Origin of the sequence: Streptomyces sp. NPDC057900, assembly GCF_042887885.1 — a bacterium.
Taxonomy (GTDB): Bacteria; Actinomycetota; Actinomycetes; order Streptomycetales; family Streptomycetaceae; genus Streptomyces.
Genome location: NZ_JBHVOI010000002.1, coordinates 219,908 through 274,048, shown reverse-complemented (window position 1 = coordinate 274,048; position 54,141 = coordinate 219,908). Strand labels below are relative to the sequence as shown.

57 protein-coding genes (1 of these 57 running past the window's edge) are annotated in these 54,141 nt (G+C 70.8%); 33 read left to right on the top strand and 24 right to left on the bottom strand.

Annotated features, from left to right (window positions below; all coding sequences use genetic code 11):
• The 8 genes in view from ACFVQ0_RS08415 to ACFVQ0_RS08380 are tightly spaced (at most 53 nt apart) and all read left to right on the top strand, a layout consistent with a single transcriptional unit that may run on beyond the window.
• Positions 1-949 carry the 3' portion of an ATP-binding protein gene (locus ACFVQ0_RS08415; RefSeq protein ID WP_390085886.1) on the top strand. Its footprint begins 674 nt before the window's first position, so only the last 949 of its 1,623 coding nucleotides appear in the window; its start codon lies beyond the left edge, outside the window; it ends in the stop codon at positions 947-949.
• Positions 946-1,392: a roadblock/LC7 domain-containing protein gene (locus ACFVQ0_RS08410; RefSeq protein ID WP_390085885.1), complete on the top strand. Its 447-nt coding sequence runs from the start codon at positions 946-948 to the stop codon at positions 1,390-1,392. Before ACFVQ0_RS08415 ends, ACFVQ0_RS08410 begins: the two co-directional genes overlap by 4 nt.
• Entirely contained in the window at positions 1,389-1,754 is a 366-nt protein-coding gene (locus tag ACFVQ0_RS08405) for a DUF742 domain-containing protein (protein WP_390085883.1), read from the top strand. Before ACFVQ0_RS08410 ends, ACFVQ0_RS08405 begins: the two co-directional genes overlap by 4 nt.
• A complete protein-coding gene (locus ACFVQ0_RS08400; RefSeq protein ID WP_390085882.1) occupies positions 1,735-2,373 on the top strand; it encodes an ATP/GTP-binding protein in 639 nt (212 codons plus the stop codon). Before ACFVQ0_RS08405 ends, ACFVQ0_RS08400 begins: the two co-directional genes overlap by 20 nt.
• Positions 2,370-3,623: a cytochrome P450 gene (locus ACFVQ0_RS08395; RefSeq protein WP_390085880.1), complete on the top strand. Its 1,254-nt coding sequence runs from the start codon at positions 2,370-2,372 to the stop codon at positions 3,621-3,623. The genes ACFVQ0_RS08400 and ACFVQ0_RS08395 overlap by 4 nt, the downstream gene beginning before the upstream one ends.
• Positions 3,620-4,870 carry a cytochrome P450 gene (locus ACFVQ0_RS08390; RefSeq protein ID WP_390085879.1) on the top strand — a complete coding sequence of 417 codons (1,251 nt, stop codon included), beginning with the start codon at positions 3,620-3,622 and terminating at the stop codon, positions 4,868-4,870. The genes ACFVQ0_RS08395 and ACFVQ0_RS08390 overlap by 4 nt, the downstream gene beginning before the upstream one ends.
• 53 nt (positions 4,871-4,923) lie before the next feature.
• Positions 4,924-5,280: a hypothetical protein gene (locus ACFVQ0_RS08385; protein WP_390085878.1), complete on the top strand. Its 357-nt coding sequence runs from the start codon at positions 4,924-4,926 to the stop codon at positions 5,278-5,280.
• On the top strand, positions 5,277-7,118 hold the full coding sequence (locus ACFVQ0_RS08380; protein WP_390085876.1) for a tetratricopeptide repeat protein: 1,842 nt from the start codon (positions 5,277-5,279) through the stop codon (positions 7,116-7,118). The genes ACFVQ0_RS08385 and ACFVQ0_RS08380 overlap by 4 nt, the downstream gene beginning before the upstream one ends.
• Positions 7,119-7,188: 70 nt before the next feature.
• On the opposite strand, the gene ACFVQ0_RS08375 is transcribed toward ACFVQ0_RS08380, so the two are convergent.
• On the bottom strand, positions 7,189-7,767 hold the full coding sequence (locus tag ACFVQ0_RS08375; protein ID WP_390085874.1) for a TetR/AcrR family transcriptional regulator: 579 nt from the start codon (positions 7,765-7,767) through the stop codon (positions 7,189-7,191).
• 112 nt (positions 7,768-7,879) lie between these two features.
• On the opposite strand from ACFVQ0_RS08375, the gene ACFVQ0_RS08370 reads away from it, so the two are divergent.
• The 3 genes from ACFVQ0_RS08370 to ACFVQ0_RS08360 all read left to right on the top strand — a co-directional run bounded on the left by ACFVQ0_RS08370 (position 7,880) and on the right by ACFVQ0_RS08360 (position 10,348).
• Positions 7,880-8,326 (top strand): anthrone oxygenase family protein, encoded by a 447-nt coding sequence (locus tag ACFVQ0_RS08370; protein WP_390085872.1) that lies wholly within the window; start codon positions 7,880-7,882, stop codon positions 8,324-8,326.
• A 126-nt stretch (positions 8,327-8,452) separates the two neighbouring features.
• A complete protein-coding gene (gene serC, locus ACFVQ0_RS08365) occupies positions 8,453-9,571 on the top strand; it encodes a phosphoserine transaminase (protein ID WP_390085870.1) in 1,119 nt (372 codons plus the stop codon).
• Between the two features lie 165 nt (positions 9,572-9,736).
• Positions 9,737-10,348, top strand: coding sequence for a Uma2 family endonuclease (locus ACFVQ0_RS08360; RefSeq protein ID WP_390085868.1), 612 nt, complete (start codon positions 9,737-9,739; stop codon positions 10,346-10,348).
• 64 nt (positions 10,349-10,412) lie between these two features.
• On the opposite strand, the gene ACFVQ0_RS08355 is transcribed toward ACFVQ0_RS08360, so the two are convergent.
• Positions 10,413-10,928, bottom strand: a complete 516-nt coding sequence (locus ACFVQ0_RS08355; RefSeq protein ID WP_390085866.1) for a GNAT family N-acetyltransferase — start codon at positions 10,926-10,928, stop codon at positions 10,413-10,415.
• Between the two features lie 92 nt (positions 10,929-11,020).
• Between ACFVQ0_RS08355 and ACFVQ0_RS08350 the strand changes: the two genes are divergently transcribed.
• Entirely contained in the window at positions 11,021-11,416 is a 396-nt protein-coding gene (locus ACFVQ0_RS08350; protein ID WP_390085864.1) for a PPOX class F420-dependent oxidoreductase, read from the top strand.
• 16 nt (positions 11,417-11,432) lie between these two features.
• On the opposite strand, the gene ACFVQ0_RS08345 is transcribed toward ACFVQ0_RS08350, so the two are convergent.
• Positions 11,433-12,425, bottom strand: a complete 993-nt coding sequence (locus ACFVQ0_RS08345) for a WD40 repeat domain-containing protein (protein WP_390085862.1) — start codon at positions 12,423-12,425, stop codon at positions 11,433-11,435.
• Here ACFVQ0_RS08345 and ACFVQ0_RS08340 point away from each other — a divergent pair.
• On the top strand, positions 12,424-13,248 hold the full coding sequence (locus ACFVQ0_RS08340; protein ID WP_390085860.1) for a GDSL-type esterase/lipase family protein: 825 nt from the start codon (positions 12,424-12,426) through the stop codon (positions 13,246-13,248). The two genes, ACFVQ0_RS08345 and ACFVQ0_RS08340, sit on opposite strands and share 2 nt — an antisense overlap.
• Positions 13,249-13,460: 212 nt before the next feature.
• The gene (locus ACFVQ0_RS08335) at positions 13,461-14,234 is read left to right on the top strand and encodes a hypothetical protein (protein ID WP_390085858.1); all 774 of its coding nucleotides are present in this window, start codon (positions 13,461-13,463) and stop codon (positions 14,232-14,234) included.
• 48 nt (positions 14,235-14,282) lie between these two features.
• On the opposite strand, the gene ACFVQ0_RS08330 is transcribed toward ACFVQ0_RS08335, so the two are convergent.
• Positions 14,283-14,969 carry a helix-turn-helix domain-containing protein gene (locus ACFVQ0_RS08330; protein ID WP_390085856.1) on the bottom strand — a complete coding sequence of 229 codons (687 nt, stop codon included), beginning with the start codon at positions 14,967-14,969 and terminating at the stop codon, positions 14,283-14,285.
• Between the two features lie 200 nt (positions 14,970-15,169).
• Between ACFVQ0_RS08330 and ACFVQ0_RS08325 the strand changes: the two genes are divergently transcribed.
• Positions 15,170-16,696 (top strand): RICIN domain-containing protein, encoded by a 1,527-nt coding sequence (locus tag ACFVQ0_RS08325; RefSeq protein ID WP_390085854.1) that lies wholly within the window; start codon positions 15,170-15,172, stop codon positions 16,694-16,696.
• Between the two features lie 57 nt (positions 16,697-16,753).
• Here the strand turns inward: ACFVQ0_RS08325 and ACFVQ0_RS08320 are convergent, their stop codons facing one another.
• Both ACFVQ0_RS08320 and ACFVQ0_RS08315 read right to left on the bottom strand, forming a co-directional pair.
• Positions 16,754-17,224, bottom strand: coding sequence for a hypothetical protein (locus tag ACFVQ0_RS08320; protein WP_390087712.1), 471 nt, complete (start codon positions 17,222-17,224; stop codon positions 16,754-16,756).
• Between the two features lie 44 nt (positions 17,225-17,268).
• Positions 17,269-18,369, bottom strand: coding sequence for a hypothetical protein (locus ACFVQ0_RS08315; RefSeq protein ID WP_390085852.1), 1,101 nt, complete (start codon positions 18,367-18,369; stop codon positions 17,269-17,271).
• Between the two features lie 398 nt (positions 18,370-18,767).
• Here ACFVQ0_RS08315 and ACFVQ0_RS08310 point away from each other — a divergent pair, with 398 nt between their 5' ends.
• Positions 18,768-19,487, top strand: a complete 720-nt coding sequence (locus ACFVQ0_RS08310; RefSeq protein ID WP_390085851.1) for a hypothetical protein — start codon at positions 18,768-18,770, stop codon at positions 19,485-19,487.
• A gap of 67 nt (positions 19,488-19,554) precedes the next feature.
• A complete protein-coding gene (locus tag ACFVQ0_RS08305; RefSeq protein WP_390085849.1) occupies positions 19,555-21,402 on the top strand; it encodes an FG-GAP-like repeat-containing protein in 1,848 nt (615 codons plus the stop codon).
• A 127-nt stretch (positions 21,403-21,529) separates the two neighbouring features.
• On the opposite strand, the gene ACFVQ0_RS08300 is transcribed toward ACFVQ0_RS08305, so the two are convergent.
• From ACFVQ0_RS08300 to ACFVQ0_RS08290, 3 genes are all read right to left on the bottom strand, one after another.
• The gene (locus ACFVQ0_RS08300) at positions 21,530-22,186 is read right to left on the bottom strand and encodes a TetR/AcrR family transcriptional regulator (RefSeq protein WP_390085847.1); all 657 of its coding nucleotides are present in this window, start codon (positions 22,184-22,186) and stop codon (positions 21,530-21,532) included.
• A 94-nt stretch (positions 22,187-22,280) separates the two neighbouring features.
• The gene (locus ACFVQ0_RS08295; RefSeq protein ID WP_390085845.1) at positions 22,281-23,351 is read right to left on the bottom strand and encodes a hypothetical protein; all 1,071 of its coding nucleotides are present in this window, start codon (positions 23,349-23,351) and stop codon (positions 22,281-22,283) included.
• A gap of 110 nt (positions 23,352-23,461) precedes the next feature.
• On the bottom strand, positions 23,462-23,860 hold the full coding sequence (locus tag ACFVQ0_RS08290; protein WP_390087710.1) for a hypothetical protein: 399 nt from the start codon (positions 23,858-23,860) through the stop codon (positions 23,462-23,464).
• Positions 23,861-24,004: 144 nt separating this feature from the next.
• Between ACFVQ0_RS08290 and ACFVQ0_RS08285 the strand changes: the two genes are divergently transcribed.
• Genes ACFVQ0_RS08285 through ACFVQ0_RS08275 form a run of 3 tightly spaced genes read left to right on the top strand, consistent with a single transcriptional unit; the run spans position 24,005 to position 25,639 of the window.
• Positions 24,005-24,781 (top strand): Scr1 family TA system antitoxin-like transcriptional regulator, encoded by a 777-nt coding sequence (locus ACFVQ0_RS08285; RefSeq protein WP_390085843.1) that lies wholly within the window; start codon positions 24,005-24,007, stop codon positions 24,779-24,781.
• Positions 24,778-25,017 (top strand): DUF397 domain-containing protein, encoded by a 240-nt coding sequence (locus ACFVQ0_RS08280; protein WP_390085841.1) that lies wholly within the window; start codon positions 24,778-24,780, stop codon positions 25,015-25,017. The genes ACFVQ0_RS08285 and ACFVQ0_RS08280 overlap by 4 nt, the downstream gene beginning before the upstream one ends.
• Positions 25,018-25,021: 4 nt before the next feature.
• Entirely contained in the window at positions 25,022-25,639 is a 618-nt protein-coding gene (locus tag ACFVQ0_RS08275; protein WP_390085839.1) for a hypothetical protein, read from the top strand.
• 22 nt (positions 25,640-25,661) lie between these two features.
• Here the strand turns inward: ACFVQ0_RS08275 and ACFVQ0_RS08270 are convergent, their stop codons facing one another.
• Positions 25,662-26,660 (bottom strand): endonuclease/exonuclease/phosphatase family protein, encoded by a 999-nt coding sequence (locus tag ACFVQ0_RS08270; protein ID WP_390085837.1) that lies wholly within the window; start codon positions 26,658-26,660, stop codon positions 25,662-25,664.
• A gap of 79 nt (positions 26,661-26,739) precedes the next feature.
• Between ACFVQ0_RS08270 and ACFVQ0_RS08265 the strand changes: the two genes are divergently transcribed.
• Positions 26,740-27,177, top strand: a complete 438-nt coding sequence (locus tag ACFVQ0_RS08265; RefSeq protein ID WP_390085835.1) for a hypothetical protein — start codon at positions 26,740-26,742, stop codon at positions 27,175-27,177.
• Between the two features lie 23 nt (positions 27,178-27,200).
• Here the strand turns inward: ACFVQ0_RS08265 and ACFVQ0_RS08260 are convergent, their stop codons facing one another.
• A complete protein-coding gene (locus ACFVQ0_RS08260) occupies positions 27,201-28,418 on the bottom strand; it encodes a lipase family protein (RefSeq protein ID WP_390085833.1) in 1,218 nt (405 codons plus the stop codon).
• A 127-nt stretch (positions 28,419-28,545) separates the two neighbouring features.
• Entirely contained in the window at positions 28,546-29,184 is a 639-nt protein-coding gene (locus tag ACFVQ0_RS08255) for an ABATE domain-containing protein (RefSeq protein WP_390085831.1), read from the bottom strand.
• Between the two features lie 157 nt (positions 29,185-29,341).
• Here ACFVQ0_RS08255 and ACFVQ0_RS08250 point away from each other — a divergent pair, with 157 nt between their 5' ends.
• A complete protein-coding gene (locus tag ACFVQ0_RS08250) occupies positions 29,342-30,412 on the top strand; it encodes an aldo/keto reductase (protein ID WP_390085829.1) in 1,071 nt (356 codons plus the stop codon).
• 15 nt (positions 30,413-30,427) lie between these two features.
• Here the strand turns inward: ACFVQ0_RS08250 and ACFVQ0_RS08245 are convergent, their stop codons facing one another.
• On the bottom strand, positions 30,428-31,069 hold the full coding sequence (locus tag ACFVQ0_RS08245; protein ID WP_390085828.1) for a TetR/AcrR family transcriptional regulator: 642 nt from the start codon (positions 31,067-31,069) through the stop codon (positions 30,428-30,430).
• Positions 31,070-31,164: 95 nt separating this feature from the next.
• Here ACFVQ0_RS08245 and ACFVQ0_RS08240 point away from each other — a divergent pair, with 95 nt between their 5' ends.
• A complete protein-coding gene (locus tag ACFVQ0_RS08240; protein WP_390085826.1) occupies positions 31,165-32,112 on the top strand; it encodes an aldo/keto reductase in 948 nt (315 codons plus the stop codon).
• 4 nt (positions 32,113-32,116) lie between these two features.
• On the opposite strand, the gene ACFVQ0_RS08235 is transcribed toward ACFVQ0_RS08240, so the two are convergent.
• The 3 genes from ACFVQ0_RS08235 to ACFVQ0_RS08225 all read right to left on the bottom strand — a co-directional run bounded on the left by ACFVQ0_RS08235 (position 32,117) and on the right by ACFVQ0_RS08225 (position 34,194).
• The gene (locus ACFVQ0_RS08235) at positions 32,117-33,016 is read right to left on the bottom strand and encodes an NmrA/HSCARG family protein (protein ID WP_390085825.1); all 900 of its coding nucleotides are present in this window, start codon (positions 33,014-33,016) and stop codon (positions 32,117-32,119) included.
• Between the two features lie 125 nt (positions 33,017-33,141).
• Complete coding sequence (locus ACFVQ0_RS08230; protein ID WP_390085824.1) at positions 33,142-33,675, bottom strand: GNAT family N-acetyltransferase; 534 nt, start codon at positions 33,673-33,675, stop codon at positions 33,142-33,144.
• A gap of 27 nt (positions 33,676-33,702) precedes the next feature.
• Complete coding sequence (locus ACFVQ0_RS08225) at positions 33,703-34,194, bottom strand: hypothetical protein (RefSeq protein ID WP_390085823.1); 492 nt, start codon at positions 34,192-34,194, stop codon at positions 33,703-33,705.
• A 59-nt stretch (positions 34,195-34,253) separates the two neighbouring features.
• On the opposite strand from ACFVQ0_RS08225, the gene pip reads away from it, so the two are divergent.
• Together pip and ACFVQ0_RS08215 are read left to right on the top strand one after the other, a co-directional pair.
• Positions 34,254-35,231 carry a prolyl aminopeptidase gene (pip, locus tag ACFVQ0_RS08220; RefSeq protein ID WP_390085821.1) on the top strand — a complete coding sequence of 326 codons (978 nt, stop codon included), beginning with the start codon at positions 34,254-34,256 and terminating at the stop codon, positions 35,229-35,231.
• Between the two features lie 81 nt (positions 35,232-35,312).
• Positions 35,313-36,308 carry an aldo/keto reductase gene (locus ACFVQ0_RS08215; RefSeq protein ID WP_390085819.1) on the top strand — a complete coding sequence of 332 codons (996 nt, stop codon included), beginning with the start codon at positions 35,313-35,315 and terminating at the stop codon, positions 36,306-36,308.
• 275 nt (positions 36,309-36,583) lie between these two features.
• Here the strand turns inward: ACFVQ0_RS08215 and ACFVQ0_RS08210 are convergent, their stop codons facing one another.
• Entirely contained in the window at positions 36,584-37,918 is a 1,335-nt protein-coding gene (locus ACFVQ0_RS08210) for an MFS transporter (RefSeq protein ID WP_390085817.1), read from the bottom strand.
• A 96-nt stretch (positions 37,919-38,014) separates the two neighbouring features.
• Positions 38,015-38,455, bottom strand: a complete 441-nt coding sequence (locus ACFVQ0_RS08205) for a MarR family transcriptional regulator (RefSeq protein WP_330827500.1) — start codon at positions 38,453-38,455, stop codon at positions 38,015-38,017.
• Positions 38,456-38,600: 145 nt separating this feature from the next.
• Between ACFVQ0_RS08205 and ACFVQ0_RS08200 the strand changes: the two genes are divergently transcribed.
• Positions 38,601-38,807: a ribbon-helix-helix protein, CopG family gene (locus ACFVQ0_RS08200; protein ID WP_390085815.1), complete on the top strand. Its 207-nt coding sequence runs from the start codon at positions 38,601-38,603 to the stop codon at positions 38,805-38,807.
• Positions 38,808-38,838: 31 nt separating this feature from the next.
• On the opposite strand, the gene ACFVQ0_RS08195 is transcribed toward ACFVQ0_RS08200, so the two are convergent.
• Complete coding sequence (locus ACFVQ0_RS08195; protein WP_390085813.1) at positions 38,839-40,293, bottom strand: NCS2 family permease; 1,455 nt, start codon at positions 40,291-40,293, stop codon at positions 38,839-38,841.
• Between the two features lie 185 nt (positions 40,294-40,478).
• On the opposite strand from ACFVQ0_RS08195, the gene ACFVQ0_RS08190 reads away from it, so the two are divergent.
• Both ACFVQ0_RS08190 and ACFVQ0_RS08185 read left to right on the top strand, forming a co-directional pair.
• Complete coding sequence (locus ACFVQ0_RS08190) at positions 40,479-40,775, top strand: DUF2530 domain-containing protein (protein ID WP_390085811.1); 297 nt, start codon at positions 40,479-40,481, stop codon at positions 40,773-40,775.
• Positions 40,776-40,870: 95 nt separating this feature from the next.
• Positions 40,871-43,363 (top strand): HAD-IC family P-type ATPase, encoded by a 2,493-nt coding sequence (locus tag ACFVQ0_RS08185; protein ID WP_390085809.1) that lies wholly within the window; start codon positions 40,871-40,873, stop codon positions 43,361-43,363.
• A 32-nt stretch (positions 43,364-43,395) separates the two neighbouring features.
• Here ACFVQ0_RS08185 and ACFVQ0_RS08180 read toward each other — a convergent pair whose 3' ends face one another.
• The 3 genes from ACFVQ0_RS08180 to ACFVQ0_RS08170 all read right to left on the bottom strand — a co-directional run bounded on the left by ACFVQ0_RS08180 (position 43,396) and on the right by ACFVQ0_RS08170 (position 48,706).
• A complete protein-coding gene (locus ACFVQ0_RS08180; protein ID WP_390085807.1) occupies positions 43,396-44,139 on the bottom strand; it encodes a calcium-binding protein in 744 nt (247 codons plus the stop codon).
• Positions 44,140-44,335: 196 nt separating this feature from the next.
• Entirely contained in the window at positions 44,336-47,542 is a 3,207-nt protein-coding gene (locus ACFVQ0_RS08175) for a sacsin N-terminal ATP-binding-like domain-containing protein (protein ID WP_390085805.1), read from the bottom strand.
• Positions 47,543-47,779: 237 nt separating this feature from the next.
• The gene (locus tag ACFVQ0_RS08170; RefSeq protein WP_390085803.1) at positions 47,780-48,706 is read right to left on the bottom strand and encodes a DUF3027 domain-containing protein; all 927 of its coding nucleotides are present in this window, start codon (positions 48,704-48,706) and stop codon (positions 47,780-47,782) included.
• Between the two features lie 430 nt (positions 48,707-49,136).
• Here ACFVQ0_RS08170 and ACFVQ0_RS08165 point away from each other — a divergent pair, with 430 nt between their 5' ends.
• Genes ACFVQ0_RS08165 through ACFVQ0_RS08150 form a run of 4 tightly spaced genes read left to right on the top strand, consistent with a single transcriptional unit; the run spans position 49,137 to position 52,683 of the window.
• Complete coding sequence (locus ACFVQ0_RS08165) at positions 49,137-50,588, top strand: MFS transporter (protein WP_390085801.1); 1,452 nt, start codon at positions 49,137-49,139, stop codon at positions 50,586-50,588.
• Positions 50,589-50,615: 27 nt separating this feature from the next.
• Positions 50,616-51,098, top strand: coding sequence for a DUF2771 domain-containing protein (locus ACFVQ0_RS08160; protein ID WP_390085799.1), 483 nt, complete (start codon positions 50,616-50,618; stop codon positions 51,096-51,098).
• Between the two features lie 39 nt (positions 51,099-51,137).
• Positions 51,138-51,845: a futalosine hydrolase gene (locus ACFVQ0_RS08155; RefSeq protein WP_390085797.1), complete on the top strand. Its 708-nt coding sequence runs from the start codon at positions 51,138-51,140 to the stop codon at positions 51,843-51,845.
• Positions 51,826-52,683, top strand: coding sequence for a 1,4-dihydroxy-6-naphthoate synthase (locus ACFVQ0_RS08150; protein ID WP_390085795.1), 858 nt, complete (start codon positions 51,826-51,828; stop codon positions 52,681-52,683). The genes ACFVQ0_RS08155 and ACFVQ0_RS08150 overlap by 20 nt, the downstream gene beginning before the upstream one ends.
• A gap of 31 nt (positions 52,684-52,714) precedes the next feature.
• On the opposite strand, the gene ACFVQ0_RS08145 is transcribed toward ACFVQ0_RS08150, so the two are convergent.
• A complete protein-coding gene (locus tag ACFVQ0_RS08145; RefSeq protein WP_073732911.1) occupies positions 52,715-53,098 on the bottom strand; it encodes a cold-shock protein in 384 nt (127 codons plus the stop codon).
• A gap of 161 nt (positions 53,099-53,259) precedes the next feature.
• Here ACFVQ0_RS08145 and ACFVQ0_RS08140 point away from each other — a divergent pair, with 161 nt between their 5' ends.
• Positions 53,260-53,484 (top strand): hypothetical protein, encoded by a 225-nt coding sequence (locus ACFVQ0_RS08140; protein ID WP_390085792.1) that lies wholly within the window; start codon positions 53,260-53,262, stop codon positions 53,482-53,484.
• Positions 53,485-53,491: 7 nt separating this feature from the next.
• Here ACFVQ0_RS08140 and ACFVQ0_RS08135 read toward each other — a convergent pair whose 3' ends face one another.
• On the bottom strand, positions 53,492-54,130 hold the full coding sequence (locus ACFVQ0_RS08135) for an HAD family hydrolase (protein WP_390085790.1): 639 nt from the start codon (positions 54,128-54,130) through the stop codon (positions 53,492-53,494).
• Between the last annotated feature and the right edge of the window lie 11 nt (positions 54,131-54,141).

Sequence of the window (54,141 nt, the reverse complement as noted above, 5' to 3'; positions counted from 1 at the left end):
GATGGGCCGGATCAGCGGCTACCAGCGGATCCGCCTGCACTCCACCAGCGATGTCGCCGTCGCCGGGCACGCGGCGGAGGGCATCATGCACGCCCTGGCCGAACTCCTCGACAACGCCGCGAACTTCTCACCCCCCACGGCCGAGGTCCATGTGTACGTGGAGGAGGTGCCGGCCGGCATCGTGCTGACCGTCGAGGACAGCGGCCTGGTCATGAGCGATGTGCAGCTGCGCCGCGCCGAGCGCGCCGTCTCCGCGGAGAGCCAGGACCTGACCGGCCTCTCCGGCACCCGGCTCGGCCTCGCCGTCGTCGGGCGGCTGGCCCGCAAGCACGGGCTGACGGTCTCCTTCCGGCCGTCGGCGCGCGGTGGCACGGGCGCGCTGATGATGCTCCCGCAGGAGGTCATCACCAGGACCCCGGCACCGGCCGCCGCACCGGCCCCCGCGCCGGCCCCCGAAGCCGCCGCGCCGAGTGAGCCCGAGCCGGTCCACGCCCCCGTGGCCGACGAGCCGACCGGAGCGGGCCGCACCGCCGAGGCCACGGATGCCGGGGCCACGGACTCCGGGGCCACCGATGCCGAAGCACCGGACAACTCCCGCACCCTGGCGTTCCTGCGCTCCGACTCCCTGCCGAACTCCGCTTCCTCCTCCTCCTCCGACGCCGCGTCGGACACCACTGGCGGCCTCCCCCGGTTCGGGGAGAGCGGGCTGCCCAAGCGCTCCCGGGGCCGCACCCTCGCCGCCGCCGAGTCCCGCGCCAAGGCCTCCGCCGACACCGGCACCGGCACCGGCACCGGCACCGACGGCAGCGGCGACGGCGACGGCGACGCAACCGACGGGGCGGGCTCCCGGCCCCGTACGTCCGACCCCAAGGCCCAGGCAGCCCGCTTCAGCAGCTTCCGCCAGGCCGTACGGCCCAACTCCCCGCACCCGGAAGGCAACACCCGATGACCGCGACCACGGACGAGAAGCTCAACTGGCTACTGGAGGGGCTCCTTGAGCGCACCCCCGGCACCCGCCACGCCCTCGTGCTGTCCAGGGACGGCCTCAAGCTGTGCCGCACCCCCGAGCTCTCCGTCGACCAGGCCGACCAGCTGGCCGCGATCTCGGCCGGCATCCAGAGCCTGTCGCACGGCGCGTCCATCGAGTTCGGCGACGGCACCGGCGGCGTACGGTCCGCGATGGCCGAGTTCTACGGCGGCGTGCTGTTCATCGTGGAGGCGGGCGCGGGCGCGCACCTCGCCGTCATCGCCTCCGAGGACGCCGACGTCGGCCTCGTCGGGCACAACATGAGCGAGCTCGTCGAGCAGCTCGGCGAGCACCTCGTGGCCCCGCCGCGCGAACCCTCCGGGCCGCCCGGGGCCGCCGGGGCCCAAGAGAACGCGGCCGTATGACGCCCCGCCCGCGTCCGGGCAGGGACGACGACCCGGACCGGCTGTACACCCTCACCGGTGGCCGCAGCCGCTCCGACTCGGACATCTTCGACCTGGTGACACTCGTCGTCTCGGAATGCGAACCGGCCCCCGGTATGCAGTCGGAGCACGTCGCGATCCTGCGCATGTGCGAACGGCCCACCGCGGTCGTCGAGATCGCCGCGAGCCTCGACCTGCCCGTCAGCATCGTGCGCATCCTGCTGTGCGATCTGCTGGACACCGGCCGGATCAGCGCCCGTCACCCTCGTACCGCACGCGTCGCGGACCGGCTCCCCGACCCCGACATCCTGGAACAGGTGCTCGTTGGACTCCGCAACCTCTGACCGTGCCGCCCTTCGGGCCACGGCCGACAACGGACTGAAAATAGTCGTCGTCGGCGGCTTCGGCGTCGGCAAGACCACCATGGTCCGATCCGTGAGCGAGATCCGTCCGCTCAACACGGAGGAGACGATGACCCGCGCGGGCGAGGCCGTCGACCACCTCGACGGCGTTCACTCCAAGACGTCCACCACCGTCGCCTTCGACTTCGGCCGGATCACGCTCGACGAACGCTCGGTGCTGTACCTGTTCGGCGCGCCCGGCCAGGAGCGCTTCTGGTTCCTGTGGGACCGGCTGTTCTCCGGGACGCTCGGTGCCGTCGTACTCGTCGACACCCGGCGCCTCGCCGACTCCTGGTACGCCATCGACCGGCTGGAGCACCACGGCACACCGTTCATCGTGGCGTGCAACGACTTCGGCGGACCGCTCCACACCGAGCAGCAGATCCGCGAGGCGCTCGCCCTCTCGGACGACGTACCGCTCGTGGAGTGCGACGCGCGCGACCGGTCCTCCAGCAAGTACGTACTGATCACGCTGGTGGAGCACCTGCACGCGATGTCCACCGCCCGCGCGGCGGGCGGCGGCCAGACCCTCGCCGCCCTGACCCCGGAGTCCGCCCCGTGACCCAGTGCCCCCACGCGGCAGCCACCGGCACCGGACCGGAGGCCGTGCACCTGTACGGCGGCCGGTTCCAGGACGAACCCGCCCGGCTCTACCGGGAGATGCGGCGCGACCACGGGCCGGTCGCCCCGATCGTGCTGCCCGGCGACATCCCCGCCTGGCTCGTCCTCGGCTACCGCGAGCTGCACCAGCTCACCGGGGACCCCGTGCTCTTCAGCCGCGACTCGAAGCTGTGGAACCAGTGGCCGGCCATCCCCGACACCTGGCCCCTGATGCCGATGATCAGCCGGGACCAGCCGTCCATCCTCTACACCGTCGGTGAACGCCACAGCAGCCGCTCCGCCGTCATCAGTGACGCGCTGGAGGCGGTGAACCCGTTCGAACTCAAGGAGAGCACCGCCGAGTTCGCGGACGAGCTCATCGACTCGTTCTGCTCGGCCGGCACTGCGGACCTCATCGCGGACTACGCGATGCTGATGCCCGTACGGGTCCTGGCGAAGCTCTTCGGCTTCTCCGACGAGAAGGGCCCCGCCCTCGTCACCGCGATGAACGACATGATCAACGGCGGGGCGACCGCGCTGGCGGGCCAGCGGCACATCGCCGCGTCGGTGTACGAACTGGTGGCGGAGCGGAAGGCCACCCCCGGCGACGACGTCGTCTCCCGGATGCTCGCCAACACCCGCGGCTTCACCGACGAGGACGTCTCCCGCGACCTCATGGTCATGATGGCGGCCGGACACCAGCCCACCGCCGACTGGATCGGCAACTCGCTGCGCCTCATGCTCACCGACGACCGCTTCGCCGCCTCGCTCTCCGGCGGCCGGCACAGCGTGGGCGAGGCGATGAACGAAGTCCTCTGGGAGGACACCCCCAGCCAGAACATCGCCGGCCGCTGGGCCAGCCGCGACACCCACCTCGGCGGCCGCCACATCAAGGCCGGCGACCTGCTGGTCCTCAGCCTGGCCGGGGCGAACGCCGACCCCCAGGTCCGCACCGACGGATCCACGCTCACCGGCGGCAACAACGCCTTCTTCTCCTTCAGCCACGGCGACCACCGCTGCCCGTTCCCCGCCCAGGAGACCGCCGAGGTCATCGCCCGCACGGCGATCGAGGTCATCCTCGACCGGCTGCCCGACGTCGACCTCGCGGTCCCCGGGGACCGGCTGACCCGGCGCCCCTCCCCCTGGCTGCGCGGACTGACCGACCTGCCGGCACGCTTCACGCCCACCCCCGCCCTTGGAGGCCAGAGATGACCGCGACGACGACCGAAGCGCCGGGCAGCGAGGACGAGCGGGAGCCCATCGTCCTGGACCCGTTCGTCAACGACCTGGACGGCGAGAGCGCCCGGCTGCACGCGGCGGGCCCGCTCGCCCGGGTGGAGCTGCCCGGCGGGGTCCGCGTCTACACGGTCACCCACCACGCGGAGGCCAAGGCGCTGCTCACCGACAGCCGCCTGGTCAAGGACATCAACGTCTGGGGGGCCTGGCAGCGCGGCGAGATCCCGCTGGACTGGCCGCTGATCGGCCTGGTCAACCCCGGCCGCACCATGCTGACGGCGGACGGCGCCGAGCACCGCAGGCTGCGCGGGCTGGTCGCCCAGGCGCTCACCGTACGGCGGGTGGAGCGGCTGCGGGACGGCATCGAGGCGCGCACGAAGGTGCTGCTGGACCGGCTGGAGGAGCGCCCCTCGGGCGAGACGGTCGATCTGAAGGCCGAGTTCGCCTACCCGCTGCCGATGAACGTCATCAGCGAGCTGATGGGCGTCGACTCCGCCGATCTGCCCCGGATGAAGGAACTGTTCGACAAGTTCTTCTCCAACATGACGCCGCCCGCAGAGGTGCCGCAGATGATGGCGGACATCCACACCCTGTTCTCCCGGATCCTCGACGAGAAGAAGGCGTCCCCGGCCGACGACCTGACCGGCGCGCTGCTCGTCGCCTCCGAGGACGGCGACCACCTCACCGACGAGGAGATCCTCAACACCCTGAAGGTGATCATCGCCGCCGGGCACGAGACGACGATCAGCCTCATCGTGAACGCCGTCGTCGCCCTCCAGAGCCACCCCGAGCAGCGCCGCGCGGTGCTCGCGGGCGAAGTGAGCTGGGACGGGGTGATCGAGGAGACGCTGCGCTGGTCGGCGCCCACCTCGCACGTCCTGATCCGGTTCGCCACCGAGGACATCGAGGTCGGTGACCGGGTCCTGCCGAAGGGCGAGGGCATCATGATCTCGTTCGCCGCCCTCAGCCGCGACGAGAAGCAGTGGGGGCCGACGGCGACGGAGTTCGACGTCACCCGCTCCCCCAACCGCCACATCTCCTTCGGCCACGGCCCGCACGTCTGCCCCGGCGCCGCGCTCTCCCGGCTGGAGGCGGCCGTCGCCCTGCCCGCGCTGTACGAGCGGTTCCCGGAACTGGCCCTCGCCGTCCCGGTAAACGAGCTGCGCAACAAGCCGATCGTCACCCAGAATGACCTTGTCTCGCTCCCGGTCACCCTGCGGTGAACAGGAGTTGAGGCAGAGCGGTCAACGCCGATCACGTATGGGGGAGAACAGCAGTGGAGCTGCGTCTGTGGGTCGAGGGAGCCGATCCGGTCGAGGAACTGGAGGATCTGGACGACTGGCTGAGCCAGGAGTCCGGTCTCCGGGGACGGGTCAAGCCGGCTCCGGTGATCCCGTCGGAGGGTGAGCTCGGCGGGCTCCCCGAGGTCCTCATCGCGACGCTGGGCGCGGGCGGCGTGGCGAGCGCGCTGGCGACCTCCCTGGGCGCGTACCTGTCGCAGCCGAGGCGCCGGGCCGTACGCATCAAGGTGAAGGGACCGCAGGGCCAGGAAGTGGAGCTGGACGCGCAGTCCGCCGACGACGCGGAGCGCCTCCTGAGGATCGCCCTGGGGCAGGCGGAGGAGCGCCGGTGAGCGGTCGCGGAATCGATCCGGCACGCTCCCGCATCGTCCTCCTCGGCTCCGCCGCGTACGAGGACGAACAGCTGGCGGACGTGCCGCAGATCGCGGCCAACCTGCGCGACCTGGCGGCCGTCCTCACCGATCCGGGCCTCGGCGGATTCCCCGCCGAGGCCTGCGTCACCGTCCCGCCCGGGGCGACCGGCCGGGCGATCGGCCAGGTGCTGCACCGGGCGGCCGACGAGGCCGAGGACCTGCTGCTGTTCTACTTCGCCGGGCACGGAATCCCGCTCGGCCGCTCCCACGAGCTCTATCTCGCCCTGCACGACACCGCGATGGACGCCGTGGAGTACAGCGCGCTGCGGTTCGACACCGTGCGCGGGACGTTCCTCGGCAGCAGGGCCAGGAACCGCGTGATCATCCTCGACAGCTGCTTCAGCGGGCGCGCCATCGGCACCACCCTGAGCGCCGGGCAGCAGGAGGTGCTCGGGCAGCTCGACATCCAGGGGACCTACACCCTCACCTCCGCCCCGCCCAACAGCACGGCGCTGGTCCTCCCCGACGAGGCGCACACCGCGTTCACCGGGCGGCTCCTCACCCTGCTGCGTGAAGGCGCCCCGCACACCGGCCCGTTGATCACGATGCAGGACATCTACCGGACGCTGTGGAGCCGGTTCACGGCGGAACGGCTGCCGCTGCCGCAGCAGCGGGGCACCGAGAACGCCGACCAGCTCGGTCTCGTCCTCAACCGCGCGGCGGCCACCGGCCGGCCCCCCATGGACCGGCCCCCCACCGCCCAGGCCCTCCCGCCGCTCCCGCCGCTCCCCCCTCGCCCGCCGGACCCCAGCCCCGAATCGCTGGCCCGTCGGCACGAACTGGCCGCCGAGCTCCACGAGGACGGCCGCAGCGACGAAGCGGCCGCCATGTACAAAGAGGTGGCCGAGGCGCGCGCCCGGGTGCTGGGCCCCGACCATCCCGACACGCTCACCACCCTCGACGACCTCGCCGCCACCTACGGCGACATGGGGAGTGCCCATGAGGCGTTGCGCCTGGGGGAGCGGGTGGCAGAGGCGCGCACCCGCGTCCTGGGGCCCGACCATCCACACACCCTCGACACCCTCGACAACCTGGCCGCCTCGTACGACGACGTGGAACGTACCCAGGAGGCGCTGCACCTGAGGGAGCGGGTGGCCCAGGGGCGTACCCGTGTGCTGGGGCCCGACCATCCGGACACCCTCGACACCTTCGACATCATCGCCGCCTCCTACGGTGCGATGGGGCGTCTGTTCGATGCGGCGGAGCTGGAGGAGCGGGGGATCAAGGCACGTACCCGCGTCCTGGGAGCCGGGCATCCCGACACCCTCGCAGCCATCCACAACCACGCCATCACCTACAGCCTCTTGGGACTGCACAAGGAGGCGGCCGCCATGCGGGAGCGGGTGGCCCAGGCACGTACCCGCGTCCTGGGAGCCGAGCATCCCGACACCCTCGCGACCTTCCACCACCTCGCCGCCTCCTACTGCGCCTTGGAACACAACCAGCAGGCTGTCGATCTGGAGCAGTGGGTGGCGGGGGCACGCACCCGCGTGCTGGGGCCGGAGGACCCCGACACCCTGGAAGCCCTGCACGATCTGGCCGACTTCTACAGCCGGGTGGGCCGTGGTCAGGAGGCGGTGGCTCTGGGCGAGCGGGTGGTCGAGGCGCGCAACCGCGTGCTGGGGCCGGACGACCCCGACACCCTGGAAGCCCTCGACAACCTCGCCGACTTCTACAGCGCCCTGGGACGCGACCGGGACGCGCGGGTCGCGGAGAAACGGGCGGCGGACGCCCGCGCACGCCTCGGGATGAGCTGACTGGCGGAGGCGTGCGCGGGCACGGGCACGGGTGACGCCGGGAGCGGTACCCGGACGACAGGGCGCCGGGTCACACCACAGGGAGCCGCTCCACCAGTAGCTCCACCCGCTGCTCCGCGTACTCCGGGAGCAGCCGCCCCGACCGGGTCAGGGTCGCCACCCCGTGCAGGGACGACCAGAACACCTCGGTGAACAGGCCCGGGTGGACGCCGTCCCCGGCGACGGAGCCGAGGCACTCCTGAAGCGCGGCAAAGGCGTCCTTGAGGGGTTCCGGGGTGTCCTCCCGCGCGTACGGGAGACCGCCGTCGAGCTGGAAGATGGCGTCGTAGACCGCCGGGTTGCGGGCGGCGAAGTCCAGATAGGCGCGGGCCAGGGCATACACCCGCTCGCGCGGGCCGTCCGCGGCGGCGGTCGCGGCGCGCACAGCCGCGGCCATCTCGGCGGCGCCCTCAAGGGCGACGGCGCCGATGATCTCCCGTTTGCCGCGGAAGTGGCTGTAGAGCACGGGCTGGCTGTATTCGATGCGCTCGGAGAGCCGGCGGGTGGTGACCGCGTCCCAGCCCTGTTTCTCGGCGAGCTCGCGGGCCGTGGCCACGATGAGCCGCTCACGTTCCGCCCGTTCACGCTGCTTGCGTTCCTGTACCGACATAACTCGATCCTAGCACCGCTAGACAATCAAGCGGCAGTAGCGCTAGCGTTGAGCACATCACCTAGCGCCGCTAGAAACTGAGCGGGATCAACGGGAATCAAGAGGGGTCGTCATGATCAACGCACTTGAGGTCGTCACCACCGTGTCCGTCGGAGTGATGGTGGGGGTGGAGTTCTCCGTCGCCTTCGTCATGAACCGGATCTTCAGCGCGCTCCCCGAGGACAGCGGCCAAATGGCCCGCGCCCACGGTGGCCGGATGCTCGGCACCGTGATGCCGTACTGGTACATCAGCTCGGTCGTCCTCGTCGCCATCCGGGCCGTCGCCGGATGGCACGACTCCGGCACCGGCCTCGCCGTCATTTCCGGCGCGCTGCTGATGGTGAGCGTGATCATGTCGATCCTGCTGCTCGTCCCGATCAACAACCGCAGCAAGACGTGGACCCCCGAGAACCGGCCCGCCGACTGGAAGGAACAGAGCGACCGCTGGGACCGCTTCCACTACATCCGCGTCGCCGTCCTCGTCGCCGCCCTCACCCTGCTCGTCACCTCCCTGCTCTGAGGCCGCCTCGGGCGGGGAGCCCCCGGCCCCCGCCCCACCTGGCGATACCGTCCACAGGCCGGATCCGGTGTCTCACCGGACGGACGCATTCGGTAGCCGGGGTGCGGAGCCGCTACCCTCCGTGTCGTGGCCGATATCGAGATTCCCGCTGACATCAAGCCCGCAGACGGACGCTTCGGCGCCGGTCCTTCAAAGGTGCGTACGGAGGCGCTCGACGCGCTGGCCGCCACCGGAACATCGCTCCTCGGCACGTCCCACCGCCAGGCCCCGGTGAAGAACCTGGTCGGCGCGGTACGGGACGGAGTGCGCGACCTCTTCTCCCTGCCCGAGGGATACGAGGTGATCCTGGGCAACGGCGGCTCCACCGCCTTCTGGGACATCGCGACGCACGGCCTGATCGAGTCGAAGTCCCAGCACCTCAACTTCGGTGAGTTCTCCTCGAAGTTCGCGAAGGCCGCCAAGCTCGCCCCGTGGCTGGCCGACCCGACCGTGATCGCCTCCGACCCGGGCACCCACCCGGACCCGGCGGCCGAGGCGGGCGTCGACGTGTACGCCCTCACCCACAACGAGACCTCGACCGGTGTCGCCGCGCCCATCAAGCGCGTCACCGGCGCCGACGCGGGCTCCCTGGTCCTGGTGGACGCCACCTCAGGCGCGGGCGGCCTGCCGGTCGACGTGACCGAGACGGACGTCTACTACTTCGCCCCGCAGAAGTCCTTCGCCTCCGACGGCGGCCTCTGGATCGGGATCTTCTCCCCGGCGGCCCTGGAGCGCGCGGCCCGGATCCACGCGTCCGGCCGGCACATCCCGGAGTTCTTCTCGCTGCCGACCGCGATCGACAACTCCCTGAAGAACCAGACGTACAACACCCCGGCCCTGGCCACGCTGTTCCTCCTGAACGAGCAGCTGACCTGGATGAACACCCAGGGCGGCCTGGACTTCACCACCGGCCGCACGGCCGCCTCCTCCGGCCACCTGTACGGCTGGGCCGAGGAGTCCAAGTACGCCACCCCGTTCGTCACGGACCCGGCCAAGCGCTCGCAGGTCATCGGCACGATCGACTTCGCGGACGAGATCGACGCCACCGCCGTCGCCAAGGCCCTGCGCGCCAACGGCATCGTCGACACGGAGCCGTACCGCAAGCTGGGCCGCAACCAGCTGCGCGTGGCGATGTTCCCGGCGATCGACCCGTCGGACGTCCAGGCACTGACGGCGTGCATCGACTACGTCATCGAGAAGCTGTAGCTCCAGCTCCACCGCTGACGCGTCCGGAACGGCCCCGCACACGTGACCACGTGGGCGGGGCCGTTTCTGCTTCACTCGCCGGGGTGAAGCGGGGCGTTCACGCCGGACGCGGGCACACAGTCCTACGATGATGTTCTCGACACCAGCCATTCCAGGAGGCCCGCAATGTCTGCAGCAGCAGTCGAGCACCCCTGTGACGATGGCCCTGAACCACTGCTCGAAACCGCCAACAGGCTCGCGGAGCAGCATCCGGGTTATCGCGTCGAGATCATCGGAGGCGTCATCACCGTGGCCCCACCCCCGGACGGCCCGCACGCCCGCGCTCTGACCAAGCTCATGCGACCGTTCATCGCGGCCGGACTCGACGACAAGGACTCGGAAGTCCTCCAAGGCATCGGCGTCTGGCTGCCGGGCGGCCCCGAGGACTACGCCATTCCCGACCTCGCGATCGTGGACGCCGATCTCGACCAGCACCTGATCGAGAACAACTGCTACGACCCGGCCGTCTTCCGCCTCGTCCTGGAAGTCACCTCCAGCAACTACAACAGCGACCTGCGGCACAAGGTCGCCGCGTACGCCGACGCCAAGATCCCGGTCTACGTGATCGTCGACCGCAAGCACGGCCGGGTCCATGTCCTGACGGAGCCCCTCGGCAGCGCGTACGACCGTCACGAGGTCTACGCCCCCGGCCAGGAGGCACCGCTTCCTGAGTCGATCGGCGCGGAAGTGACCCTCGATGTCGCCGAGTTGATCAACGCGGGCAGGCCCCGGAGCTGACGGCGCGGAACCGGCTCTGTCAGTGCCTGCTGCTACCCCCGTCCGGAGCCTGAGGACAGGCCCCTCATCGCGCGTCCAGCCTCCACCGCACTTCGCCGTCCTCCCACTCGTCCGTCCGCACCAGCCCCGCAGAGGCGGCCACCGCCACCGACGCCGCGTGGTCCGGATGGATGTGGGCGACGACCGTACGCACCGCTCCCCCGTCCAGCAGGTGCGCCACCAGGCCCGCCGCCGCCTCCTTGGCGTAGCCCCGGCCCTGCCACCCGGTCCCGATCACCCAGGCGATCTCCGCGCGCGCACCGGCCACGTCCACCGTCGCCTGGACGTAGCCCACGAGGCGGCCGTCACCGCGTACGGACAGCACCCAGTTCGACCACCGCTCGGCCGGGTCCGGCGAGCCCGCCGTCTGCCGCACGTAGCGGGCCCGCAGCGCCTCCGCGTCCTGCGGGGCGCCGCCCGTGAAGGTGTGCAGGGCGGGATCGGAGAGCACGGCCGCCATCTCGTCCGCGTGGGCCACCCGCAGCGGCAGGGCGTCCAGGCGGGGCGTGGAGAAGGGCGTCGGCCCGGTGTTCGTCGTCATCAGCGGATGATCCTATAGCGGCGGCCGTGAAACGCCCGTTCGCCGGTCCGCCCGGGGATGACACCGCGCCCGGCCTGCGGACCATGGAAGGTATGGACACGATTGCCGAGCTCAAGCCATTCGTGAAGCAGTACGCCGTCCTGCTCAGCACCCGTCGGCAGGACGGGACGCACGTCGACACCCCGGTCAACATCGCCGTCGAGGGCGATCACGCGTACATCCGTACGTTCTCCTCGGCCTGGAAGGTGGAGCGGATGCGCAACCACCCCACCGTTCTCGTCGGCCCATGCACGGTACGCGGCAACCCGACCGGTCCGCAGATCACCGCCCACGCGCGGCTCCTCCAGGCCGGCTCGAAGGAGAACACGCACGCCGCCCGCATGCTCTCCCGCAAGCACCCGATCGTGCAGGGCGTGCTCGTCCCCCTCACCCACCGGATCAAGCGCGACCGGACCCTGCACTACGAGCTCCGCCCGCTGGAGACGTAAGGCCGGGGGCCGCCGCTCAGCCCTTCCGGCGGCGCCTGCCCAGGAAGAGCACCAGCCCGATCACCACCAGTACGCCGAGCCCGGTCGCCGTCGTCCCCTTCACCGGCGCACCGTCGCCGCCCCCGCCGCCCCCCGCACCGGCCGACGAGGGCGACTTCACCCCCGTACGGCCCGACTCGCCGCCGTTCTTCAGGTCCACCCGCACCACATCGCTCTGCTCACCCTCGGAGCCGTACATCAGTGCCGAACCGTCGGCCGTGTACGTGACCGACTCCGCCTGCCCCAGCAGCGGGGACTCCACCGGATAGTCCTTGCCGAGCCTGCCGTTCGCGAAGACGTAGCCGCGCGCGCTGAAGTACGAGCGCAGCACCAGCTCCTTCCCGTCCGGCGAGAACGCCCCGTCCGTCACCCACGGCACCTCACCGACCCGCCGGAAGATGTTGTCCGAGCCCGTCGTGAGCTTCGCGGGGCCCTCGTAGAGCCCGCCGCCGCCCTCCTTCTTGGACGCGATGTACACCCGCCCGGTCTTCGGGTGGACCATCAGCGCCTCCGCGTTGCGCGGCCCGTCCGCGTACTTCACGTCGAACTGCGTCGCGCGGACCGTCGCGTCCCGCAGCACCTTCGGCTCGGGGAAGCGGTAGATCCAGACGTGGTCCCAGCTGCCGTTGAGGTTGTCCCCGATGTCACCGACGTACAGATTCCCGTCCGGTCCCAAGGAGATCGCCTCCACGTCGCGCGGCTCACCGACGCCCTTCATGGTGATCGTCGCGACGGTCTTCCCGGTCCGGGAGTCGACGGCGTAGACGTACGGCCCGTCGTCGCTGTCGTTGTGCGTCCAGTAGATCCCCGGATGGGCCCGGCTGGCGGCCAGTCCGCTGGACTCGGTGATCCTCGGGTCCTTGATCGTGAAGCTGCGGTCCGCCCCGCCGTCGTCGGCCACGGCGGGCACCGCCGCCGCGAGGGAGAGGAGCGCGGCGGCGCCGAAGGCAGTCAGTCGATACGAGCGCATGGCACAAGTGTCCATCGTCACGTCGCAGGCCGAAGCCATGATCGGCCATGATGACGCCATGCGTTTCATGTTCGTCGGCGATTCCATGACCATCGGGCGCGCCGGCGACTTCACCTGGCGCTACCGCATGTGGCAGCACCTCGAAGCGTCCTTCGACGCCCCGTACGCGATCGTCGGCCCCCGCACCGGGCTGTACGACACCGGCACGGGCACCCCGGTCTCCCACGCGTACGGCGCCCCCGCCTTCCCCGCCGGGGCCCGCGCGCACCTGGCCGGCTGGGGCGAGGGCTGGCTGCACATGGCCCCGGTCATCGCGGACACGGTCACCGCCCACCGCGCGGACATCCTGCTCGTCTCGCTCGGTCTGATAGACCTCGGGTTCTACACGGACAGCGAGCAGACCGCCCGCAACGCCCGCGCCTTCCTCACGGCGGCCCGCAACGCGAACCCGCACATCAGGTGCGTGCTGCTCCCCGTCATACCGAACATCCGGGCCGAGACCGACGCCCCCTTCGCCGCCGAGTGCGCCCGCTTCAACGAGCTCCTCGCCAAGGCCGTGGCCGACCTCGACGAGCCGTCGTCCCCGCTCCTGCTCGCGTCCCGCCCGCCGGGGTACGACATCCACACGGACACCTACGACGGCACGCACCCCGGCCCGTCCGGCGAGCACCGGCTCGCGGCCGCCTACGCCGACGCGATGCACCAGGCGTGGGGGCTGGGCGGGGCCTACCGGGGGATCGCTGCGGCGTCCGTACCGCCGCCGGGCGTCGGAGCCACCCCACTCGGCCGGGACAGGACGACCGTTCAGGCCGCTCGTTCCTGAGGGCTGTCCCGTAGAGGCGCGCAAAAGCATCGTACGAAGCGCATCGCCCGGCGGTTTCGATTTCCCTTCCCCGCCCCCGCCACGCGGAAGCCATCAGGCCACGCGGAAGCCTCTCATCCGGTTCCTCTCCGTCCGCCTCGGGGTTTCTCCGATTTTTCGGGGCAGATGGGTCTTCGTAATCTTCACGGATTCCTTAGGGAAAGGGTCAGTTGATGCAGGCGAAGAAGGCTTTAGTCGCAGCGATCTCCGTTTGCCTGGGCGTCACAGTCCTCGCTGGGTGCGGGAATGACACGGACAAGAGCTCGGACAAGGACTCGAACAAGAATGCGGGCAAGAGTTCGGAAAAGGCGTTCGACGGGAAAAGCGCGGACGAGATCGCGGCGGACGCGGTGAAGGCGACGCGCGATGCGGCGTCGGTCCGGGTCAAGGGCAATGTCCGGCAACAGGGCGGCAACGAGATCCGCGTCGACTTCCACGTGGACGACCAGGACCGCTGTACAGGCACGATGACCGGCCAGGGCGCCAGCGCCGACGTGATCCAGGTGGGCCAGACCGCTTATGTGCGGGGCGACGAGAAGTTCTGGAAGAACGCGCTGAAGGGACAGGCCGGGGCGGAGAAAGCGATCCCCAAGGTCCGGGACAAGTGGGTGAAGTCCCAGCCGGGACAGGCCGGCATCGAGGGAATGTGCGACAAGCAGGCATTCCTCGCGTCGATGGACAGCGACAAGTCCGAACGAAAAGGCATGACCAAGGGCGGCACCAGCGAAGTCGACGGCAAGAAGGCCGTGGCGCTGGAGAAGAAGCAGCCGGGGGGCGAGAAGATCACCACCTACGTCGCCACCGAGGGAAAGCCGTACATCCTGAAGTCGGTCACCGAGGGCGGCAAACAGCCGGGAGAGGTCACTCTCACCGACTACGGAAAGAAGGTCGACGCCAAGACGCCGCCCGCCGACCAGGTAGTCGACCCCAAGATCTCGAAGTCGTAGAGGCGACAGAGCCCTACGCCAGGGGCCGTCATCCTCGGCCCCGTGCGGTCACGCGCCCGCGCCGTCGGCGGAACCGCCGCTCCCCCGAGGCTTCGCCCGTACGTGCATCCGCTCCCCCTGCGGTCCGAACAGGCTGAGGAACTCCACCGGTTCCGGCCCGACGTTGCCCCACCAGTGCGGGGTACGCGTGTCGAACTCCGCCACCTCGCCCGCCTTCAGCACCAGGTCGTGTTCGCCCAGCACCAGCCGCAGCCGCCCCGAGAGCACGTACAGCCACTCGTACCCCTCGTGCACCCGCTGCTCGACCGGCCCCGGCGGGCCCGTCAGTCCCGGCATGACCTGCTTGTACGCGTTCACCCCGCCGATGTGCCGGGTCAGCGGCACGAACGTCATGCCGTGCCGGTTGAACGGGCGGAACGTGACCCTCGGATCACCGGTGTCCGGCGCCCCGACGAGCTCGTCCAGCTGCACCCCGTACGCCTTCGCGAGCGGGAGCAGCAGCTCCAGGGTCGGCTTGCGGCCGCCGGACTCCAGCCGGGACAGCGTGCTGAGCGAGATCCCGGTGGTCTCGCTCAGCTGGGCCAGCGTCGTGCCGCGCTCCGTCCGCAGGGCGCGCAGCCGGGGGCCGACGCCCGTCAGGACGGACGAGAACTCGTCATCCGCAGACCCGTCCGCCGCGCCGTCCGCCGCGCCGCCGTCTTCCACGCCGTGGTGCTGATGCTGGTGTGCTGCCATTCCTCCATGATGCCTCCGCTTGCCGATCCGGCAACCGGCTTTGTCGGGCGGTGCAGTCAGGCAGGCGGTCAACGGTTCGTCAACGCGCTCTTGGAGGACCACTCGTAAGTGATCTTGCCAAGCCGAAACCCCATATGACTCCCTGGAGTTGAACGACAGCCTTCTGTAGCGGGCGATCGGTGAACGGTGAAGGGATGGCGATGAGCACTGCCCACGCAACAACCACGGACGGCGAGGACTCCGCACCTCCGATCAGCACGGTCGCGGGGACCGGGTCCGCAGGACCCAATGGGGATGGTGGGCCTGCTGTTTCGGCTCAGGTGAACCAGCCGAACGGGATCGCGATGGACCGTACGGGCACGCTCTACGTCGTTGACTACGGGGGGCACCGGGTCCGGAGGATCACGACCGACGGGAAGATCAGCACGATCGCGGGCACGGGCTCCGCGAATTTCGGCGGGGACGGCGGGCCGGCGGTCAAGGCCCATTTGAAGAATCCGACCGGGGTGGCGGTGGACGGCTCTGGCAACGTCTACATCGCGGACACCGAGAACCACCGGGTCCGGAAGGTGGCGGCCGACGGAAAGATCAGCACGGTCGCCGGTACGGGCTCCGCGGCGACCTCCGGCGACGGCGGCCTCGCCACCGCTGCCCGGGTGAACCGTCCGACAGGGGTGGCGGTGGACGGCGACGGCGTCCTCTACATCGCCGAGAACAGCGCCCACCGGGTCCGGAAGGTGGCGGCCGACGGGAAGATCAGCACCGTCGCCGGAAACGGGTCGGGGACGTTCGGCGGGGACGGCGGACCGGCGGCCTCGGCCCAGCTGAGGAGTCCGTACGGCGTGGCGGTGGACGGCGCGGGGAACCTCTACATCGCGGACCGGGGCAACCATCGGATCCGGAAGGTGACGGCCGACGGAAACATCAGCACCATCGCCGGCACCGGCTCCGCGAAGTTCAGCGGGGACGGCGGGCAGGCGGCCTCGGCGGAGCTGAACAACCCCTTCACGATGGTGGTGGACAGCACCGGCGCGCTCTATGTCGCCGACTACGGCAACCACGCGGTCCGGAAGATCACGGCGGACGGTGAGATCAGCACGGTCGCGGGTATCGGGACCGGAGGTATCGACGGTGACAACGGCCCTGCCGTCGCAGCCCAGTTGAAGAATCCGACCGCAGTCGCAGTGGACTGCGTCGACACCCTTTACATCGCCGACCACAACAACCACCGCGTCCGGAAGGTCTCGTCGGCGAAGATGGCCGGGCTGCCCGACTCGGGCGCGGTGGTCTCCTGGGGCAATGTCCGCAGCAGGTTGCGGATGGGCGTCCTGCGCGAGTCCGTCAAGGACGGGGCCGAGATCCATCAGTCGCTCGCCGCCCCCAGGGACCACCAGCGGTGGCGGATGGTCGTGGCGGGCCAGGAGGACGGCGAAGTCCTGTACACGATCGAGAACGTGCGCAGCGGCAAGGTCCTGGAGGTCGTCGGCGCGCACGGGTGCGACGGGGCAGTGGTCGCGCAACGTACGTACGAGGGCGGCGACGCGCGTCACCAGCAGTGGCGGCTGATCCCGGTGGGCTCCGTCGACGGCTCTCCGCGGGCGTACGAGATCGCCAACGGCAACAGCGGCCTGCTCCTGCGAGTCGAGTCCAACGCCCGCACGGCGATCAGGCAGCACGGGGCGGAGGGCGACCACCGCAACCGGCAGTGGGAGCTGCTTCCCGTGTGACGTGAGCGTGGGCAGGGGCCGACTTCGCCCCTGCCCACGCTCACGCGACCAGCACGGCTACGAGGACGCGGACGGCTCCTCGGCCGTCGGCTTGGGCGGCTCGGGAGCCTTCGTGAAATCGCTCTTCTTCGGCATGTCCTCCAGGTCTCCGTCCTTCTGGAGGCCGCTGTGCTCCGTCACCGTCGTACTCGACTCCCGCATGCCTGCGGAGGCCGCCGCCGACACCGAGCCGGGGTTCTGGGCGTACTCGGCCTGTTCGCCGGCCGATGCCTGGGTGGTCTGGATGAAGGAGCCGAGGATGCCCAGGATGGCCCGTGCTTCGGGCGACTGCTCCTGCACGATCTTCGCCCGGGAGGAGGACCCGTGGATCGCGTTGGTGAACAGGCTCGCGCTCGTGTCGTCGTACGTGTCGTCGTCGGCGTCCTCGAAGTCGACGCCCGCTCCCGGCTGCGGTTTGGTCCCTTCGGTGGTCACCGAGAAGAGTCCCGCGCCTTTGCCCGCGGAGCCGAAGATGTTGCCGAACACCATGGTGGTCATCCCTTGTCGTCGTCGTACCGGCGGTGCCCGCCCGGTCAGGGCTGCTTGTGCAGTTCGCGGTCGCTGCCGGTCAGGCTCTCGCCGTCGAACATCGTGTGGTGGACCTCCAGGGCGGAGACGACCTCGGCCCACCCCTTCATGCGGAAGCCGTTCCCGCCCGCGAGATCGATGTCGGCGATGTCGCGGGCGACCAGGTGGTCGAGGCCGGGGTAGTTCCCGGGCTGCGGGGGCGCCAGGACCTTCACCGGCACGTCGTACTTCACGGCGAGCAGCCCGGAGAAGGTCACCGGGATCTCGTACGAGTACTGCTTGCGGGTGCGCCGCTGGGTGACGAGGGTCCGGACGCGGCAGCCGGGCGGGACATCGCCGGAGATCTGCGAGTTGGAGCCCCAGCTGGTGGTCAGCGAGCCGCCCACCGAGCCCGTGATGCCGAACATCAGCTGGGCGTTGAGCTCCGCGTTGCCGGCGGCCCTGCCCTGGGTCGTGAACGCCACCGAGCTGGACACCGCGTTGGCCGCGGAGTTCGCCGCGGAGTTCTTCACGCCCGTCTCGGTGGCGTTCGCGTTGTCCGTCCCGATGTCGTCCTTGCTGTTCTCGTTGGTCACGGTGTTCGTGTTCTTGTTCTCCAGGTCGTTCTGGAGCTGCGACTGGAACTGTGTCTGGAGGCCCACCTGGAGCTGGTTCTGCAGCAGCAGTTCGAGCTCCGCGCCGACGCTGCCGCCGAAGGTGAGCTGGGCCTCGCCCTGGAGTGACCAATTGATCTCGTTCGAGACGGTGAACTCCACCGAGTCGGTGAAGGTCATCGATTTCTCCTGGCTGCGGTTGACGTAGGTGCGCGAGGAGAACGTGTCGGGCGGAGGCTGATCCACGTTGCCCCGCTCCTCGATCAGCGGCTCCCCGAGGTTCATGTAGGCGAGCCAGCCCAGCTTGGACGCGGAGCCGGGGAAGGCCCCGAAGCTCGACTTGTTCAGCGAGAAGCCGACCGGCTTGTGCCGCACGCCGTAATCGTCGACATAGACCAGATTCGGATGGTTCAGGATCGACTGCCAAGTCTGCTCGATGTCGAGTTCCCGCAGGTTCTTCTTCGTCAGCGGCTGGCGCTTGGACCGTTCCAGGTTGTACGCGTTGGAAGGCATTCCCCGTCCTCGACTGATCTGGCCGAACCGCGCCCGGTCAGGTGGAAAAGATGAATCTGTGTGCACGTTTCGACGATCGAAGATATCACGCTCCTCATTGGACGGAACGGCTTTTCGTTCATCACCCTCAATCGAGTGATCTAAATTCAGTCATGACGCCCCTGATGGAAATTTGAGGCACCGTCGACCAGTCGATCGACTGTCTCCATCAGTCCCACATGCGAGTGACCTGACCTGGAGCTTTGCCGTTTTTGTCGGCATTTATTTCGGTCGTTCATTCGTTTTCCGATTGTTTCGGCCGAGAGGGATTGTGATTGCCGTAATGCTGCGTGATAAACCATTGGGCTGAGTGCACGACGCGTTGTTCTCTCTATCCAGGAGCAGGTGAGGTTTCCGCGATGTACACCCAAGAACGCACCGCGATGGCGAATTTGGTGGTCGGCGGCCCGGTAGCGGTGAACAGCTATGACAACGCCATCGTGGCGGCGCTGCTCGAAAGCCGGCCGGTCATGCTCGTCCATGCCTTCAATGGCGGCTATCTGCGGCCCGCCGAACTGAAGGAGGAGAGCCACGACAAGGGGGTCAAACTGGCCACCGCGCTCGACCCTGCCACCAAGGAGGCGGAGGGCCACCTCTGGTACATCACCCCGGGCGGCTTCTTCGGTCAGCGGCCGCTGTACTTCATCGAGAGCGCCGCGGGCCAGGCGTCGCCCCCGCCCGCCGGTGCGGCCGAAGCCGAAGCCGGGCGAGGTGACGACGGCACGCCCAAGCCGCGGCGCAGGCGCATCACCGTGCACCAGGAGGCCCCCAAGAGCACGGCCGACACGGTCCAGCTCGGACTTCCCGGCAAGGTCGGCGACAAGTGGCGCGGGAAGAACGGCGCGCCCGAGGACACGCAGCTCTGGGTCGTCACGGTGACGCCGTGGGGCGGGATCACCTTCGTCCCGATCACCCACCCCGACGCCATCCTCGGGTTCAAGGACCACGCGGTGACCGCCGACAGCGAGGTGCGCCTCACCTACAACTGGGGCGGGGACTTCACCGGGACGGTCATCAACACCTTCTACCCCCGGCTGCCCAGCGAGTGGAACGTGCCGTACCACCACGTCTTCACGTGATCCGCGGCCACCGCTGTACCCGATCCGTCCCGAGCCAACGCCCGTACCGCCTGGAAGAGGCACCACGATGCCCGTGCCCACGGAAGACCTGAAGCTGGAGATCCTCAACGCCGCCACGGGGGAGAGACTCGGCGCCAAGGCGGCGCCCAGCGCGGACGGGACGCTGGTCGTCCGCGACTTCCCCGACGGCGGCCCGAGCCCGGACCTGTGGCAGTTCACTCCCGTACCGGCCGCTCAGGGAGGATACGAGGAGGACGACCAGGCGTACGTGCTCCGCAACACCGTCAGCGGCAAGGTGCTCGACAATCCGGCCGCCGCCGACCGGGGCGTCCGCCAGTGGGACGCCGGCAGCGGCAAGAAGGGCCAGCAGTGGCATCTCGTCCCCGTCGAGGGCGAGGTCGGCCTCTACGTCATCGAGGGCCTGGCCGACGGCACCGTACTCGATCTGTCGTCCGCCCCCGGCGAGGACGGCACCCGGGTCGTCCTGAGCGAGCACGACGACGCCTCGGAGAGCCAGCGGTGGCGGTTCGTTCCGGCCGAACCCGAGCGCACCAGCGACCCCGTGCTGCGCTGGGCACCGCTGGGTCACTGGAACAGCCGCCGGTCCTGGCGGCTGGCTCCCTCGGCCGCGCTCCGGCCCTCGCCCGGCGCGACGCCCTCCTTCAGCGACCTGCTGCTGGTCCTCGACGCGTACGGAAGCAACCAGGACGCCGGTGGGTGGAAGAGCGACGTGGTCACCCCTCCGCCCGGCGGACAGCCGAGCCGGTGGGCCGGGCCCGGCGCGCGGTTCCTCGCCGACACCGTGGGAGCCGGGCGGGCGGACATCGTCGGGATCAGGCCCACGAAGGGAGCCGTGACGTCGTCCGGCCGGGGCGACGGAACGTTCGACGACGAGAGCCCGCTGCACCAAGGGTCGACCGCGCCTGACCCGGCGGACCTGTGGTCCTTCGCGAACCTGACGGCCAACGCCCGGCCCGCCCTGGTCGTCCTGTCCACCGGTGGCGTCCGGGTGTCCGCCCAGGACGAGGACGGAACGTTCGCCCCCGCGGGCGGCGAACTGGTCCTCAAGGCGTTCGGGCACGGCAAACAGGCCGGTGAATGGGCTGCCGACAAGCACCCCCGCTTTCTCGCCGACACCACCGGCGACGGGCGGCTCGACATCGTCGGCTGCCACGACGACGGCGTCTGGCTCTCCCTCCAGGACGAGGAAGGAACGTTCGCGCCGCTCGGCGACGAACCCGCCCTCCGCGCGTTCGGGCACGACGAAGAGGCCGGCGGCTGGCTCGTCGACAAGCACCCCCGTTTCCTCGCCGACACCACCGGCGACGGGCGGCTCGACATCGTCGGCTGCCACGACGACGGCGTCTGGGTATCGCTCCAGGACGAGGAAGGAACATTCGCCGAACCTCTCTACGTCCGCGACGACTTCGGGGTCGAGCAGGGGTGGAACTCGACCGACGAACACCCCCGGTTCCTGACCAGGACCACCGACGGCGGAGCGGAGGACATCGTCGGGTTCGGCCCGCAGGGCGTCGTCGTCTCGCACGGGCGCGGCGACGGCACGTTCGCGCCCTCGAAGCTCGTCCTGAACGACTTCGGATCGGCCCAGGGGTGGACGAGCCGGAAGCACATCAGGCTCCTCACCGACGTCACCGGCGACGGCAACCCCGACATCGTCGGCTTCGGCGACGAAGGGGTCTGGGTGGCGCACAGCCTCGGCGACGGCCGGTTCGAACCGGCCCAACTCGTCTGCCGCGGCTTCGGGTACGCAGAGGACGCGGGCGCCTGGCGGGTCGACCGTCACCCCCGATTCCTCGCCGACATCACCGGAGAGGGGCGCGTCGACATCGTCGGCTTCGGCGGACCGGGCGTGTACGTGGCCCGCAACCTCTTCCGCCACTTCAGGACCCGATAGCCCCTCGGGGCGGTCACGCCGCCGCGGGACCGCCCGCGGGCGTGGTCGTCCGGCTCACCGGCCGGGGCCCTTTTGTCGGGCCCCGGCCGCGTGCTGATGATCCGAAGGCAACGGCCAGGGGGTGCAGTCAGGCGGAGGCGCCGGGAACGGCTCCGGGGCCGATCATGGCCAGCGACATCCGGGTCAGCTCACTGGTCAGCCAGTCGCGCGGCACCTGGCGCGGGCGGCGTCCATGGTGGGCGAGGAGCTCGTCGACGGAGTGCGTCAGCACCTGCACGACGACCGTGAGATCGCCGTCCGTCCCATGCCCCCGCTCCGCCGCCCGCTCGGCCTCGCGGGTCAGGAACTCGACCCAGACGTTCCGCCACATCGCGAGGTGTTCGTCCATCGCCCGGCTCACCCCGAGCACCTCGACGAACGCCACCCTCGCCGCCTGCGGGTCCCGGGTGACGACCCGCACATAGGCGTCGAAGAGCCTGCGGATGCGCTCCTCCGTCGAACAGGTCTCGATGCCCTCGGACGACAGCTCCAGCTCGGTCGCCCGCATCCCGCCGATCGCCACCTCGTCGTACAGATCGACGAGCAGCGCCTCACGCGATTCGAACTCGCGGTAAAAATCACGCAGTTGTACGTGCGCAGCGGCGCAGAGATCCTCGACGGAGGTACGGGCGTACCCGTACACGGCGAACAAGGTCCGTCCGGCCGCCATCAGTTGCTCACGGCACCGCACCGGGTCCCTCGCCACCCGAACTCCGTCCCATCGGTCAACCATGGCGTCCACCACCGGTCCTCCTCAGTCCGTCCAGGCCCCTGGGCCCACTCTCCCCGCTCCACCGCGCCAGCGGTGGAACCGCCACACCAGCAAACGGCCGTACGCCTCAGCCGGCACCGCCGGACGCGTCCTGCGCGAGGACCGCCGCGACCCGCTCCCGCCAGGGCAACGGCTCGGGCTCCTCGAAGTCATCGCCCCGATCGGGCACGTAGGCGGGCCACTTGGCCGCGTGCGCCCGCCAGGCCGCTTCCTGGGCACACGGCACGCAGACCGTCTCGTCGCCCTTGGGCCGGAACAGGTGCTCGTGCCTCGCCCCCTCGCAGGGGATGGGCAGCCGGACCGGGGACGGCACGCCTGCGGGCGCGGAGGCCTGCGCGCACACCGGCTCCGGGAGCTTCTGCACCAGCCGGTACCGCAAGAACCCCACGGCCGACCGCACCCCGCCCGCAGGCAACTCGCTGACCAGCGCGAGCCGCAGCTCCGCCGCCTTCACCCCGCGCCGCAGCCAGTCGGCAGCCGTCTCGGCCAGCCCCCGGGCCTCGCGGACCCCCAGGTGGAGCTGCGGGCTGGCGTGCCGCAGGGAGAGCAGTACGCGCTCGGCCTCGATGACCTCGGCGTCACGCGGCGGGGCGGATTCGGCCTCCGGTTCGCGATCGGGTTCGCTCGCGGGTTCGCTCGCGGGTTCGCTCTCCACGGATTCGATCGAATCCGGAATCGCCTTGGAGGGTGGGTGGGTTGAGTTCTTCTCAGGTTCTTTATCAACCGGTAGGTAACCACCGGCCGACCGAGTACCCGGATAACCGACCGCCGGATAGTGACCACTCGGTCCCACCTGCGGTGATTCCGTTCTCGCGTCCCGGAACCTGCGGGCCTCCTCGTCGGAGAGCGACACGTTGCTGACGAGTTGATCGGTCACCCACAGCCCTCCGTCGTTCTGCCGCCGCCACTCGTGCACGAACCCGTCTTCCTTGAGCTGTGCCTTGGCCTTCTGGTACGCACGCCCCTTGATCCCGATCCACTTGGCGTGATCGCTCAACGCCCGCTCGGCCCGCCCTGGAGGCAGCCCCTGCACGTAGGTGATCAAGACCTTCGCGTCGCTGCCGAGGCGCGGATGCCGGATGACATCATGGGACGCCTTCACATAGCCGTAGGACGGCGAGATAGCATGAAAAAGCATTCTCGGTGGACCTCAGATATCCATCGCGGGGTGAAGGCCCTCGGACAGGTGTTGGTAGCACCACCGGGGGCCGCCCCATGCGCGGATGCGCACGGAGCGTAATGACGCGGTCACGTTACCTCACAATTCTCGGCCTCCACCACACCGTTGAGCAGCTCGAACAGCAGTTCCGTATCCACGAACGGGACTTCGGCGGTGGGCCGCGAACGCCAGTCCAGCGGATACGTCAGCCCCTCCAACGCGGGCACCCCGACGAACCCCGCCCCCTCCCGCACCAACGCCTCGGACCCGGCCGGCCACCGGCGGCCGCGAGCAGTGCCGGGCGGCAGCAGGAAGTACATGCTCCGATCCCCGATCCGGGACCTGATGATGGGCCCCGCCTGGAAGTCGGTGAACTGCATGATCTCGTACGCCACTTGCTCGCCCAGGTAGCCGATGATCCGCACGGCGTCGAAGTAGATCCCGGCATGCCGCAGGGCGTGCCCGCTCGCGGGAATCCAGGCGGCCATCAGGTCAGGTGAAGTTTTCGGTTCCATACGGAAAGCGTCGGCGCCCGCACGTACGGTGACCAGGGACACAAGGGATCTGTGCACTGCTGTGCACTTGGAGGTGGAGCTGTGCACTCCAGTAGTACCGGCGGCGGGAACGCCGACATGTTCGGAGTGCTGCTGCGGCACTACCGCGAACTGGCGGGGCTGTCGCAGGAAGGCTTAGGCACGAAGATCGGCTTCTCCAAGTCGCAGGTGGCGATGGTGGAACGGGGGCAACGGCCCCCGAAGGGGAATTTCGTACCGAAGGCGGACGCGGCGGTGGGCGCCCGAGGCGCGTTGATCGCAGCGGCGGCGAAATTGTCGTTCGGTCATCTGGCTTCCTGGTTCGAGCCGTTCGCCGAGGAAGAGGCCAGGGCCGTGGCGCGGTACCAGTACGAGTCCAGCACTATGCCCGGTCTGTTGCAGACCGAGGCACACTCACTCGCCCTGCACAGGGGAGTATGCCCACCGCTCGACGACGACGAGATCGAGAGACTGGTAGCGGGCCGTCTTGCGCGGCAGAACCTACTGACGCGCAAACCGCTGCCGGACATCAGCTTCATCCTGGAAGTCAGCGCGATCACTCGGCCCATCGGAGGGCGGGACGTGCACCGGGCGCAGCTCCAGCACCTTCTCGAAGTGAGCGAGTTGCGGAACGTTCACATCCAGGTGATGTCACCCACCCTGGAGACGCACGTGGGAATGGCCGGGCCCTTCGTACTACTGGAGACCGACGACCGGCGACGGCTGGCGTACCTGGAGGTGCAGGGCCGGAACTTCGTTGTCAGTGAACAACCTCAGCTGGGAGACTTGTTTGCGACGTATGGCATGCTCCGGACCCAGGCTCACGGGCTGGAAGAGTCGCGCGGGCTGATCAAGGAGATAGCAGAAGGACTATGAGCACTGACCTGAAGTGGTTCAAGAGCAGCTACAGCGGCCAGAACGGCGGTAACTGCATAGAGGTCTCCCTCTCCTGGTCCAAGTCCAGCTACAGCGCCCCGAACGGCGGCGACTGCGTCGAGGTCGCCATCTGCCCTCACACCGTTCACGTCCGCGACTCCAAGGACCTCGACGTCCCCTCCCTCCGCATCTCCCCCGCCGCCTGGTCGGCCTTCATCCAACACACGGTGGTCTAGCGCAATGTCCTGGTTCGACGAACTGCCCGAGGTCATCACGCGAGCCGACTTCGGCTCCCTCGTCGGGCGGCCGCCGCGCAACATCGAGCTCATGGCGTCCAGAGGGCTGGCCGCTGATCCCGTGGCCCGCAATCGCAACAAGTTCGTCTGGAGCGAGGAAGCCGCGCTCGACTGGTTCCGTTCGCTCCAGGAGCACGCGGTGATCGTGCCCGCGAGCAAGCAGGCCATGGACGATCTCGCCGCGTACAACGCGTACGTATGCCCGATGGACAGCAAGCACGTCGGGCTGGCGCGCCCGAAGATGCTCGTGATGTACCGGCCGGGCGGCACGGGGCTGGTCTTCGGTGTCGATGCGGTGGAGACCGTCAACCAGGAGATCGACGGCACGCGGCACGCGTCCGCGGAGACGCGTCGGATCACGCGGGACGGCGAGGCTCTGGGCGGGACCCCCTTCCCCAGGCCGTGGACCGTCTTCCGGCTCAAGGAGGCCGGCACGATCGGCAAGGTCACACCGGCGGTCCATCAGGGCCGCTATCTGCGCATCGACGACGTCCTGGACGCGTTGACGACCGACCACCTCGCGCTGCCCACGCTCGACGAGGCGTTCCCGGCGCGCAAGTAGGCGGCTTTCACCGGCCGACGCGTCAGTGCAGGGTGATCCGGGCGGTCACCGGCAGGTGGTCGCTGCCCGTGGAGGACAGGGTGCGGATGGCGTCGACCGTTGCCGAGCGGGCCATGACCTGATCGATCCGGGCCAGGGGCAGGGACGCGGGGAAACTGAAGGCGAACCCGCGCTCGGCCACGTTCAGCCGTGAGGTGAGCTGGGACAGGCCCCGGTCCTCGACCGTGCCGTTGAGGTCGCCCATCAGGATCACCTTCTCGGTCTTCTCGGCGGCCAGGTGGCGGCCCAGCAGGGTGGCGCTCTCGTCCCGCAGGGAGGAGGCGAGTCCGCTCGACCGGATGCGGACCGAGGGCAGGTGCGCGACGTACGCCGCGACGTCACCGTGCGGGGTGCGGGCGACGGTGCGCAGCCCCCGGTTCCAGCCCTCCTCGATGCCGTCGGGCCTGATGTCCACCAGGCGGGTGCCGGAGAGCGGGTACTTGGACCAGAGGCCGACGGTGCCCCGGACCGCGTGGAACGGGTAGTGCGGGGCGAGGGTCTTCTCGTACGCGGGCAGCGCGTCCGGGACCAGCTCCTCCAGGGCGATGAGATCGGGCCCGGCACCGGCCAGGGCGCGTGCCGTGCCCGCCGGGTCGGCGTTCACGTCGCTGACGTTGTGCTGCACCACCACCAGGTCCCGCGTCCCGGCCTGCGCGCCGGGCCCGAGCAGTCCGCCGAAGAGGTACGTCCAGACGGCGACCGGCAGGAGCAGGGCCAGCAGGGCGGTGGCGGAGCGGCGCAGCAGCGCCAGTACGAGCAGGAGGACGACGACCACGCCGAGCCAGGGCAGGAACGCCTCCAGCAGGCTCCCCAGGTGTCCGGGCGAGTTGGGCACCGCCCCGTGGAACGCCAGCAGTGCGCCGGTCAGCACCGCGAGCACGGCGAGCACCCGTCCCCGCGCCGGGGGAGGTGACAACCGGGATGGCGCCGCCCCCTCCCCCGTCGCCGTCGCCGTACTGCCGCTGTCCACGCGCCCCACCATGTGTTCCCGTCCGCTCGGTCCTGTCCTTCAGGACGAGCGGGCGGCCTCATCAGTTTCAGCGCGGCCGTACAGTGCGGGCATGACGAGCAACGCGGGGGCGGGAGCACGTGCGGATCGCACCGGCTCCGACCGGTCCGCGAGCATGCGGGACGCCGTCTCGGATTCCTGGTCCGTCCGGGCGGCCGCCGGACGGCGACTGGCGGCCGACGCGGAGGTACCCGAAGTGGCCGCCGTTCTGAGCAGGTTGCTGCTGGACACGCACGACACGTTCGTCACCCAGGAGACGGCGGAAGCGCTGCTCCTGCGCGGGGACGTGCCCGGTCTGAGGCTGGTCCTGGCCGCGCTCGCCTCGGCGGACGCTCAGATCGGTGACTACCTCCAGGCGGCGGTCACCAACGTGTGCGAACAGTCGGCCGGGGGCCTCGATCGGCTTACCGGGCCGGCTTCTGCACTGGCCTCGGACCCGGATGCCGGTGTCAGGGAGGAGGCGCGCGGGCTTCTGGGGCCGGGGCGCTGACCGCCGAGCCCGTCAGCGATCCCTCAGTGGTTCCTCGCCGGTGCGTCGAAGAACCTGATGATCCTCGGCAGGGCCTGCCGCATCGATTCGCTGTGCTCGTAGTCACCGACATCGGTCACCCGGTTCACGGCACCGTGCCTCGTCAACTGGGAGGAGCAGTATCCGGCATGGGAGAAGTCGACGTCCTTGTCACCCCGGCCGTGGAAGATGTTCACCGGGACGTCCGGCCGCCAGTCGCAGGTGTTGTCCATCGGACGCAGCCTGTCCTTGAGGACACCGCTGGGGTGCCGGATCTTGTCCAGGAAGTCTTCGGTGAACAGGTCCCGTGCCGTCGAAGGCAGCTCGGTGACGAGCTGCTCAGTCGTGTGATTGCCGTCGAACAGGCCCTCCACCTTCTGGTCGTAGGGAGCGCGGAACGCCTCGCCGGGCGAGCGGTACAGGCCGTAGGCCTTGTTCCATGCGGTGACGAAGTACGCGAGATAGAGACCGGACTTCTCGATCCTGTCGTCGGCCGCGGCGGTCTCGAAGGCGGAGAGGTCGAAGGGGCCGCTGACCGGGGCGAGGGCGCCCAGCCGGAAGTAGCGGTCGGCGCCCTGGTCCTGAAGCGCCCGGCCCACCAGCATGGCTGCGGGGCCGCCCTGGGAGAAGCCGCTGACCTGAACCTTTCGTTCCAGTTCCCGGCCCTTGCGGTGGGTCAACGTGCGGGTCGCGCGCAGTCCGTCGACGGAGGCCGCCACGGTGGCCCGGGGGTCGCCGTAGGGGTGGAACCCCTCACCCTCGCCGAGGCCCACATAGTCGGGGGCCGAGACCGCCCGCCCGGTCGACGCGAGGAGCAGTGCGGCGAGCCGGTCGTCCGACGCCGGGTCCTCCGAGCCGACGTCCTTGCGGTAGACGGTGGTGCCGTGCAGCCAGGAGACCGTCGTGAGACGGTGCGCCGTGCTTCGGGGCAGGGCGACGAGCTGGCTCGCGGTCGTGGGCGCCCCTGAGCTGTTGGTGGTGCGGTACACGACCCGGTAGGCCGTCACTCCGTAGCGGACCTCGGAGGAGTCGATCTGTCCCTGGAGCAGCCCGGACACCTCGGCCGCCGTCAGGTCGGCCACCTGCTCCGCGGAGACGACGTCCCCGCCCTGCGCCCGCCGGCCGTGGGCGTCGGCCGCAGCGGCGGGAGCGAGGAGAGCGGCCGTGCTGCCCAGCAGGGCCGCGGCGGCCAGCATGCGTGCCTTGATGCGTGGTGAAGTCATGTGTGGATACTCGCCGTTGACCCCCTCGCGACGACATGACGCGGGCACCCGAACACGGTGGGGGCTGTCCACCTCAGGGTTCCCTAGGGGATGCCGGGCGGATCAGGGCCCTCGGTCCGCCGCGTCGTCAGGACGGCTGTGCGCAGGACGCGTCCTTGATCCGGTTGCGGTACGCGCGTTGTGCCGCCTGCGAGCCGCACGCGGTGCCGCAGTACAGACCGGAGGTGTTGCGGGTCCGGTCGAAGAAGCCCGAGTAGCAGGTGGGGTTCTTGCAGATCTTCATCCGCAGCCAGGCGCCGCGTGCCGCCAGGTCCGCCGCGGCGGCCAGGAGTCCGGCGAACGCGCCGAGCACCCCGGCCTGGGCGGGCACCGGGCGGCAGCCCGCCGCGGTGACCTTGAGGGTGAGCGGATAGCGCTCCGCGATGCGCGCCAGGTACTGCTCGGCCTCCGGCAGCCGGTCCGCGCTGCCCTCGCAGCCGGAACGCGAGAGAAAGACTGTGCAGAGCGCGGCCCGCAGCTCGTGCGCGGCCACGACATCGGCCTCGGTCACCACCGCGTCGGACGTCATCAGGCCCGCCCCGGTCAGCCAGGCGGTGAGGCTCGCGCTGTCGCCCAGCAGTTCCACCGGGCCGCTGCCGTGGGGTGTCGTGTTCACGAAACCGAGGAGCCCGGCCGAGCTCGCGCACGGCTCCGACGGGGCCGCGCCCGATCCGGTGGTCCCGGCGCTCGCGCTCGTACCCCTGCCGGTACTCGTACTCGTGTCCATGGCGGGAAACCTATCTCACGGCGGCAGCGCGGCGCCACAGCAGTCCATATCGGCTAAGCCGCTTTGCCGATAACCCTTGACCGATCAACTCCGCATCACGTTATGTTCTTTCCCGTTACGGCCATCACTCGTGCGGCCGCTTCAGAGACGGGGACTCATGACGCTCGACGCCTACTACACGCTCGGCCGGTCCGGACTGCGGGTCAGCCCGCTCGCACTCGGCACCATGACCTTCGGCCAGTCCGAGTGGGGTTCCGACGCCCGGACCTCGGGGGAGATCCTGGACGCCTACCTCGATGCGGGCGGCAACTTCGTCGACACCGCCGACATCTACGGCCAGGGCGCGAGCGAGGAGCTCGTCGGCAGGCTGCTGGCGGAGCGCGGCGCCCGCGACCGCACCGTGCTCTCCACCAAGTTCACCCTCGGGGGGCGGGCGGGCGACCCGAACGCGGGCGGCAACGGGCGCAAGGCGATGCTGCGTTCACTGGAGGGCTCGCTGCGCAGGCTCGGTACCGAGTACGTGGACCTGTACATCGTGCACGCGTGGGACGCGCTGACCCCGGCCGAGGAGGTCATGCGGGGGCTGGACGACCTGGTCTCGTCCGGGAAGGTGCGGTACGTCGCGCTCTCCGACGTACCGGCCTGGTACGCGGCACGCGCACAGACGCTCGCCGAGTGGCGCGGCTACGAACCGCTGGTCGCACTCCAGCTGGAGTACTCGCTCGCCGAGCGCGGGCTTGAGTACGAATTCCCGTCTCTTGCGCAGGAGTTGGGCATGGGGCTGATGACCTGGGGGCCGCTCGCCAAGGGCCTGCTGTCCGGCAAGTACTCGGCCGACGCCTCGACCGCCGCGGAGCTGCCGGAAGGACGCATCAAGGTCGCCGCCACCACCGGGACCATGGCGGACAACCGCAGCGAGCGGAACTGGCGCATCGTCACCGAACTGGGCAAGGTGGCGCAGGAGATCGGCCGGACCCCCGCCCAGGTCGCGCTGAACTGGGTGGCCAACCGGCCCGCCGTCGGCTCGGTCATCCTCGGGGCGAGCAAGGCCGGGCAGATCCGGTCCAACCTGGACGCGCTCGACTTCACCCTGCCCGACGGGCTCCGCGCCCGGCTGGACGAGGTCAGCGCCCCGCCGCGCGCGGTGCCGTACGCCTTCATGGATTCGCTCCAGTCCCGGCTGAACGCCGAGGTGCGGAACAAGCGTCCCGGGTACTACGCGGGCTGAAGGGGGCTTCGCCGGTCAGCGCGGCGGCGGCCGCAGGGCGTCCATGACGAGGTCGATCAGCCGGCCGGTCTGCGCGGAGGTGTGGGCGGCGGCGCCCGCGAGGAAGATCCCCAGCAGCATCACGGTCACGTCGTCCGGCTCGACGTCGGCGCGGAGCGCACCGGCCTCCGGATCGCTCCCCGCTCCCGCCTCGGCACCGGCGGCGAGGATCGTGGCGATGGCGGCGGTGATGCGCTCACGGGTGGCGGGCGTGGCTATCCGGCCGGAGGCCCAGCCCGCGCGGAGCGTGTCCGCCATGCCGCGCTTCGTCGCGATGAACGCGGCGTACCGCTCGATCCAGGCCCGCAGCGCCGCGTCCGGCGGGAGCTCCCGGAGCAGGGCGGGGGCGCTGGCGGCGACATCGTCGAGTTCGGCCGCGTACACGGCCTCGACCAGGGCCTCACGGGTCGGGAAGTGGCGGTACAGCGTGCCGATGCCGACACCGGCGTCGCGGGCGATGCCTTCGAGCGAGACCGTGCCGTCGGCCGCGGCGAAGGCGGCCCCGGCGACCCGGACGAGCTTGTCCCGGTTGCGCTGCGCGTCGGCGCGGGGGGTGCGCGGCTTCTTCCCGGAGCCGGAAGGTGCCGGACCGTGGGGCGTCGGGTCGGTGGACGTCAAAACGGAGGCACCTCCGATAAGAGTGCTACAGTCGATTAGGCGGAGGGTCCTCCGGTTCTCCGCTTCTCCATCGTCTCATGAGGACGGAATCTCCCATGACTGCGAACGGCACTCCCTCTCCCCAGCTCACGGCCACCGGTGCTCCGCGCGCCGGAGGCGCCGGGACGATCGGGGACCTCACCGTCTCCCGCATCGGATACGGCGCGATGCAGCTGGAGCGCCTGCGCGACGACCGTGACGCGGCGATCGCACTCCTGCGCCGCGTGGTCGAGCTCGGCGTCGACCACATCGACACGGCCCAGTTCTACGGCAACGGATTCGTCAACGGGATCATCCGTGACGCGCTCCGCCCCGAGGACGGCGTCGTGGTCGTCAGCAAGGTCGGCGCGACCCCCGATCCGGACGGCCCCTTCCCGATGCGTGCCGCCCAGCGGCCCGAGGAGCTGCGGGCCGGCGTCGAGGACAACCTCGCGTCCCTCGGCCTCGACCGCATCCCGGTGGTGAACCTGCGCCGCCTGGACATCCAGCCTGGGCTGCGGGCCGAGGGCGACCAGGTGGTCGATCTCGACGACCAGCTCGCCGAGATGACCGCGCTGCGGGACGAGGGCAAGATCGGCGCGATCGGCCTGAGCGCCGTCACGCTGGAGGGGGTGCGCCGGGCCCTGCCCGCCGGGATCGTCTGCGTCCAGAACCTGTACAGCCTGGTGACGCGCGACGACGAGGAGATGCTGCGGCTCTGCACCGAGGAGCAGATCGCCTGGGTGCCGTACTTCCCGCTCGGCGGCGCCTTCCCCCAGTTCCCGAAGGTGACGGAAGAGCCTGCCGTGACCGCCCTCGCGGAGACCCTCGGCCGCACCCCCGCGCAGGTCGGCCTCGCCTGGCTGCTCCACCACGCGCCGAACACGCTGCTCATCCCGGGCACGGCGGACATCGGTCACCTGGAGGCGAACGTCGCGACCGGAACGGTCGAACTCGACGACGCCGCGATGGCCGCGCTGGACGCCGTCGAGTCACGGTCCCTCGCCGAGATCTCGTACCGCTGACCGGTCACTCACCCCGCGCCGGTGCCGCGGGCTCCGCGGGCACCGGCGGCACCGTCCAGTGGTCGCGCACCCAGCCCTCCAGGGTCGTCAGGTAGGGGTGGCGGTCGCGCAGGGCGGCGAGGTCGGCCACGAAGCCCACCGTGTTGAACCAGTCGAACATCGCGGCCATCTCCTCGCTGAACGCGCGGACCCGCTCGATCGGCTGGGAGTCGAAGCGCACCGGCAGGCCCGCGGCACGGGAGAAGACCTCGGCCATCTGCGGGCCGGTCAGTTCGTCCCCGGCGATCTCGATGACGCGCCCCAGGTAGTCGGCCGGAGCGTCGAAGGCCTCGGCCGCGATGTTCCCGATGTCGGCGGGGGTGATCATCTGGAGCCGCGTCCGCTCCAGCACCGCGAGCGTCAGCACGAGTGAGCCGTCGGCCCATCGCGGGCCCAGGCCCTCGAAGTTGGTGATGAAGAACGTGGGCCGCAGAATCGTGGCGGGCAGACCGAGCGCCTCGATGTGCCGTTCCACCTGGACCTTCGTCGCGAAGTGCCGTACCTCACCGGGCCGGTCCGCGCCGTCGACGGAGCTGTAGACGAAGTGCGCGACACCGGCACGGGCCGCCGCCTCCGCGACCGCCTTGCCCTGGCGCACCTCGCCGTCCAGGCCGTCCGGCCCGGTGAACGTCTGGACGCTGAACACGCCGTACGCCCCCGCCAGGGCGGCGTCCAGCGAGGCATCGTCGTCGAGATCGCCCCGGACCAGGACCGCACCGGCCTCCTTCAGCGCCAGCGCCTCGGCCTTGTCCGGGTCACGGACCAGAGCGCGCACCGCCCAGCCCCGGGACAGCAGCGCACGCGCGGCGGCGCCGCCCTGCCTGCCGGTCGCACCGGTGACCACGACAACACGGTTCTCAGACATCGCGAACTCCTCGACTGCGCGGCTTCCGGGCCGGCCCGCCTCGGGCCGTCCCGCGATAGGCACAAGCCTGCTTGCTCAACCACGGTTGAGGTCCAGCGCGTATGGCCCACATCACACGCGTCACCTCACCTGGCCAGGGCGTCCTCGCGCACCGCCTTCTCCAGCAGCGTGAACGACTTGGGCGCACCGCCCGGCTGCGGCTTGCCCGCTATCCGTCCCACGGCCCGGTACCCCTCGTCCAGGTAGTAGGAGTTCAGGCGCGCGTTGTCGGCCAGACAGTCCAGACGGACGAACTCCCGCCCCATGGCGGCGATCCGGCGTTCAGCGGCACGCAACAACCGCCGTCCGGTCCCGGGCGGGGCGGTCTCACGGTCGACCATCAGCCGGTGTACGTAACCGGCCACGGGCGGCTGCGGCCCCCAGGCGGCCTCGTCCTCCCACCACACCTCCCAGGCCCCGAGCATCCGGTCACCCGCCTCGGCGATCCACACCTCGCCGCCGCGCTCCACGGTCAGCCGGAAGTGCTCCTCCGTCAGCTCACCCGGCCGCCACTGACCGGTGATGCCCTGCCCGAGCATCCAGCGGGCGGCGTCGTCACGGAGGCGGGCGACGGCGACGAAGTCGCCTTCGGCGGCGAGGCGAAGGTTCGGATTGTCCATCGCGCGATCGTCCCACGGGCGGCTCGTTCAGCGCTCCGGGAACCGCTCCCCGCACTCGCCGCAGTACTTCGGCGCCGACTCCTGGGACATCCGGCCGCACTCCGGACACACCCGGTCCAGGGAGCACGGCGCCTCGCCGCCCTCCCGCGCGGGCACCGGCGGCTTGATGGCCAGGCCGGGGCGGCGGCGGTGGACCGTGAGGTAGGCGAGACCGTCCGGGCCCGCGCTCAGCGCGCGCCGCGAGGTGCGCGGGAGCCAGGTGACCGTCGTCGGGGTCAGCTCCAACGGCGCGCCGCCCCCGCCCGGAACGAGGCGGCCGCCGCCCGCGAGGACCACCAGGAGGACGTCGAGCACGTCCTCCTGATGCTCGCCGACCTCGGCGCCCGGCGGGAGGCGCACCAGGTTGGCATCCAACTCACGCCCCGACTCGGCCAGTTGCCAGAGAGCTCCCCGAGCGTCGGGGGCGGCCCCGGCGAGCAGGTCATCCAGTACGGCCAGCACCTCGGGAGTCGCGTTCACGCCTCTACGCTAACCCCGACCCGCGAAACACCTTCGAACGAACGAGAGAGACAACCGCCATGCACCGCCGCCCGGACGAGAAGTACCCACCGATCGAGCCGTACGAGCGGGGGATGCTCGACGTCGGAGACGGCAACCTCGTCTACTGGGAGGCGTGCGGCAACCCGGCGGGCAAACCCGCCGTCGTGGTGCACGGCGGACCTGGCTCCGGGTGCACGGAACGGCCCCGGCAGTACTTCGACCCCGCCCGCTACCGGGTGATCCTCTTCGACCAGCGGGGCTGCGGCCGCTCCACCCCGCACGCGAGCGACCCGGCAACGGACCTCCGGTTCAACACGACGGACCGGCTGATCGCGGACATGGAACGGCTGCGCATCCGGCTGGGCATCGACACCTGGCTGCTCTACGGGGGTTCCTGGGGCTCGACGCTGATCCTCGCCTACGCCGAGCAGCACCCGGAGCGGGTCAGCGAGATCGTGATCCCGGCCGTCACCACGACCCGCCGCTCCGAGATCGACTGGCTCTACCGGGGCGTGGGGAGCATCTTCCCCGAGGCCTGGGACGCCTTCCGGGCCGGGGTCCCGGAGGCCGCGAGCGACGCGACCCCCGACGTGCTCGCCGCGTACGCCCGGCGCACGGAGAGCCCGGACCCGGAGGTACGGGCGCGCGCGACCGCCGACTGGTGCGCCTGGGAGGACGCGGTGCTCTCCCAGGAGGCGTACACCGGACCGCCGCCGTACAGCGGGCGGCCCGGACCCGCGCGGCAGGCGCTCGTCCGGATCTGCGCGCACTACTTCTCGCACGGCGCCTGGCTGGAGGAGGGGCAGCTGATCCGGGACGCCGGACGGCTGGCGGGAATCCCGGGCGTGCTGGTGCACGGCCGGTTCGACCTGGGCGGCCCGCTGATCACCGCGTGGGAGCTGACGAAGGCGTGGCCGGACGCGGAACTGACCGTGATCGACGACGCGGGGCACCTCGGCGGGGCGGCGACGAGCCGGGCGGTACTGGCGGCGCTGGACCGGTTCGCGGGCATCTGACCGGCCGCTGTCCGCGAAGAGCGGAAGGCCCCGGGGGCCCGCCCTTGCTTCGAGCGGACTCCAAGGCGTTGGCTTGAGACCATGAAGTACACGCAGCTCGGACGCACCGGACTCAAAGTCAGCCGCCTCGTTCTGGGGACGATGAACTTCGGCCCCCAGACCAACGAGAGCGACAGCCACGCACTCATGGACGCCGCCCTGGACGCGGGCGTCAACTTCTTCGACACCGCGAACGTCTACGGCTGGGGCGAAAACAAGGGCCGCACCGAGGAGATCCTCGGCACCTGGTTCGCCCAGGGCGGCGCCCGCCGCGACAAGGTCGTCCTCGCCACCAAGGTCTACGGCAACATGGCCGCCGACGGCGAGGCCTGGCCCAACCACGACAAGCTCTCGGCGCTCAACATCCGCCGGGCCGTCGACGCCAGCCTGAAGCGGCTCCAGACGGACCACATCGACCTGTACCAGTTCCACCACGTCGACCGGTCCACCCCGGTCGAGGAGATCTGGCAGGCCATCGACGTACTGATCCAGCAGGGCAAGATCCTCTACGCGGGATCGTCCAACTTCGCCGGTTACAAGATCGCGCAGGCCAACGAGGTCGCCAAGCAGCGCGGCAGCTACGGGCTGGTCAGCGAGCAGTGCATCTACAACCTGATGGAGCGGGGTGCCGAGATGGAGGTCATCCCGGCCGCCCAGGAGTACGGCCTCGGCGTCATCCCGTGGTCGCCGCTGCACGGCGGTCTGCTCGGCGGCGCCATCCGCAAGGAGCGCGAGGGCGGCGGCGCCCGGTCCACCTCCGGCCGCTCCGGTGAGGCGCTCGCGGACCCGAAGGTGCGGGCGCAGGTCCAGGCGTACGAGGACCTGCTGGAGAAGCACGGCCTGGAGCCCGGCGAGGCCGGTCTGGCCTGGCTGCTGACCCGGCCCGGCGTCACAGGTCCGATCTCGGGCCCGCGCACCCGCGAGCAGCTCGATTCCGCGCTGCGCGCGGTGGAGCTGGAGCTGTCGGACGAGGTGCTGACGGCCCTGGACGAGATCTTCCCGGGTCCGGGCCCGTCCCCGGAGAACTTCGCCTGGTAGGAACCGTCATCGGCGCGGCCGCCCTCACCCGCTCAGCGGGCTCCGTCTCGGCGGGCCCACGGGCTCATCAGCCGAGGGCGGCCGCCGCTGCGACGACGACGAACATGAGCACGAGCACGGCCGCCATGATGCGGTTTCGGGTCTTGGGGTCCACCCGACGAGCGTAACCGCCCCGCTCGGCGCTCCGAGCCCCGGCCTCCGTGCGCCATACGCGATACGGCCCCGGTACCGGGTCTCCCCGGTCGGGGCCGTGATCGTGTGTGTACGGACGGGCCTCAGGCCGCCGTGGCCAGCTGCTCGCGCGGGACGAACCGTACGTGCGGGCGGCCCGGTCGCAGGTCGACCTTGAGGCGCAGGCCGCCGACGCGGGCCAGCATGAAGCCGACGCCGAGCGCGGCCACCAGCGAGAACGCGCCGCCGACCGCCATTCCGGTCCGGACGCCGTACGTGTCGCTGATCCAGCCGACGATCGGGGCGCCCACCGGCGTACCCCCGGCGAAGACCATCATGTACAGGCTCATCACCCGGCCGCGCATGGCCGGGTCCGCGGCCATCTGGACGCTGGTGTTCGCGCTGATGTTGGTCGTCAGACCGATCATGCCGATCGGCAGGAGCAGGAGCGAGAACAGCCAGACGGACGGCGACATGGAGGCGATGACCTCCAGCAGCCCGAACAGCGTGCCCGCGCCGACCAGCATCCGCAGCCGCGAGGAGCCCCGGCGGGCGGCGAGCAGGGCCCCGGCGAGGGAGCCCGCGGCCATGAGGATGTTGAAGAACGAGTACATCCCGGCACCGCCGTGGAAGACCTCGTCCGCGAAGGCGGTCAGGAAGATCGGGAAGTTGAACCCGAAGGTCCCGACGAAGCCGACCAGCACGATCGGCCAGATCAGCTCCGGACGACCGGAGACGTACCGCAGCCCTTCGCGCAACTGTCCCTTGGCACGCCGGACGACGACGGCCTTGTGCAGCTCACTCGTGCGCATCATCATCAGGCCGACGAGCGGCGCGAGGAACGACAGGCCGTTGAACATGAACGCCCAGCCGCTGCCGACCGAGGTGATCAGGACACCCGCGACGGCGGGGCCGATGAGCCGGGCGGACTGGAAGTTCGCCGAGTTCAGGCTGACCGCGTTCCGCAACTGGGCGGGGCCGACCATCTCGGAGACGAACGACTGGCGGGCCGGGTTGTCCACGACCGTGACCATGCCGAGCAGGAACGCGATCAGGTAGACGTGCCACACCTGGACCACACCGGAGAGCGTGAGGACGGCGAGCGCGATACCGCACAGGCCGAGTGCCGCCTGGCTGAAGAGAAGGAGCTTGCGCTTCGGGAGCCGGTCGGCGATGACACCGCCGTACAGGCCGAAGAGCAGCATGGGGAGGAACTGGAGCGCCGTGGTGATACCGACGGCGGTGGCGGACCCGGTGAGGCTCAGAACGAGCCAGTCCTGCGTGATGCGGGACATCCAGGTACCGGTGTTGGAGATCACGGCGCCGGTTGCGAACAGGCGGTAGTTACGGATCTTCAGCGACGAGAAGGTCCCGCCGGGCTTGCTCTCGTGGGTGGAAGTCGGTGCGGGGGCGGAGTCTGCTCCGGATCCCGTACTCAAAAGGGTTCGCCTCCTCGGGCGTGGACAGCTTGCTGACTGACGGGGATGCGGCGGTGGGGGCGGTGCGCCGGTGATGGTCCGGCGCGGCCCGCTCCGCTACAGGTGGGCGAGCTTCTCCAGCACGGGGGCCGCGTGGCGAAGCGTCTCCCACTCGTCCTCGTCCAGGCCTTCGGCGAGGGTGGTCAGCCAGGCGTTCCGCTTGTTGCGGCTCTCGGCGAGCATGGCCTCGGCCTGCTCGGTCTGGCTGACCATCTTCTGCCGACGGTCATCGGGGTGCGGTTCCAGTCTGACAAGTCCCTTCGCTTCCAGCAGCGCGACGATGCGGGTCATCGACGGCGGCTGCACATGCTCCTTGCGGGCCAGCTCACCGGGGGTGGCCGAACCGCAACGGGCGAGCGTGCCGAGCACCGACATCTCGGTGGGGCTCAGCGACTCGTCGACGCGCTGGTGCTTGAGGCGCCGGCCGAGCAGCATGACGGCGGAACGAAGGGAGCTCACGGCGGCGGCACTGTCGCTGTCGTGGATCAGGTCAGGCATGTTTGTTAGCGTAACTCATTACCTACCCTAAAGACCACTTGGTGGTACACGCGCGAGACCCGAATCACCAATCGATCACCCAAACGAGTGAGTCAGTTCCGGAAAGTCACGCGTGTCGGGCCCGGGAAACGTAACCCTGCTTGGCATGGGATCGACAGTGCTCAGCCTGCGGATAGACGGTGAGCTGCTCGACCGGCTCAAGCAGCACGCCGCCAGACGCGGAATGAGCGTCCAGGACTATGTGGTCCGGACGCTCATTCGCGATGACTTCGACGAGCGCTTCCAGGCGGCCGTCGACGAGACGGAGAAGTTCTACGGAGCGGAAGGACGGGCGGCCGAGGAGGTCACCTGACCCCCTCGGCCGCCCGTCCGCCCCCGACGGATCACGTGAGGCCGAGCGCCGGCATCGCGTAGTAGAAGACGAAGACCGCGGAGACCGCGTACATGGCCACCGGCACCGAGCGCCCGCGCCCGGCCGCGAGGCGCAGCACGCAGAACGCGATGAAGCCGATGCCGATGCCGTTGGTGATCGAGTACGTGAACGGCATCATCACCATGGCGAGGAAGGCCGGCATCGAGAGCGTGTAGTCGCTCCAGTCGATGTCCCGCACCGAGCCCGCGATGATCAGGAAGCCCACCGCCAGCAGGGCCGGAGTGGCCGCCTGCGAGGGGACCATGGTCGCCAGTGGTGTCAGGAACAGCGCCGCCGTGAACAGCAGACCCGTCACGATGCTCGCGAAGCCGGTGCGGGCCCCCTCTCCGACGCCCGCCGTGGACTCCACGAAGCAGGTGCCCGCGGAGGCGGAGCTCGCACCGCCCGCGGCGACCGCGATGCCGTCGACGAGCAGCACCTTGTTGATGCCGGGGAAGTTGCCGTCCTTGTCCATCAGCTTGGCCTCGTCGCCGACGCCGAGGATGGTGCCCATCGCGTCGAAGAAGCAGGACAGCAGCACGGTGAAGACGAACAGGATGCCGGTGAGCACACCGACCTTGTGGAAGCCGCCGAACAGGCTGACCTGACCGATCAGCCCGAAGTCCGGCGAGGAGACCGGGTTGCCCGGCCACGCCGGAACCGTCAGGCCCCAGGCCTCGCCCGGCAGGTCCGCGACCGCGTCGATGATCAGCGCGACCACCGTCATCGCGACGATGGAGATCAGGATCGCGCCCGGCACCTTGCGGACGATCAGCGCGAGGGTGAGCAGCGCGCCCAGCACGAAGACCAGGACCGGCCAGCCGTTGAGGTGGCCGTCACCGCCGAGCTGGAGCGGGACGGTGGTGTGCGCGACGTCCGGGATGCGGGAGACGAAGCCCGAGTCGACCAGGCCGATCAGCAGGATGAAGAGGCCGATACCGATCGCGATGCCCTTGCGGAGCGAGGTCGGTACGGCGTTCATCACGCGTTCCCGCAGCCCGGTCGCGACCAGCAGCATGACCACGACGCCCGCGAGGACGACCATGCCCATCGCGTCGGGCCAGCTCATCCGGGGGGCGAGCTGGAGCGCGACGACGGTGTTGACGCCGAGGCCCGCCGCCAGCGCGATCGGCACATTGCCGATGACGCCCATGAGGAGCGTGGAGAACGCGGCGACCAGCACCGTCGCGGTGACCAGCTGGCCGCTGTCGAGCTGATGCCCGTACATGTCCTTCGCGCTGCCCAGGATGATCGGGTTCAGCACGATGATGTACGCCATCGCGAAGAAGGTGGCGAATCCGCCACGGATCTCCCGCGCGACGGAAGAGCCCCGCTCGGAGATCTTGAAGAAACGGTCCAGGCCGCCGGAGGGCTGGGGAGCCGGGGGAGGCGTGGCGTCGACCGAAGCGGTGGCCGAGGGGGACATGTAGGACCTCAGTCGTACCTAGAGGGGCTCAAAATGGTCAGCTTTGGATGTTCACACGAACAAATCGAGACAGCCGTAAGCAGATTCAGTATGAATACATAAGGCGAAGATCGCTATCTCCGCGCGTAGACCCTTGGGCCGACTGGCCCGACCACGCTTATGTACGCGCCGCATACACTGACTGCATGGCGAAGTGGACACCGAAGCACGAGGCACCCGAGCCCCTGGAGGGGCCCGTCGTCGCCACCATCACGGGCGGCACGATCCTCTGGTTCGTCCTCTTCCTCGTCCAGCTCCCGTTCTACGGCTGGTTCGACGACCACGGGCACCTGTGGTGGGTGTGGACGTGCCTGGCCGGCGGCGCCCTCGGCCTGATCGGCATCTGGTACGTACGGGGCCGCGACGCCGCGCTCAAGCGGGCCGCGGCGGCAGCCGAGGCGGCCGACGCCGAGGCGGCCGGTCAGGGCCCCGCAACCGGCTGACCTGTACGACCACGGGACGATTTCCGTCCTTCCCCGGTCTGATCTTCGGACCACCCGATGGGTGAAGCGGACGTTCCACCCGTACCGTCTGAACCATGACTCAGCGGGCACTGGACCCCTCCGGGGATGAGCCGAACAGATCCTCCGTGCCTTCCGGCACCGACCGGCCGGTGATGATCGACGCCGGCAGCGAGCTCGACCCGGTGCACCCGGTCGGGCTCCCGGCACCCGGCGGCGGGCCCGGGCTGACCGCGGCCGAGGTCGCGGAGCGGATCGCCCGGGGCGAGGTCAACGACGTCCCGGTCCGCTCGTCCCGGTCCGTGCGCGAGATCGTCCGCGCCAACGTCTTCACCCGGTTCAACCTGATCATCGGCGTGCTCTGGGTGATCATGCTGTTCGTCGCGCCGATCCAGGACAGCCTCTTCGGCTTCGTGATCATCGCCAACACCGGCATCGGCATCGTCCAGGAGTGGCGGGCCAAGAAGACCCTGGACAGCCTCGCCGTCATCGGTGAGGCCAAACCCACCGTGCGACGGGACGGGGTCGCCGCCGAGATCTCCACCTCCGAGATCGTCCTGGGCGACCTCGTCGAGCTCGGCCCCGGCGACAAGGTCGTGGTGGACGGCACGGTCGCGGAGGCCGACAGCCTGGAGATCGACGAATCCCTGCTCACCGGCGAGGCGGACCCCGTCCTCAAGCGCGCCGGCGACCCGGTGATGTCCGGCAGCTTCGTCGTCGCGGGCGGCGGCGCCTTCGCCGCGACCAAGGTCGGCCGCGAGGCCTACGCCGCCCAGCTCGCGGAGGAGGCCTCCCGCTTCACGCTCGTCCAGTCCGAGCTGCGCAGCGGCATCTCCACCATCCTCAAGTACGTCACCTGGATGATGATCCCGACCGCGATCGGGCTGATCCTCAGCCAGCTCGTCGTCAAGGACCACAACTTCAAGGACTCCGTCGCCAGGACCGTCGGCGGCATCGTCCCGATGATCCCGGAGGGGCTGGTCCTGCTCACCTCGGTCGCCTTCGCGATCGGCGTCGTCCGGCTGGGCCGCAAGCAGTGCCTGGTCCAGGAACTCCCCGCCATCGAGGGCCTGGCCCGGGTCGACGTCGTCTGCCTGGACAAGACCGGCACCCTCACCGAGGGCGGCATGGACGTCACAGAGGTCCGCCCGCTCAACGGCACCGACGAGCCGTACCTGCGCCGCGTACTGGCCGCGTTCGGCGCCTCTGACCCCCGGCCCAACGCCAGCCTCCAGGCGATCATCGACGCCTACCCGGCCCCGGACGGCGAGAGCGGCGAGGGCTGGCGCGTCACCCAGGCACTGCCGTTCTCCTCGGCCCGCAAGTACAGCGGCGCCGCCTTCGACGAGTCCGGCGGGCAGTCCTCCGGCTGGCTCCTCGGCGCCCCCGACGTGCTGCTCCCCGAGGACGACCCGGCGCTCACCGAGATCGAACAGCTCAACCAGCAGGGCCTGCGCGTCCTGCTGCTGGCCCGGGTGGACGGGCCGCTCGACGACCCCGCGACCGCGACCGGGGCGGAGCCGAGCGCGCTGATCGTCCTGGAGCAGCGGCTGCGGCCCGACGCCCGCGAGACGCTCGCCTACTTCGCCGACCAGCGGGTCGCCACCAAGGTGATCTCCGGCGACAACGCGGTCTCGGTCGGCGCCGTCGCCGCGAAGCTCGGGCTGCCTGGTGCCGAGCACACCATGGACGCGCGCAAGCTGCCGACAGACCCGGACGCGATGGCCACCGCCATGGAGGAGAACGCGGTCTTCGGCCGCGTCACCCCGCAGCAGAAGCGGGAGATGGTCGCCGCCCTCCAGTCCCGCGGCCACACCGTCGCGATGACGGGCGACGGCGTCAACGACGTACTCGCCCTCAAGGACGCCGACATCGGCGTCTCGATGGGCTCCGGTTCCGAGGCCACCCGCGCGGTCGCCCAGATCGTGCTGCTCAACAACAGCTTCGCGACGCTGCCGTCCGTCGTGGCCGAGGGCCGCCGGGTCATCGGCAACATCACCCGGGTCGCCACCCTGTTCCTGACGAAGACGGTCTACTCGGTGCTGCTGGCCGTCCTGGTGGTCTGCTTCCAGGTCGAGTACCCGTTCCTGCCCCGGCACCTGACCCTGCTGTCGACGCTGACGATCGGCATCCCGGCGTTCTTCCTCGCCCTGGCCCCCAACAAGGAGCGCGCGCACCCCCACTTCGTGCGGCGCGTCATGCGGTACGCGATCCCGTCCGGCACCATCGCGGCCGTCGCCACCTTCGTGACGTACCTGATCGCCCGGCACCACTACACCGGCCCCGGCTCGCTCGACGCGGAGACCAGCGCGGCCACCCTCACGCTGTTCCTGGTCTCGATGTGGGTCCTGGCGATCATCGCCCGCCCCTACACCTGGTGGCGGATCTGTCTGGTCGCGTCGATGGGCGCGGCGTTCCTGATCGTGCTCGCGGTGCCCTGGCTCCAGCAGTTCTTCGCGCTGAAGCTGGTGGGCGCGACGATGCCGTGGACGGCGGTGGGCATCGCCGTGATCGCCTCCGCGGCGCTGGAGTACGCCTGGCGCCTGGTGAGCCGCCGCTTCCCGGTGTAGGGAAGCGGCGGCCCGTAAGACCGGAGGTCCGGCTACTTCACGTCGACGAAGTCACCCGTGGAGTTGACCGCCGGGGTGGAGGCCGTACCGGCGAAGCTGTAGCGCCAGTAGCCGTCGACCGAGGCCTTGACCGTGGTCTTCAGGGTGCCGGTGCTGCTCGTCGTGACGGTCTTCACCGTGCTCCAGGACTTGGCGCCCTTCTTGAGGAACTGCAGCTTGACCGGCTGCTTGGTGTAGCCGTGGTACTTGAAGTCGTCCCAGTTGGCGCGCGCCAGCTTGCCGGTGACCGTGATCGTCTTGCCCTTCTTCACCGGCTCGGGGGCGGCGTCGACGGTCTGCGTGGCCGCCCGCTGGAACTTGAAGGAGCCGGCCTTCTCCTTCCAGTTGTAGTCGCCGTCCTTGGCGTCCACCCACGCGTCGACGTACCAGGTACCGGCCACGTCGTTGGAGTACGGCAGGTCGACCTTGGGGGCGACGGTGAACGTGGCGGTGCAGGTGCTCCCGGAGCACTTGGTGCTGTCCGGCGTCAGGTAGCCGAACCCGGGGCCCACCAGCTCTATGTCCATCCCCTTGATGCCGGAGTTGTCCTTGCCGGTCACCGCGACGGTGAACTTCTTGACGGCGCTGGTGCCGACCACCACGTTCTTGCCACCGTTGACCGTCACCTTGGTGATGGCGGTGTCGCCGTAGTGGCCGTTGGCCTGGGCAGCCGGTACGGCGAGGGCCAGCAGGCCCAGAGCACCGACGGCGACGGTCGCAGAGGTACGCATGCGCATGTTTTTCCCTGTGGGAAAGGGGCCCCTGGTGCGCGAGCGCACCGGCAGGGCCGATCGGTCTGTCGAGCCGGAGTGGCTCAACAGACCAGACAGTCGACACATGTGAAGGGTTGCCTGCGAATATGAAGATTCTGCGAAGGCGCCCGAAATAGCGGACCTTGGGCGGGGGTCGGGCCGGGGTCGGGGGCCGGGTCCGTCAGTCGAACCAGCGGTCGCGGGCCAGTTCCCCGGTGCGGGACGGGTCCTCCAGCAGCGCCGCGACCTCGAAGCGGCGCGGCCACTGGCCCGCCGCCCAGGCGAGCCCCGCCGCGACGCCCTCCAGGGTGGCGGCGTGCACGGTGCCGTCCGGGGTGCGCCGCCAGTCCAGTTCGACGCCGCCCGCGCGCAGTTCGCCGTGCTCGACGTACGTGTCCGGCGTGCCCCGCCCGAGCAGAACCCGCACCGACTCCGGAACCTGGTGCTCCGCGCCCTCGGACGTCACCTCCGCCTCGACGCTCTCGCCGAGCCGCCGCACCTGGAACAGCTCGGCCAGCTCCGCCGCGTTCGCCGGGGCGACCGGCAGCAGCGGCATCCCCCCGGTCAACGGGAGCAGATCGGGCGCGTCCGCGATCACCGCGTCCGCCGCGTCGACCACCCGCACCTCGCCGTCGACCACGGCCCGCAACTCGTCCGGCAGCGTGACCTGCTCCGGGTCCAGCTCGGCCAGGGCGGTGTACAGGGAGTGCAGTTGTACGGGGCCGACCGGGCGGTCCCCGTCCGCGAGCCGGCCGAGGAGTTCGGCCGCACCGCCGGGCTCGTCCAGCAGGGCGGCGACCGAGGTCCGCACCCCGAGGGCGCGCAGCACCTGGGCGTCGTCGAAGCCGGTGGCGTCGGCGGGGTCGTACAGGCCCGCCAGCCGGGGATCGCCCCCGTCGGCGCGCAGGCCCGCCGGGCGGCGGCCGTCCAGCACCGGATGGTCGCGCAGCCACCAGGCGGTGTACGGGCGCACGGACTGCGTGGTGCCGTCCGGGAGGAGCACCCGCACCGGCTGGGTCAGGGCGTCGCGCAGCGGGGGGCGGGCCAGCATCGCGAGCGCCTGCGGCCAGGCGTCGTCGTCGACCAGGTCGAGGTCGCGGACGGCGACGAGTTCGGTGGCGACGGGCGGCACCACGGTGTCCGGGAGCTGGTCCAGGATGTCCTCGCACCAGACGTCCACGGCGTCGAGCAGCCCGGCGTCGTCGGACTCCGCGAAATCGCCCTCTCGGGGCTCCAGTTCGTCCGGGTCCAGCACCACATCGGTGGCCCGCACCAGTGCGAACGTGGCCAGCACCCCGCAGGCGGTGAGCGGCTGCTCGCCCCAGCGCTCCGCCAGCTCCTCGTCGCACAGGGCGAGTTCGCCCTCGCGCATGACGGCGGCGAACGGGCTGCCGGGCAGCACGAGTTCACCGGCCGGGGCGGGCTCGCCGTCCTCGTCGGGCAGGGCCAGCGCGCCGAGCCAGGGCTCGTCGCCGGGCACCAGGTCCGCGTCCCGGACGAGTGTGAGGACGGTGTCCACCAGCTCGTCGCCGTCCAGCGCGTCCTCGTCCCAGATCTCGCCCGCGTCCAGCGAACCGGCGACGGCGGCCCGCACCTGCGGGGTCGTCAGCACGGCGCGCGGGGTGGCGGGCAGGGCGCCCAGCTTCTCCAGGAGCGGGTGCGCGGCGTCCGGGTGGGCGACCTTCAGCCCGAGCCGGGCGAGCCGGTCCAGGACAGGCCCGGTCAGCGCGTCCGGGAGCGGCAGCAGGATCTGCCGGGGGCCGATGGTGGTGCGGGGAACGGCCGGGGCGTCGGGGTCCCCGCCCCGGGAGTCCGTACCGGCGAGCGGCACGGGCAGCCCGGAGAGCCGGTCCGGGTCGACACCGGCCAGGCTGTCGTACAGCCGCCGCCACCAGCCCGGGTCGCGCTCCAGACCGGCCAGCCGGTCGATCGCCTCGGTCAGCGGCACCCGGGCGACGCCGAGCGTGCGCAGTTCGACGCGGCGCTCCAGACCGGCGGGCAGCAGGCAGGGCAGCACCTCCGCCAGCACCGCGACGGTCCCGGCGCCGACACCCTCCAGCACCTCGGCCTCCAGCGGCCGCAGCGCGGTGGTGGCCTTGCGGCCCTCGTCGGTCCCGGCGTCCCAGCTGTCCCAGCGGTCGGGCTCGGCCGCGGGGTCGCGCGGCGCGGCGGGCTCCAGGAACGCGACGCGGGGCAGCCGCTCCAGGATCGCGGCGCGCAGCGCGCCGTCCAGCTCGCCCTTGCCGAGCGGTCCGGGCACGAGCGCGATGGTGGCGGTGGAGACCGGCTGCCAGTCGGCGAGCAGCTCGGCGTACGCGTCGGCCGCGCGCTCCACCAGGAAGTCGGTGAGCGGGCCCGGCGCGGGGTGGCGGCGGGTGGTGTCGAGCGGCAGCGACGCGATGAGCAGCGCGGGTACGCCGAGCGGTTCGTCGGTGGGCGTCGGCGCGTGCACGACGGGTGCGGTACGGGGGCGGACCGGGGCGCCCTCCGCGTCCACCGGGACGGCCCAGGTCACCGACCAGTGCGGGCGCAGCCGTTCCTCCAGCGGGCGGCCGACGAGCAGGTCCGGCTCGACGGGGCCGTGCCGGGCGACGGTGCGCCAGCGGTTCGTACCGTGCGCCGAGTCGTCGACGTGGATGTACGGGCCGTGCTGGGAGCGGCTCAACGTCCTTACGGCGTCCGGGGTTTCGATGACGATCTCGTCGAGTCCGCTCAGCGTGAGCAGCAGCGCGTCGTCCACGGCGGCGAGCAGCCGGCCGACCAGGTCCTCCGCGACGCCGTCGCGCAGCGGCAGGACGACGACGGTGTCGTAGCCGTCCGGGGCGATGCCCTCCGCGGGCAGCGGGAGGCGGAGCAGGGGTACGTGTCCGTCGCGGCGGCGCAGCTCGTCGCCCAGTCCGGGGCTGCCGACGGCGGCGTCCCGGGCGAGGTCTCGGGCCTCGGCCAGGGACCAGCGCACGCCGCCGTGCCGGCCGATGACGGCGGGCTCGTCGCTCACCGCGAGCACGGCGGCGAACCCGACGCCGAACCTGCCGACGGCCCCCTCATGGCCCTCGCGCTTGGCGGACGCCCGCAGCGTGGACAGCGACTCCACCCCGGTGGCGTCCAGCGGCGCGCCGGTGTTCGCGGCGGCGAGGACCGCCGGGGCGGTCGCGGTCGCCGGGTGCAGGGTGAGCCGCAGACGGCCGGGGACCCGGGCGCGGGCGGCGGCGTCGGCGGCGTTCTGGGCCAGCTCGACGACGAGGCGGTCACGGTAGCCGCCGAGCGCGAGGTCCTCCTCGGCGTTGGCGTCCTCCCGGAAGCGGGCGGGGCCGGCGCCCCAGGCGTCGAGCACGCGGCGTCGCAGCCGTGCGGTGCCGAACGGGTCGGCCCCCTCGGTCGCATTCATGCTCACGCTGACTCCCTCTTCCGGTTACCGGTCCCCGTGCCGCCAAGTGTGCGCCCGAAGCTACCGGGTCCCCGGGGGTGCGTTCACCGGACGGGCTGGAAGAGGCCACCCGCCACCGCCCCCACGCGGACGGGCTGGGGTGTGCGGCGAGCAGATCAAGCCCGTCCGGCGATTGAGGACGGAACCGGTTCGCCGGGGCAGCCCGCACCCGCGGGGAGCCGCACCCCAGGCCACCGCCTACGAGTGGCCGAGGTCCTCAGAGGGCGCGTCCGGCTCCGCCGGGACCGAGCCGGAATCCCGCGCGGGACGCAGCGGATACTCGTCCACCCGCATCGTGTCCAGCGCATGCGGCGCCGGCTTCGGCGGCTTCGGCATCACCGCGGCCTCCGAATGCCCACCGCAGCCGTACGACAGGGACACCACATGCCCGTCCGCCGGACCGAACTCGTTCGCGCACACCCCGAAGGCCTGTTTCAGCGAACCCGCCAGCGGCACCAGGAAGGCACAGGACACACAGGTGGCAGGAGCCGCCTGGGCCATCGGCGTCTTCGCGCCGAACCCCTCGTCCCAGCGGTCGGCCGCCGCGTACAGCCCGTACCGCGACAGCACCCGCGCACGCCGCATCCCGAGCTCGTCCGCGACGGACGCGATCGAACCCCGTCGCGGGGTCCCCGGGCGCGTCGTCAGCTCCGCGTCCTCCGACTCGACGAGCTCGGCCAGCTCACCGGAGACCGGAGAGTTGGGCGGCGGCTCGTCCTCACCGGTGTAACCCGGCTCCAGCCGCAGATCGTCCGCCTCCGTGGGCAGCAGATCGCCCGGCCCCATGTCGCCCGGCCGCAGCCGCTCGCTCCACGGCACCCACTCCGGAGCGAGCAGCGCGTCGCCGCCCGGCAGCAGCACCGTTTCGTCCAGCGTGACGTTCTTCGCCCGGGAGGCCCTGGCGACCGTCACCGCCCAGCGCCAGCCCCGGTAGGCCGGGTCCTTGCACTCGAAGTAGTGCGTGACGACGCGGTCCCCCTCGGAGACCACGGCCACATGCTCACCCACGACCCCTGGCGCGGCTGCCTCCTCGGCCGCCGCGCGGGCGAGGTCTACGGCCTCGGCGCACAAACGGTCGGGAACAGGGGTACGGGCCGTACGGCTTCTCGTCGTCGCAGCACTCACAGGTCTCGCTTCTCTCCTACGCCAGTCTCACGAGCGCGCCAGCACATCCATCGATTTCGGCCATTCGGTTGCGGGCGGAGCGGACCTGGGGGCCGCGTCGACGTCCACACCCGTTGTGCCTGCCTCGGGCGCACCTTCTGCAACCCATTCTGCGGGATCGCCGAGAGGCGCGCGGCCAAGAACAACCGCCGGTGGCGCGCTACGCACGCTACCCTCTCCGCCGCTTCCCGCCCACCTGCCCGTCCCAAACGACGCCGTATCCGGTGCCGTGTCCCGTGTAAAGGGCACTGTCCGGCCATCCGTATCCGCCCGTATCAACCGGCCCCGCACCCGCTGCGACCTGGCCACTCACTGACCCGACGGGGCGTCGCGCGCCGCGTCCCGCGCCTGTCCCGGTTCGTGACGACTGGTCCTGGGGCAGTATGACCAAGTGGCTTCTGCCAGGTCGCACGACGGACCCGGCCCGCTCCGCAGGACGGGCCGGACACTCGGTCATGCCCTGCGCTCCCCGTTCACCGGGACGGCCCGGTCCATCCGGAAGGCGACACACGCCCACGGGGCGGGGGAATCCGGTCTCGGCAAGCTGATCGAGCTGCACGCGGTGAACGGCGCGGGTGACGTGATGATCACCGTCGCACTGGCGTCCACGGTGTTCTTCTCCGTACCGACGGACCAGGCGCGCGGCCGGGTCGCGCTGTACCTCGCCGTCACCATGGCGCCGTTCATCGTCCTGGCCCCCGTCATCGGCCCGCTCCTGGACCACCTGCCGCACGGCCGCCGCGCGGCGATGGCCGGCTCCATGCTGGCCCGTGCGCTGCTGGCGCTCACCATGTCGGGCGCGGTCGCCACCGGCGGCCTGGAGCTGTATCCGGCGGCCCTGGGCGTCCTGGTCTGCTCGAAGGCGTACGGGGTCGTGCGCAGCGCCGTCGTACCGCGCCTGCTGCCACCGCGCTTCTCGCTGGTGAAGGCGAACTCACGGGTGACCCTCGCCGGTCTCCTGGCGACGGGTGCGGCCGCTCCGATCGGGGCGGGGCTCCAGACGATCGGCCCGCCGTGGCCGCTCTACGGCGCGTCCGCGATCTTCGTCGGCGGCGCGATCCTCGCCTTCACCCTGCCGCCCAAGGTGGACTCGGCGAAGGGCGAACGCAAGGCGCGCCTGGTGCACCCGCACGACGAGGACGGCACCGTCCGGCCCGAACGGCTCCGCCCGGAGCCGCTCCGCAAGGACGCCACGCCCGGGGCCGGGAGGAAAAGCAGGTTCGGGGCGAGGAACGGCGAGAAGCGGCCGGGGCTGCGCTCGGTCGGCCCGTCCGTCCTGCACGGGCTCCAGGCCAACGCCGCGCACCGCGCGCTGTCCGGCTTCCTGATCTTCTTCCTCGCGTTCCTGCTGCGCGAGCAGCCGCTGTCCGGGCAGAGCGCCGCGATCTCGCTCGGCATCGTCGGCGTGGCGGCCGGGACGGGCAACGCGCTGGGCACGGCGGTCGGCTCCTGGCTCAGGGCCCGCGGCCCGGAGATCATCATCGCCTCCGTGCTGGGCCTGGCGCTGGGCGTCGCCGTACTGGCCGCGGCCTTCTTCAGCACGGTCATGGTCGCCGCGCTCGCGGCCATGGCGGGCTTCACCCAGGCCCTGTCGAAGCTGTCGCTGGACGCGATGATCCAGCGCGACGTACCGGAGGAGGTGCGCACCTCGGCCTTCGCCCGCTCGGAGACGCTGCTCCAGATGGCGTGGGTGGTGGGCGGCGCGATCGGGATCTCGCTCCCCCTCAACGGCGTACTGGGCATGGCGGTCGCCGCGGGCATCCTCGCGCTCGGCGCGGCGGCCTCCGTACGGGGGCTGCTGGGAGCCGCGCGGCGCGGCTCGCCGCACCCCCGCGTGGCATGAGCCGGAGCGACCGATAGCCTTCGGCCCATGACCGTTGCGTTCTTCTCCGGTAAGGGCCGTCGAATCGGCGTCGCTCTTGGTGCCGTGTCCGCGGGACTCCTTGTCCTCTCCGCCTGCGACAAGCCGACGCCACTCGCCACCGTGACGGTCGGCGACAACTCGGTGCACACCGAGGCGTCCTGCTACAACGACGGCAAGGCCCTCAAGGAAGCCGACATCAAGGGCTGCCTCAACAAGAAGGCCGACAAGACCGTCAAGGTCGCCATGGACGACAAGGTCCACTTCGGTGTGGACCCGTCGGTCTCGGACAACGGCTGGACGCTCTTCATCAACGGCCAGCAGGCCGAGCAGGAGCCGTTCAAGAAGACCTACCGGTCGATCCCCGGCAGCGCCTTCTTCGCCAGCCAGACGGGCGAGGCCACCGCGGACAAGACGCAGGTCAGCATCGTGGAGACGAAGGGCAAGGAGCTGCTGGGCATCTGGCACTTCGAGCTCAAGAAGACCAGCTGACCGCCCCCTCCTTCTGTCGCTTCCTCGGAGGCCCCTCCCGTGCGCGTGCTCGTCGTGACCGCAGTCCCGGTGGAACGGGACGCGGTCACGCGTGCGTTCGGGGACGGCTCCGAGGTGCCGGTGCGCCGGGTGCCGGGCGCGGAGATCCACCGCGCGGGCCCCTTCGACGTGCTCGCGGGCGGCGCGGGACCGGCCGCGGCGGCGGCCTCCGCCGCGTTCGCCCTGGCCTCCGACCGCTATGACCTGGTGATCTCCGCGGGCATCGGCGGCGGCTTCAGCGGCCTCGCCCCGGTCGGCTCGCTCGTCGTGGCCGGCCGCATCGGAGCGGCCGACCTGGGCGCCGAGACCCCCGCGGGCTTCGTGCCGGTCACCGACCTCGGCTTCGGCCGGGTCTGGCACTTCCCGCCCCGCTCCCTGGTCCGCGCGGTGACCGCCGCGACCCACGCGGTGACCGGCGACATCCTCACCGTCTCCACCGTGACCGGCAGCGCGGAGCGCGCCGCCGCCCTCCTCGCCGCGCACCCCGGCGCCGTCGCCGAGGCGATGGAGGGCTTCGGGGTCGCGGAGGCGGCGGACAGGCTCGGCCTGCCCGTCCTGGAGATCAGAGCCGTCTCGAACGCCGTCGGCCCCCGCGACCGCGACGCCTGGCGCATCGGGGACGCGCTGGCCGCGCTCAGCGACGCGTTCGGCGAGCTCATACCCGTACTGGAAGGCTGGACGACCCACCATGACCGCGACCACTCCTGACCCGCTGCGCATCGCCTTCTCGCCGTGCCCGAACGACACGTTCGTCTTCGACGCCTGGGCACACGGCCGGGTCCCGGACGCGCCCGCCCTCGATGTCACCTTCGCGGACATCGACATCACCAACGGCATGGCGGAGCGCGGCGAGCTGGACGTCCTGAAGGTCTCGTACGCGGTGCTGCCCTGGGTCCTCGACGAGTACGCGCTGCTGCCGTGCGGCGGCGCGCTGGGACGGGGCTGCGGGCCGCTCGTCCTGACGCGGGAGCCGGGCACGGACCTGACGGGGAAGACCGTCGCCGTACCGAGCGAGCGCTCCACCGCGTATCTGCTGTTCCGGCTCTGGGCCGCGGAGGCGGTGCCGGGCGGCGTGGGCGAGATCGTCGTCATGCCGTTCGACGAGATCATGCCGGCGGTACGGGACGGCAAGGTCGACGCCGGTCTCGTCATCCACGAGGCGCGCTTCACGTACCAGAACTACGGTCTGCACAACCTGGCCGACATGGGCCGCCACTGGGAGGACACGACCGGCCTGCCGATCCCGCTCGGCGCGATCATCGCGAAGCGCTCGCTGGGCGAGGAGACGCTGAAGCTGCTCGCGGAGTCGGTGCGCGCGTCGGTACGGATGGCGTGGGACGACCCGCGGGCCTCGCGCCCGTACGTCCAGGAACACGCCCAGGAGATGGACCCGGCGGTCGCGGACCAGCACATCGGCCTGTACGTGAACGAGTTCACCGCGGACCTCGGCGAGGACGGCTACGCGGCGATCCGCGGCCTGCTGACCCGCGCCGCGGCCGAGGGGCTGGTACCGCCCCTCGGACCGGACGCGCTGTCCTACCCCTGAGGCCGGGGCCCGTACGTCACGCCGCGTCGCGTCACACGTCGAGCTGGTCCGCGACCGCCCGCAGCAGCCCGGCGATCTTCGCCCCGGCGGCCTTGTCGGGGTAACGTCCGCGCTCCAGCATCGGCGTGATGTTCTCCAGCACGGTCGTCAGGTCCTGCACGATCGACGCCAGCTCGTCCGGCTTGCGGCGCTGGGCGGCCGCGACGGACGGCGTGGGGTCGAGGATGGCCACGGAAAGCGCCTGGTCACCACGTTGCCCGGCGACCACGCCGAACTCGACGCGCTGACCGGGCTTGAGCGCGTCGACTCCGGTGGGGAGCACCGACGAGTGCACGAAGACGTCACTGCCGTCATCGCGGGAGAGGAAGCCGAAGCCCTTCTCGCTGTTGAACCACTTGACCTTGCCAGTCGGCAAAGCACGCACCCCATCTCAACCCGTATGCCGGAACAAAGCCTCAGCAGGTCAGGCCGTCCAGTGGTCGCGCTCCCCCTGCTGGCAGAAGCCTCCACAGGTGAAGTACCCCTCGTCAAGGCAGGTCATCCGGACTGGTGTCCTGAAAGAACTACTCTGACGGGGTGAGTACTTCCCCTTCTGGCGCGGGCGACCTGCTGGTCCGGCTCGGCGCGATCATCTTCTTCGTCGGCGCGCTGGCGACCCTGGTCACGATGGCCCCCCTGTTCCTCGGCACCGAGCCGTTCCCGTCCATCGCGTACGCGGTCTGCATGCTGATGGGCGTCGGCTTCCTGGTCGCCGCGGCGGGCGTCGTCCGCTCGGCACGGGCGGGGGCACCGCGGCGGTAGGGCTTCCCTACGCCGCGTACCCGTTCGCCGCGTACGCGGTCAGCCAGGCCGGGAACTCCGTCAGCGACGACAGGACCACGTCCGCGCCGGCCGCGCGGAGCTCGTCCGCGTCGCACGGGCCCGTCGTCACGCCGACCGACAGGGCGCCCGCGGCACGGGCGCCGCGCACGTCGCCCGTGTGGTCGCCCACGTAGACGCCCGCCCGGTGCTCGCGCAGGGCCTCCGCCTTCGCCTCGGCCCACAGGCCGCCGGTGAGCACGTCGGGCTCGATGCCCACGTGGGTCAGGTGCAGCTTCGCGCTCGGCTCGTACTTGGCGGTGACGACCATCGCGCGGCCGCCCAGCTCGCGGATCGCCTCGACCGACTCGCACGCGCCGGGCATGGCGGGCGAAGAGGCGATCGCGTATGTGGGATAGATCTCACGGTAGCGGCCGACCATCTCGGGCACCTGAGCCGCCGGGAACCAGTTCGCCAGCTCGTCCTCCAGCGGCGGTCCCAGCCGGCTGACCACGAGATCGGCGTCGATCACCGCCCCCGTCTCGGCGGAAAGAGCCAGGTAGCAGGCCTTGATGCCGGGCCGGGAGTCGATGAGCGTCATGTCCAGGTCGAAGCCGACCATCAGCGCGTGCGATGCCATGGCCTCCATTGTGCCGAGCG

What these genes read in the sequence shown, in the direction of transcription:
- ACFVQ0_RS08265 (WP_390085835.1), top strand. Translation starts at nt 26,740, where the DNA reads ATGACGAGCAACGCGGGGGCGGGAGCACGTGCGGATCGCACCGGCTCC.
- ACFVQ0_RS08310 (WP_390085851.1), top strand. Translation starts at nt 18,768, where the DNA reads ATGTACACCCAAGAACGCACCGCGATGGCGAATTTGGTGGTCGGCGGC.
- ACFVQ0_RS08230 (WP_390085824.1), bottom strand. Translation starts at nt 33,675, where the DNA reads ATGGACAATCCGAACCTTCGCCTCGCCGCCGAAGGCGACTTCGTCGCC.
- ACFVQ0_RS08160 (WP_390085799.1), top strand. Translation starts at nt 50,616, where the DNA reads ATGACCGTTGCGTTCTTCTCCGGTAAGGGCCGTCGAATCGGCGTCGCT.
- ACFVQ0_RS08190 (WP_390085811.1), top strand. Translation starts at nt 40,479, where the DNA reads ATGGCGAAGTGGACACCGAAGCACGAGGCACCCGAGCCCCTGGAGGGG.
- ACFVQ0_RS08350 (WP_390085864.1), top strand. Translation starts at nt 11,021, where the DNA reads ATGGACACGATTGCCGAGCTCAAGCCATTCGTGAAGCAGTACGCCGTC.
- ACFVQ0_RS08360 (WP_390085868.1), top strand. Translation starts at nt 9,737, where the DNA reads ATGTCTGCAGCAGCAGTCGAGCACCCCTGTGACGATGGCCCTGAACCA.
- ACFVQ0_RS08260 (WP_390085833.1), bottom strand. Translation starts at nt 28,418, where the DNA reads ATGACTTCACCACGCATCAAGGCACGCATGCTGGCCGCCGCGGCCCTG.
- ACFVQ0_RS08150 (WP_390085795.1), top strand. Translation starts at nt 51,826, where the DNA reads ATGACCGCGACCACTCCTGACCCGCTGCGCATCGCCTTCTCGCCGTGC.
- pip (WP_390085821.1), top strand. Translation starts at nt 34,254, where the DNA reads ATGCACCGCCGCCCGGACGAGAAGTACCCACCGATCGAGCCGTACGAG.
- ACFVQ0_RS08335 (WP_390085858.1), top strand. Translation starts at nt 13,461, where the DNA reads ATGCAGGCGAAGAAGGCTTTAGTCGCAGCGATCTCCGTTTGCCTGGGC.
- ACFVQ0_RS08305 (WP_390085849.1), top strand. Translation starts at nt 19,555, where the DNA reads ATGCCCGTGCCCACGGAAGACCTGAAGCTGGAGATCCTCAACGCCGCC.
- ACFVQ0_RS08135 (WP_390085790.1), bottom strand. Translation starts at nt 54,130, where the DNA reads ATGGAGGCCATGGCATCGCACGCGCTGATGGTCGGCTTCGACCTGGAC.
- ACFVQ0_RS08295 (WP_390085845.1), bottom strand. Translation starts at nt 23,351, where the DNA reads ATGCTTTTTCATGCTATCTCGCCGTCCTACGGCTATGTGAAGGCGTCC.
- ACFVQ0_RS08235 (WP_390085825.1), bottom strand. Translation starts at nt 33,016, where the DNA reads ATGTCTGAGAACCGTGTTGTCGTGGTCACCGGTGCGACCGGCAGGCAG.
- ACFVQ0_RS08325 (WP_390085854.1), top strand. Translation starts at nt 15,170, where the DNA reads ATGAGCACTGCCCACGCAACAACCACGGACGGCGAGGACTCCGCACCT.
- ACFVQ0_RS08315 (WP_390085852.1), bottom strand. Translation starts at nt 18,369, where the DNA reads ATGCCTTCCAACGCGTACAACCTGGAACGGTCCAAGCGCCAGCCGCTG.
- ACFVQ0_RS08195 (WP_390085813.1), bottom strand. Translation starts at nt 40,293, where the DNA reads ATGTCCCCCTCGGCCACCGCTTCGGTCGACGCCACGCCTCCCCCGGCT.
- ACFVQ0_RS08345 (WP_390085862.1), bottom strand. Translation starts at nt 12,425, where the DNA reads ATGCGCTCGTATCGACTGACTGCCTTCGGCGCCGCCGCGCTCCTCTCC.
- ACFVQ0_RS08240 (WP_390085826.1), top strand. Translation starts at nt 31,165, where the DNA reads ATGACTGCGAACGGCACTCCCTCTCCCCAGCTCACGGCCACCGGTGCT.
- ACFVQ0_RS08185 (WP_390085809.1), top strand. Translation starts at nt 40,871, where the DNA reads ATGACTCAGCGGGCACTGGACCCCTCCGGGGATGAGCCGAACAGATCC.
- ACFVQ0_RS08270 (WP_390085837.1), bottom strand. Translation starts at nt 26,660, where the DNA reads ATGGTGGGGCGCGTGGACAGCGGCAGTACGGCGACGGCGACGGGGGAG.
- ACFVQ0_RS08180 (WP_390085807.1), bottom strand. Translation starts at nt 44,139, where the DNA reads ATGCGCATGCGTACCTCTGCGACCGTCGCCGTCGGTGCTCTGGGCCTG.
- ACFVQ0_RS08410 (WP_390085885.1), top strand. Translation starts at nt 946, where the DNA reads ATGACCGCGACCACGGACGAGAAGCTCAACTGGCTACTGGAGGGGCTC.
- ACFVQ0_RS08250 (WP_390085829.1), top strand. Translation starts at nt 29,342, where the DNA reads ATGACGCTCGACGCCTACTACACGCTCGGCCGGTCCGGACTGCGGGTC.
- ACFVQ0_RS08200 (WP_390085815.1), top strand. Translation starts at nt 38,601, where the DNA reads ATGGGATCGACAGTGCTCAGCCTGCGGATAGACGGTGAGCTGCTCGAC.
- ACFVQ0_RS08285 (WP_390085843.1), top strand. Translation starts at nt 24,005, where the DNA reads ATGTTCGGAGTGCTGCTGCGGCACTACCGCGAACTGGCGGGGCTGTCG.
- ACFVQ0_RS08390 (WP_390085879.1), top strand. Translation starts at nt 3,620, where the DNA reads ATGACCGCGACGACGACCGAAGCGCCGGGCAGCGAGGACGAGCGGGAG.
- ACFVQ0_RS08280 (WP_390085841.1), top strand. Translation starts at nt 24,778, where the DNA reads ATGAGCACTGACCTGAAGTGGTTCAAGAGCAGCTACAGCGGCCAGAAC.
- ACFVQ0_RS08290 (WP_390087710.1), bottom strand. Translation starts at nt 23,860, where the DNA reads ATGGCCGCCTGGATTCCCGCGAGCGGGCACGCCCTGCGGCATGCCGGG.
- ACFVQ0_RS08405 (WP_390085883.1), top strand. Translation starts at nt 1,389, where the DNA reads ATGACGCCCCGCCCGCGTCCGGGCAGGGACGACGACCCGGACCGGCTG.
- ACFVQ0_RS08375 (WP_390085874.1), bottom strand. Translation starts at nt 7,767, where the DNA reads ATGTCGGTACAGGAACGCAAGCAGCGTGAACGGGCGGAACGTGAGCGG.
- ACFVQ0_RS08355 (WP_390085866.1), bottom strand. Translation starts at nt 10,928, where the DNA reads ATGACGACGAACACCGGGCCGACGCCCTTCTCCACGCCCCGCCTGGAC.
- ACFVQ0_RS08205 (WP_330827500.1), bottom strand. Translation starts at nt 38,455, where the DNA reads ATGCCTGACCTGATCCACGACAGCGACAGTGCCGCCGCCGTGAGCTCC.
- ACFVQ0_RS08340 (WP_390085860.1), top strand. Translation starts at nt 12,424, where the DNA reads ATGGCACAAGTGTCCATCGTCACGTCGCAGGCCGAAGCCATGATCGGC.
- ACFVQ0_RS08330 (WP_390085856.1), bottom strand. Translation starts at nt 14,969, where the DNA reads ATGGCAGCACACCAGCATCAGCACCACGGCGTGGAAGACGGCGGCGCG.
- ACFVQ0_RS08215 (WP_390085819.1), top strand. Translation starts at nt 35,313, where the DNA reads ATGAAGTACACGCAGCTCGGACGCACCGGACTCAAAGTCAGCCGCCTC.
- ACFVQ0_RS08275 (WP_390085839.1), top strand. Translation starts at nt 25,022, where the DNA reads ATGTCCTGGTTCGACGAACTGCCCGAGGTCATCACGCGAGCCGACTTC.
- ACFVQ0_RS08320 (WP_390087712.1), bottom strand. Translation starts at nt 17,224, where the DNA reads ATGGTGTTCGGCAACATCTTCGGCTCCGCGGGCAAAGGCGCGGGACTC.
- ACFVQ0_RS08255 (WP_390085831.1), bottom strand. Translation starts at nt 29,184, where the DNA reads ATGGACACGAGTACGAGTACCGGCAGGGGTACGAGCGCGAGCGCCGGG.
- ACFVQ0_RS08175 (WP_390085805.1), bottom strand. Translation starts at nt 47,542, where the DNA reads ATGAATGCGACCGAGGGGGCCGACCCGTTCGGCACCGCACGGCTGCGA.
- ACFVQ0_RS08370 (WP_390085872.1), top strand. Translation starts at nt 7,880, where the DNA reads ATGATCAACGCACTTGAGGTCGTCACCACCGTGTCCGTCGGAGTGATG.